The 57,671-nt window shown below is 68.5% G+C and carries 41 protein-coding genes (1 of these 41 running past the window's edge); 28 read left to right on the plus strand and 13 right to left on the minus strand.

What is annotated here, in order from left to right:
* Nucleotides 1–403: 403 nt before the first annotated feature.
* A complete protein-coding gene (locus HWX22_RS23700) occupies nt 404–1,792 on the minus strand; it encodes an MFS transporter (RefSeq protein ID WP_059819423.1) in 1,389 nt (462 codons plus the stop codon).
* A 331-nt stretch (nt 1,793–2,123) separates the two neighbouring features.
* Between HWX22_RS23700 and treA the strand changes: the two genes are divergently transcribed.
* Nucleotides 2,124–3,839: an alpha,alpha-trehalase TreA gene (gene treA, locus HWX22_RS23705; protein ID WP_175916510.1), complete on the plus strand. Its 1,716-nt coding sequence runs from the start codon at nt 2,124–2,126 to the stop codon at nt 3,837–3,839.
* 91 nt (nt 3,840–3,930) lie between these two features.
* On the opposite strand, the gene HWX22_RS23710 is transcribed toward treA, so the two are convergent.
* Together HWX22_RS23710 and HWX22_RS23715 are read right to left on the minus strand one after the other, a co-directional pair.
* Nucleotides 3,931–5,415 carry a carbohydrate porin gene (locus HWX22_RS23710; RefSeq protein WP_175916511.1) on the minus strand — a complete coding sequence of 495 codons (1,485 nt, stop codon included), beginning with the start codon at nt 5,413–5,415 and terminating at the stop codon, nt 3,931–3,933.
* A gap of 92 nt (nt 5,416–5,507) precedes the next feature.
* A complete protein-coding gene (locus tag HWX22_RS23715; protein WP_175911609.1) occupies nt 5,508–5,777 on the minus strand; it encodes a hypothetical protein in 270 nt (89 codons plus the stop codon).
* A 1,065-nt stretch (nt 5,778–6,842) separates the two neighbouring features.
* Between HWX22_RS23715 and HWX22_RS23720 the strand changes: the two genes are divergently transcribed.
* Complete coding sequence (locus HWX22_RS23720; RefSeq protein WP_175752182.1) at nt 6,843–6,980, plus strand: hypothetical protein; 138 nt, start codon at nt 6,843–6,845, stop codon at nt 6,978–6,980.
* Nucleotides 6,981–7,084: 104 nt separating this feature from the next.
* Nucleotides 7,085–8,731, plus strand: a complete 1,647-nt coding sequence (locus HWX22_RS23725; protein ID WP_175916512.1) for an NRAMP family divalent metal transporter — start codon at nt 7,085–7,087, stop codon at nt 8,729–8,731.
* Between the two features lie 85 nt (nt 8,732–8,816).
* Here the strand turns inward: HWX22_RS23725 and HWX22_RS23730 are convergent, their stop codons facing one another.
* Nucleotides 8,817–9,722, minus strand: a complete 906-nt coding sequence (locus HWX22_RS23730; protein ID WP_175916513.1) for a LuxR family transcriptional regulator — start codon at nt 9,720–9,722, stop codon at nt 8,817–8,819.
* A 280-nt stretch (nt 9,723–10,002) separates the two neighbouring features.
* On the opposite strand from HWX22_RS23730, the gene HWX22_RS23735 reads away from it, so the two are divergent.
* The 15 genes from HWX22_RS23735 to asnB all read left to right on the plus strand — a co-directional run bounded on the left by HWX22_RS23735 (nt 10,003) and on the right by asnB (nt 26,315).
* The gene (locus tag HWX22_RS23735) at nt 10,003–10,836 is read left to right on the plus strand and encodes an autoinducer binding domain-containing protein (protein ID WP_175911607.1); all 834 of its coding nucleotides are present in this window, start codon (nt 10,003–10,005) and stop codon (nt 10,834–10,836) included.
* Between the two features lie 238 nt (nt 10,837–11,074).
* A complete protein-coding gene (gene sctV / locus HWX22_RS23740; RefSeq protein ID WP_175916514.1) occupies nt 11,075–13,288 on the plus strand; it encodes a type III secretion system export apparatus subunit SctV in 2,214 nt (737 codons plus the stop codon).
* A complete protein-coding gene (gene sctS / locus HWX22_RS23745) occupies nt 13,285–13,563 on the plus strand; it encodes a type III secretion system export apparatus subunit SctS (RefSeq protein ID WP_011659215.1) in 279 nt (92 codons plus the stop codon). The genes sctV and sctS overlap by 4 nt, the downstream gene beginning before the upstream one ends.
* Nucleotides 13,563–15,602, plus strand: a complete 2,040-nt coding sequence (sctC, locus tag HWX22_RS23750) for a type III secretion system outer membrane ring subunit SctC (RefSeq protein WP_175916515.1) — start codon at nt 13,563–13,565, stop codon at nt 15,600–15,602. The genes sctS and sctC overlap by 1 nt, the downstream gene beginning before the upstream one ends.
* Entirely contained in the window at nt 15,583–16,932 is a 1,350-nt protein-coding gene (gene sctD, locus HWX22_RS23755; protein WP_175911604.1) for a type III secretion system inner membrane ring subunit SctD, read from the plus strand. Before sctC ends, sctD begins: the two co-directional genes overlap by 20 nt.
* 145 nt (nt 16,933–17,077) lie before the next feature.
* On the plus strand, nt 17,078–17,299 hold the full coding sequence (locus HWX22_RS23760; RefSeq protein ID WP_059527208.1) for a hypothetical protein: 222 nt from the start codon (nt 17,078–17,080) through the stop codon (nt 17,297–17,299).
* Nucleotides 17,300–17,423: 124 nt separating this feature from the next.
* The gene (locus HWX22_RS23765) at nt 17,424–17,906 is read left to right on the plus strand and encodes a hypothetical protein (RefSeq protein WP_059527205.1); all 483 of its coding nucleotides are present in this window, start codon (nt 17,424–17,426) and stop codon (nt 17,904–17,906) included.
* A 53-nt stretch (nt 17,907–17,959) separates the two neighbouring features.
* Entirely contained in the window at nt 17,960–18,844 is an 885-nt protein-coding gene (sctJ, locus tag HWX22_RS23770) for a type III secretion inner membrane ring lipoprotein SctJ (RefSeq protein WP_175911603.1), read from the plus strand.
* Nucleotides 18,841–19,581, plus strand: a complete 741-nt coding sequence (locus HWX22_RS23775) for a SctK family type III secretion system sorting platform protein (protein ID WP_175916516.1) — start codon at nt 18,841–18,843, stop codon at nt 19,579–19,581. The genes sctJ and HWX22_RS23775 overlap by 4 nt, the downstream gene beginning before the upstream one ends.
* Nucleotides 19,563–20,192, plus strand: coding sequence for a type III secretion system stator protein SctL (gene sctL / locus HWX22_RS23780; RefSeq protein ID WP_059600083.1), 630 nt, complete (start codon nt 19,563–19,565; stop codon nt 20,190–20,192). The genes HWX22_RS23775 and sctL overlap by 19 nt, the downstream gene beginning before the upstream one ends.
* Complete coding sequence (sctN, locus tag HWX22_RS23785; protein ID WP_059526754.1) at nt 20,189–21,574, plus strand: type III secretion system ATPase SctN; 1,386 nt, start codon at nt 20,189–20,191, stop codon at nt 21,572–21,574. The genes sctL and sctN overlap by 4 nt, the downstream gene beginning before the upstream one ends.
* Entirely contained in the window at nt 21,567–22,232 is a 666-nt protein-coding gene (locus HWX22_RS23790; RefSeq protein ID WP_175916517.1) for a hypothetical protein, read from the plus strand. Before sctN ends, HWX22_RS23790 begins: the two co-directional genes overlap by 8 nt.
* Nucleotides 22,226–23,035, plus strand: coding sequence for a type III secretion system export apparatus subunit SctT (gene sctT, locus HWX22_RS23795; RefSeq protein WP_059526749.1), 810 nt, complete (start codon nt 22,226–22,228; stop codon nt 23,033–23,035). Before HWX22_RS23790 ends, sctT begins: the two co-directional genes overlap by 7 nt.
* A 24-nt stretch (nt 23,036–23,059) precedes the next feature.
* On the plus strand, nt 23,060–24,091 hold the full coding sequence (locus HWX22_RS23800; protein ID WP_059819414.1) for an EscU/YscU/HrcU family type III secretion system export apparatus switch protein: 1,032 nt from the start codon (nt 23,060–23,062) through the stop codon (nt 24,089–24,091).
* 256 nt (nt 24,092–24,347) lie between these two features.
* Complete coding sequence (asnB, locus tag HWX22_RS23805; protein WP_175916518.1) at nt 24,348–26,315, plus strand: asparagine synthase (glutamine-hydrolyzing); 1,968 nt, start codon at nt 24,348–24,350, stop codon at nt 26,313–26,315.
* 15 nt (nt 26,316–26,330) lie between these two features.
* Here asnB and HWX22_RS23810 read toward each other — a convergent pair whose 3' ends face one another.
* The 5 genes from HWX22_RS23810 to HWX22_RS23830 form a co-directional block, all read right to left on the minus strand.
* Nucleotides 26,331–39,761 carry an LWXIA domain-containing protein gene (locus tag HWX22_RS23810; RefSeq protein WP_175916519.1) on the minus strand — a complete coding sequence of 4,477 codons (13,431 nt, stop codon included), beginning with the start codon at nt 39,759–39,761 and terminating at the stop codon, nt 26,331–26,333.
* Between the two features lie 234 nt (nt 39,762–39,995).
* Nucleotides 39,996–40,790, minus strand: coding sequence for a lytic transglycosylase domain-containing protein (locus tag HWX22_RS23815; protein ID WP_059692142.1), 795 nt, complete (start codon nt 40,788–40,790; stop codon nt 39,996–39,998).
* The gene (gene sctR, locus HWX22_RS23820; RefSeq protein WP_044847619.1) at nt 40,787–41,461 is read right to left on the minus strand and encodes a type III secretion system export apparatus subunit SctR; all 675 of its coding nucleotides are present in this window, start codon (nt 41,459–41,461) and stop codon (nt 40,787–40,789) included. Before sctR ends, HWX22_RS23815 begins: the two co-directional genes overlap by 4 nt.
* Before the next feature lie 3 nt (nt 41,462–41,464).
* Nucleotides 41,465–42,643: a type III secretion system cytoplasmic ring protein SctQ gene (gene sctQ / locus HWX22_RS23825; protein ID WP_175911592.1), complete on the minus strand. Its 1,179-nt coding sequence runs from the start codon at nt 42,641–42,643 to the stop codon at nt 41,465–41,467.
* A gap of 359 nt (nt 42,644–43,002) precedes the next feature.
* A complete protein-coding gene (locus tag HWX22_RS23830; protein WP_059526731.1) occupies nt 43,003–43,401 on the minus strand; it encodes a winged helix-turn-helix domain-containing protein in 399 nt (132 codons plus the stop codon).
* A 436-nt stretch (nt 43,402–43,837) separates the two neighbouring features.
* On the opposite strand from HWX22_RS23830, the gene HWX22_RS23835 reads away from it, so the two are divergent.
* Nucleotides 43,838–45,040, plus strand: coding sequence for a Fic family protein (locus HWX22_RS23835; protein WP_175916520.1), 1,203 nt, complete (start codon nt 43,838–43,840; stop codon nt 45,038–45,040).
* Nucleotides 45,041–45,147: 107 nt separating this feature from the next.
* On the opposite strand, the gene HWX22_RS23840 is transcribed toward HWX22_RS23835, so the two are convergent.
* On the minus strand, nt 45,148–47,358 hold the full coding sequence (locus HWX22_RS23840; protein WP_175916521.1) for a xanthine dehydrogenase family protein molybdopterin-binding subunit: 2,211 nt from the start codon (nt 47,356–47,358) through the stop codon (nt 45,148–45,150).
* A gap of 2 nt (nt 47,359–47,360) precedes the next feature.
* The gene (locus HWX22_RS23845; RefSeq protein ID WP_175916522.1) at nt 47,361–47,822 is read right to left on the minus strand and encodes a (2Fe-2S)-binding protein; all 462 of its coding nucleotides are present in this window, start codon (nt 47,820–47,822) and stop codon (nt 47,361–47,363) included.
* Between the two features lie 183 nt (nt 47,823–48,005).
* Between HWX22_RS23845 and HWX22_RS23850 the strand changes: the two genes are divergently transcribed.
* The gene (locus HWX22_RS23850) at nt 48,006–48,932 is read left to right on the plus strand and encodes an AraC family transcriptional regulator (protein ID WP_059692145.1); all 927 of its coding nucleotides are present in this window, start codon (nt 48,006–48,008) and stop codon (nt 48,930–48,932) included.
* 12 nt (nt 48,933–48,944) lie between these two features.
* Here the strand turns inward: HWX22_RS23850 and HWX22_RS23855 are convergent, their stop codons facing one another.
* Complete coding sequence (locus tag HWX22_RS23855; protein WP_175916523.1) at nt 48,945–49,199, minus strand: hypothetical protein; 255 nt, start codon at nt 49,197–49,199, stop codon at nt 48,945–48,947.
* On the opposite strand from HWX22_RS23855, the gene HWX22_RS23860 reads away from it, so the two are divergent.
* From HWX22_RS23860 to HWX22_RS23890, 7 genes are all read left to right on the plus strand, one after another.
* Nucleotides 49,198–49,362 (plus strand): hypothetical protein, encoded by a 165-nt coding sequence (locus HWX22_RS23860; RefSeq protein WP_175916524.1) that lies wholly within the window; start codon nt 49,198–49,200, stop codon nt 49,360–49,362. The genes HWX22_RS23855 and HWX22_RS23860 overlap by 2 nt on opposite strands.
* A 1,481-nt stretch (nt 49,363–50,843) precedes the next feature.
* Nucleotides 50,844–51,170 carry a hypothetical protein gene (locus HWX22_RS23865; protein ID WP_059819692.1) on the plus strand — a complete coding sequence of 109 codons (327 nt, stop codon included), beginning with the start codon at nt 50,844–50,846 and terminating at the stop codon, nt 51,168–51,170.
* Between the two features lie 111 nt (nt 51,171–51,281).
* Nucleotides 51,282–51,872 carry a hypothetical protein gene (locus HWX22_RS23870; RefSeq protein WP_059526722.1) on the plus strand — a complete coding sequence of 197 codons (591 nt, stop codon included), beginning with the start codon at nt 51,282–51,284 and terminating at the stop codon, nt 51,870–51,872.
* Nucleotides 51,873–51,947: 75 nt separating this feature from the next.
* Entirely contained in the window at nt 51,948–52,229 is a 282-nt protein-coding gene (locus HWX22_RS23875; protein ID WP_082750668.1) for a hypothetical protein, read from the plus strand.
* A 44-nt stretch (nt 52,230–52,273) separates the two neighbouring features.
* A complete protein-coding gene (locus HWX22_RS23880) occupies nt 52,274–53,860 on the plus strand; it encodes a chemotaxis protein CheA (RefSeq protein ID WP_175916525.1) in 1,587 nt (528 codons plus the stop codon).
* Between the two features lie 161 nt (nt 53,861–54,021).
* Nucleotides 54,022–54,606, plus strand: a complete 585-nt coding sequence (locus tag HWX22_RS23885) for a hypothetical protein (protein ID WP_175916526.1) — start codon at nt 54,022–54,024, stop codon at nt 54,604–54,606.
* A 112-nt stretch (nt 54,607–54,718) separates the two neighbouring features.
* Complete coding sequence (locus HWX22_RS23890) at nt 54,719–56,140, plus strand: sigma-54 dependent transcriptional regulator (protein ID WP_175916527.1); 1,422 nt, start codon at nt 54,719–54,721, stop codon at nt 56,138–56,140.
* 76 nt (nt 56,141–56,216) lie between these two features.
* Here the strand turns inward: HWX22_RS23890 and HWX22_RS23895 are convergent, their stop codons facing one another.
* Nucleotides 56,217–56,708, minus strand: coding sequence for a hypothetical protein (locus HWX22_RS23895; protein ID WP_059468385.1), 492 nt, complete (start codon nt 56,706–56,708; stop codon nt 56,217–56,219).
* 373 nt (nt 56,709–57,081) lie between these two features.
* On the opposite strand from HWX22_RS23895, the gene HWX22_RS23900 reads away from it, so the two are divergent.
* Nucleotides 57,082–57,671 carry the 5' portion of a response regulator transcription factor gene (locus tag HWX22_RS23900; RefSeq protein WP_175911579.1) on the plus strand. 88 nt of this gene lie beyond the right edge of the window, so 590 of the gene's 678 nt are visible here — the first part of the coding sequence; the start codon lies at nt 57,082–57,084; its stop codon lies off the right edge, out of view.

Raw genomic sequence — 57,671 nt, forward strand, 5'->3', positions numbered from 1 at the left:
CGGTGTCGGTCAACTCGCGCGTGTCGGGCCAACAACAGGCTCTTTTGCATTGGAAACGCGCCGAAAGCGCTACGCAAGAGCCAGTGCAGACCCTCGTCCAGGCTCCTGTTCCATTGGAAAGCGCTCATGCAACGCGTCTGACAATGGTTGACAGATGCGCGGCGCGACTTTCCCTATAGTGCAGTCATGGCGCGACGAAATGTGCGCGCAACGATTCGGCTTCCGACGCACATATGTCAATGGCACGCAGGAAGCAGATCCGGGATTCTCAACCCCCAACGAGAGACCCGGAGCCCTGAGCGGACATCCATGCGGCTGTGCACCGGCCCCGTGTGGATGTCCGCTGATTTTTTTTGTTTTCCGGTTCTTCCGCCGCCTGCCTTTCCCTCTCCAGCCAGCACGTTCATTGCCGCTTGCCGCGCGCGACTTCGTCGCCGGCGCCGGGCGGCAGCCGTCGCGTGATCGGAATCGACGCGAACGAACACAGCCCGACCACGACGAACGCGGGCCAGAAATCCGACCACACCATCGTTTGATGCCCCTGCAGCCAGTGCGACACGTGCAGCACGAGGCCGGCGACCGTCACGCCGAGCCCGAGCGACATCTGCTGCACGACACTGCCGAGGCTCGTCGCGCGGCCTGCATCGGCCTGCGAAATATCCGCGTAGATCATCGAATTCAGGCTCGTGAACTGCAGCGCGGGGAAGATGCCGCCGACCAGCACGATCGTCCAGATCGCCCAGGTCGGCATGCCCGGATGGAACACGCCGTAGGCGGCGATCGCGAGCCCGGCGAACGCGGCGTTGTAGATCAGCACCGTGCGAAAGCCGAAGCGGCGCAGCGTATGGGTGGCCGTCGAGCGGCTCACCGCGCCGCCGAGCGCGGATGCGCAGGTGATCAGCCCGGAGTGGAACGCGCTCATCCCGAGGCCTTCCTGGAGTGCGAGCGGCAGCAGGAACGGCACCGCGCCGAGGCCGATGCGGAACAGCGACCCGCCGACCACGCTCGCATGGTAGGTCGGGATCTTCAGGAAGCTGAGGTCGAGCACCGGGCGCGTCTTGCGGCGCGCGTACGGCACGTAGAGCGCGAGCATTGCCGCGCCGGCCGCGCACATCAGGAGCGCGTTGCCGCGCGACGTGAGCGAGCCGTCGATCAGCGTGAGGCCCATCAGCAGCAGCGCGGCGCCGCTCGCCGACAGCAGGAATCCGAACCAGTCGAGCGGGCCGGGATCGGCCTCGTGCGTGTTCGCGATGTGCTTGCTCGCGAGGTAGATCCCGTAGATGCCGATCGGCACGTTGATGAAGAAGATCATCCGCCAGTGCAGGTAGGTCGTGATGAAGCCGCCGACGAGCGGCCCGAGCGTCGGCCCGAACAGCGCGGGAATCGCGAGGTAGTTCATCGCGCGCACGAGATCGGAGCGCGGCACCGCGCGGAAGATGATGATCCGGCCGACCGGCACCATCATCGCGCCGCCGACGCCCTGCACGAAGCGCGCGAACGTCAGCACGCCGAGCGAGTTGGAGGCCGCGCACATCAGCGAGCCGGCGACGAAGATGCCGATCGCGGTGCGGAAGACGGAGCGCGCGCTGAAGCGGTCGGCAAGCCATCCGCAGATCGGGATGAATACGCCGAGGCCGACCACGTAGGACGTGATCGCAATGTTCAGTGTGACGGGATTGTGCCCGAAGTCCCTCGCCATCGCGGGCAGTGCGGTGACGATGATGTTCGCGTCGACGCTTTCCATGAACAACGCACAGGCAACGATGAGCGGTGCTAGAAAGACGGGCGACATGGGCAGGGCGCGCGGTAAAGACGCCATTATGCCCACAATGTGGTCGTTGCGTCACGCAAGACAACGGTTGTTCCGCATGTTGCAACAGTCGTTCCTGTTACCGCGTGTGAAAGAAGGGACGACTGCGATGCCGGATGCGATTCGTGACATGACACATGACGCACGCCCGCGGTGGCCACCGCGAAACTTGCGTGCGATGCGCGTTTCGTGCGACAGTCGGAACTCATCTGCGTAATACAACGACGCGCATCGATCGACGGCCATCGAGACGAGCGCACGCGCGAACGAGACCCCTGCCGAACCATTCATCATCGAAAGGAGGGGACACGTCATGACGCCACGTCGTGCCGCATCGACCGCATCGCATCCTGCCTCGCATCCGTCCGTTCCCGCGCCGCGTCTGCGCTGGGCCGCCGTCCTCGCCGTCGCTTACCTCGCCGTCGCCGGTTGCGCGGCGCAGGCCGACAGCGCAAATCAGGCCGCGATGCAGGCGGGCAGCCAGTCCGCCGCGCCCGCCACGGCGACGCTCGCGAGCCCGGCTTCCGGCACGCTGCTGCCGCCACCGAGCCAGCTCTACGGCGACCTGTTCGTCGCGGTGCAGACGGCGCAAATCTATCCCGACCAGAAGACCTTCGTCGACGCGACACCCAACACCGATCCGGCGACGATCGTACAGTTGTATCAGCAACAGAAGTCGCAGCCGGGCTTCTCGCTGAAGGCGTTCGTCGACCAGCACTTCACGCCGCCGCCGGAAGGCGGGGTCACGCCGCCCGCGAACCAGACGCTGCGCCAGCACATCGACTGGCTGTGGCCGCAGCTCACGCGCTCCAGCACGACGGTGCCGCCATACAGCTCGCTGATCGCGATGCCGAAGCCGTACGTGGTGCCGGGCGGCCGCTTCCGCGAAGGCTACTACTGGGATACCTATTTCACGATGCTCGGGCTGCAGGTGTCGGGGCGCGAGGATCTCGTCGACGACATGCTCGACAACTTCGCGTATCTGATCGACACGATCGGCCACATCCCGAACGGCAACCGCACGTATTACGCGAGCCGCTCGCAGCCGCCGTTCTTCGCCTACATGGTCACGCTCGCCGCGCAGGCCGAAGGCGACAAGATCTACCAGAAATATCTGCCGGCGCTGCGCAAGGAACATGCGTACTGGATGCAGGGCGAAACCACGACGCCGCGCGGGCAGGCGGCGCGCAACGTGGTCGCGATGCCGGACGGCGCGGTGCTGAACCGCTACTGGGACGCGAGCGACACGCCGCGCGACGAGTCGTATCTCGAGGACGTGACGACTGCGAAGTCCGTACCGAATCGTCCCGCTAACGAGGTGTACCGCGACCTGCGCGCGGGCGCCGAAAGCGGCTGGGACTACAGCTCGCGCTGGTTCGGCGACGGCAAGACGCTCGCGACGATCCGCACGACGTCGATCGTGCCGGTCGACCTGAACAGCCTGATGTTCCATCTCGAGACGACGATCGTGAAGGGCTGCGCAGTCACGCGCGACATCGCATGCGTGGCGGATTTTTCCGGACGGGCGGCGCGGCGCGCGGCGGCGATCAACCACTATCTGTGGAATCGCCGCGGCTATTACGGCGACTACGACTGGCAGTTGCGCAAGCCGCGCGACGGGGTGACGGCCGCCGCGCTGTATCCGCTGTTCGCGGGCGTCGCATGGCCAGAGCGCGCGAAGGCGACCGCGCGCGAGGTGCGAAAGACGCTGCTGCAACCGGGCGGCCTCGCGACGACGACCGAGAACACCGGCCAGCAGTGGGACGCACCGAACGGCTGGGCGCCGCTGCAGTGGATCGCGATCGACGGGCTGCGCCGCTACGGCGAACCGGCGCTCGCGAAGGACATCGGCACGCGCTTCCTGGCCGACGTGAAGCATGTGTATGCGACCGAAGGCAAGCTCGTCGAGAAGTACGTGGTCGAAGGGGCCGGCGCGGGCGGTGGCGGTGGCGGCGAATATCCGCTGCAGGACGGCTTCGGCTGGACCAACGGCGTCACGCTGAAACTGCTCGGGCTGTATGGCGAGTGACGGGCCGCATGCGTTGCATGCAGGCACGTAAACGGACACGGGCCGGATCGCCGCGCGTGCGGCAGTCCGGCCCGTGTCGCATGCGCGGGTGTCAGAACGTGATCGTCGTGCGCACGCCGACCACCGTTTCGTCGCCGATGCGCGCGCCGGCCGCGTTCGGGTTCGGGATGCCGCCGCCCGGCCGGAAGAAGTGCTGCACGTCGGCCTGCAGTTGCCACCACGGCGCGACCTGGTACTGATAGGTTGCCTCGATCACCGTTTCCGCGCGACGCACCGGATAGCCGGGCGTCGTATACGTGCCGGTGTCGCCGTCGAGCGCACGTGCATGCGAGCCGATCTTCGCGTAGCCGATCGCGATGCCGGCCGTATCGTCGTCGCGACCCTTGAACGGCGCCTTGAGCGTCACGCCCGCATTCGCCGCGAAATCGACGACGTTGCGATCGCCCGGCGCGCCCATCACGCGCGCGAACACGCCGACCGAACGCGGGCTGTCCGCCGACGGCCGCCACACCATCTGATCCGCGACCGCATAGAAACCGTAGTTGCCGCGATGCGTGGCGGGGATGCCGTTGCTGGCCGGATTCGCGAGCGACAACCCGTCGGTGCCGAGGCGCGGATCGTTCGTGTGCTGCGACTGATACCAGAAGCCGAGCTTGTACGTGCCCGGCAGGCCGGCCGGTTGCGGCGCCTTCGGGTCGGCCGGCGGCGCGTTCAGCGCGTACTGGAGTTCGCCGATCACGAATGCGCCGCTGCGCAGATTGAAGTTGGTGCCGTGCGCGTTCAGCACCTGCGCGTCGCCGTCGCTGCGGCCGGCCGGGTTGCCGTCGAACACGCCGACCATCGCGGTCCACGCGTCGGCCGGCTTCACGCGCAGCCGCACGCCGAGCGACGACAGCGGATACGCGGGGCCGCCGGACGGCAGGTCGGTCGACGGCAGCACGGGCCAGCCGAACGTCGCGTTCATGAACGTCGCCGCGTACTGGCTCACCATGAATTCCTGGTCGACGCTCTGCTGGCCGACCCGCACGTCGGCCTTGCCGGCGAGGAACGCCTGCTGGTACCAGAGCTCCCACAGCCGCGTGGTCGAATTCGCCTCGATGCCGGTCGCGGTCTGCAGCGTCTGCAAATAGCGCTGCGTGAGGTTGGTGCCGTGGATCTGCAGCGCCGACACGTTGAACGTTCCGCCCGGCAGCCCGACCGCTTTCTCCGTATCGACGTTGAAGCCGAATTGCGTGAGGCCCTGATAGGCGCCGCCGCGCTGCGTGCCGCCCGCGGCGTTGTACAGGTATTCGCTGGTTTCCTGCAGGTTTAGCGTGACGCCGTGATCGCCGAGCACGTCGCGCAGGCCGCCCATGTTGCCGAACAGGTTCGAGCGTTCCCAGAAACCGGTGGTCGCGGGCGCGGCAGCGTCGGCGGCCGGTGCGGGGGCGGCGTCGCCGACGCCGGGCGCCGGCTCGGCCGCGGCGGCCGGCGGCGACGATTGCGCGAACGCGGGCGCGGCGGCGAGCGACAACAGCAACGCGGCGAGCGCATCGAGGCGCGGTGTACGCGGTGCGGATTCGAAGCGATTCTTCATGCGGGCTCCGTTGTTTGATTGATTAGCTTGACTGACGAAATGAAAACGTGAAGCGATGGCGCGGGTACAGGCGGCGCGTTCCGCATCGCCGTTCATGGCAACCAGCCCCCGATCCGCCATACGTGCGCGAAGCCGAGGCGCGACGCGGCCGTGCAGAGCAGCGCGACGAGCGCGATGGCGGCCGCCATCGCACCGACCAGCGCGCAATCGAGCGGGCGCGGTGCTTCCGGGAGGTGCGCGAGGGCGCTGCCGCGCCAGTTACCGAACGCGTGGACGAGCGGCGAAACAGCCGAAACCAACGAGCGGTCGGACGCGACGTGGATGAATCGCTTGAATCTGGCCGCGAACGATTGAAAGAACATGACGAACCTCCGTCCGGTCCGGCGCATGCCGGACGACGTGATCGAGCGCGGGTGCATGACGCGACCTGCGATCGGCGGTTGGAACGTAACGGAGCGTGCGACGGACGGGCCGACTATGCCGGCACCGGGGGAAGCGCGCTAACCCGACGAATGCGAGCTAGCGGCGAATGACATGCGTCTGGCTGCTATCTCGCGATGGCTTGGCCGGCCTGGACCGGCATCGAACTGCAACTGGAGCATGTGTCCACGAAGGGACTCCCTTGATGAATTGGGGCGGATTGTAGTCGCGAGCTTTGCTGCGGTGCAAGTAAAAAAGCAGCGGCGTTGCGCGTATTGCACCGGCAGTTGCACCGCGCGCGGGCCGACCGATGCCCGGTGCGACCGGCCGCCGGCGGCACGCGGCGACTGTTGCTCGCACGCATCGGCGGCGCGCGCCGTGCGACGCATTGAAAGGTTGCGGCGCGTCATTCCGGGCGCGAATCTTTCAGCGTGTAGGGGAGGGAAAAAATATTCCCCGGAGGGCGTGCCAGAGGGTTGACTTCCGTTTCGGCCGGTCCATAGAATCCGGCATCTTCACTCTTGGGGCCGCCGCCTTGGACGCCTGCAGTAGTCGATCTTCGAACGAAATTTCCGCCTGAGCGACCGACGTCCGCGCCTCATCGAAGCCGCCGTTTGTCATCCAGGCAAACGGTGCGCGCAGCAGTATTCCGCAGCAACTCCCTACGTGCACCCTGATTCGCGCCGGTTAGCGTGATGCGTTTGCGCATGCGCCATCCGGTTTCGCCGCCGCCCGGCGCGCGGCCGCGTTCGCGCATGCGTTTCGCATGCACCCGAACGGCGGCCCGCACCGCGCGGCGGTCAATCGTGTTCTCCGGAACACCGCACAGGAGCCGCCGTGAACGACAGTGACAGTTGTCCCTTATGCCCGTTGCACCAACAGACCCTTTTGAACCCGGGTCGCAGGGACAATCCGGCCGACTAGCCTGACACGTCGTTCAGGCCCCGGACTGGCCCCGCGCCCACCACGCGGCCGGCACGCATGCCGTCGCCGCCAGGAGCCAGCCCATGAACTTCGGCCTTCTGCTGTCGAACCTCCCGCACGTCACTGAATCGCGTCCGCATTACGACGCGATGCTGACGCTCGACGCCCGTCCGCGGGTGTTCTCCCGTTTGCTGAACCACCTGAAATCGTTGATCCGCTGAAGAAGCGCCGAGCGCGTCTCGGCATGCGCGCGCGGCCCCGTTCTGCGCGCGTATTCCAAGGCCACACGCTTGCCGGATAAAAAACCAGCCGTACGGAATTCATCATGTCCACGCCATCGAACGTCTCTCCACCGATCGCCGTCGAACGCAGCGCCGTGCTCGACGAAGCCCACCTGGGCGACATCCGCGGCGCGCTCGGCACCATCGCGCATCACGACACCGCCGCGCGCGGCACGTGGTGGGCGCGCCTGCGCACGCTGCTCGCGATCATCGGCCCCGGCCTGATCGTGATGGTCGGCGACAACGATGCAGGCGCATTCGGCACCTATACGCAGGCCGGCCAGAACTACGGCACGACGCTGCTGTGGACGCTGCTGCTGCTCGTCCCGGTGCTGTACGTGAACCAGGAGATGGTGCTGCGCCTCGGCGCGGTCACCGGCGTCGGTCACGCGCGCCTGATCTTCGAGCGCTTCGGCAAGTTCTGGGGCGCGTTCAGCGTGATCGACCTGTTCCTGCTCAATGCGCTGACGATCGTCACCGAATTCATCGGCATCACGTTCGTACTGGCTTTCTTCGGGCTCCCGAAGGTTGCGGGCGTCTGCGTGGCGGCCGCGTTGACGATGGCGGCGGTGAGTACCGGCGACTTCAGGCGCTTCGAGCGGTTTGCGATCGTGCTGTGCGTGATGAGCCTGCTGCTCGTGCCGGTGCTCGTGTCGATCCACCCGCCGGTGGCGCAGATGTCGCGCGACTTCTTCGTGCCGAACTGGCCCGTGCACGCAAAACTGTCCGATGTGATGCTGCTCGTGATCGGCATCGTCGGCACGACGGTCGCGCCATGGCAGCTGTTCTTTCAGCAGAGCTACGTGATCGACAAGCGCATCACGCCGCGCTTCATGAAGTACGAAAAGATCGACCTGTGGATCGGCATCGCGTTCGTGCTGATCGGCGCGGTCGCGATGATCGGCTTCAGCGCCGCGCTGTTCGGCGGCCATCCGGAAGCGGGCAGCTTCACCGACGCGGGCGGCGTGATCGCGGGCCTCGAGAAATATGCGGGCCGCACGAGCGCGACGCTGTTCGCGGTCGCGCTGCTCGACGCGTGCATCATCGGCGCGGCGGCGGTGTCGCTGTCGACCGCGTACGCGATCGGCGACGTGTTCAAGATCCGCCATTCGCTGCATCGCGGCGTGTCCGATGCGAAGGGCTTCTATCTCGTCTATTTCGGCATCGTCGCGGCGGCTGCCGCGCTCGTGCTGATTCCGGGCAGTCCGCTCGGCCTGCTGACCGAAGCGGTGCAGACGCTCGCCGGCGTGCTGCTGCCGAGCGCGACCGTGTTCCTGCTCGTGCTCTGCAACGATCGCCAGGTGCTTGGGCCCTGGGTCAACTCGACGAAGCTCAACGTGTTCACGGGCGCGGTGATCTGGGTGCTCGTGCTGCTGTCGATCATCCTGACCGCATCGGTGATGTATCCGGACATCAGCGGCGAAGCGATCGTCGACGTGCTGGTCGGCGGCACCGTGCTCGCGATCGCCGGTTATCTCGCGACGGTGCTGATTCGCCGCAACAAGCGTGTCGTCGAGCCGGGCATCGACCGCGCGCTGCGCCCCACGTGGCGCATGCCGCCGCTCGAAACGCTCGAGCCGCAGAACATGACGGTCGCGACGCGCGTCTGGATGGCCGTATTGCGCGGCTATCTGGTGATCGCCGTCGGTCTCGTGATCGTCAAGGTCGTGGAGATGACGCTGCTGAAGTAACGCCGTACGGCGCGATCGTCAGGTGTACGGACATGCCGGCCCGCGAGGCCGGCATGTCCGTTTACGCAGGTTCGTCGCGCGCGCGTCAGATCAGCTCGAGCTTCGACGTCAGGTACGTGAGCTGGATCCGGTTCGCGACGCCGAAGCGTTTGCGCAGCTTGCGCAGGTGATAGTCGACGTTGTGCGCGCTGGTGTCGAGGCGCCGGCCGATTTCCTTGTCCGACGCGCCTTCCGCGATGCCCAGCAGCAGTTCCTGTTCGAACGGCGTGAGCCCGTTCACGGCGCGTTCGCGCGACGTCGCGATCAGTTGCGGCGACGCGAACTTGTGCACCGACAGCCCGATCGACAACGCCTGCTCGATCGTCGCCGGCGTGATCCACTCGCGCGTGCGGCGCGGCGCGGTGAAGCTCATGAACGCATGCAGCCGCGTGCCGGGCACGGCCATCGAATACATGATGCCGCTGCACATGCCGTCGTCCTGCATCGTCTGCAGGAAACCGTCGAGCGCCGCCGGCGTCACGCACGGGCCGTCGTCGCGTTCGCGATGTTCGCGGCGCAGTTGCTGCAGGTCCCACACGATCGGCATGTTGCATACGCGCGCGCCGAGCGTGCGCGGATCGATGTCGTGATGGTTGTGCCGCACGTAGTCGCCGCGATAGGTGGTCGGCGTGAACGCCTCGTGGAGGTAGAGACTTTCGACTCGCTCCCGCGAGAATTCGAGCGCGAAATAGGCGAACGTCGAGAAGCCCGTCAGGTGCAGCAGGCTTGCGACGATCCGGTTGCGTTCGGCGGTGCTCTGCGCGTGCTCGAGCGTATCGGCGACGCCGAGCTTCGGCGCGTGCGGCTGCACGATGTCGCCGCGCTTGACGTCGTCGCACCAGACGACCTGCACCGGGCGCTCTCTCGACGCGTCGGTGCTGGAGGCCGTCCGTCGCGACGGACGGGACAACGTTGGGGCGACCGCTTCTTCTTGCAATGCAATATCGGACATGTGCCATCCCTCGGAATCGACGCGCATCGCGTGGCGGCAGCCGTGTCGTGCACGGCGTTCGCGACGATGCGATCGAGCATCTTTATGATATGCGCAGATCATCATCCAGACGAAACGCGGGGGCATTGTACAAAAATGCCTGTGTACGCGTAATATGCCGTAATACTAATTCGGGCGAAAGGTTCATATTCGCACCGGTATAGAGACAACCAGAAAAACATAAAGAAAAGACCAGATCGTGACGGGGCAGGTTCACATATTGGGAAAGGGTGGGCTCCTCATGACATATGCTGACGACGCGCCACGCGTCGAGTGGTTCTCGCAAGCCGATATTGCGGTCGCTGCCGCTTATTCGAAAGAAATTCATGCAATCGAGCGTGACGTTTTTACCGGCATTCAAATCGCGCCCGGTAAATCCGACCTTGCGCCTGTCGATTTCGCCCAATGCCATTCCCGATTGCGGCAAATCGGTTTCAGCACGCTCGGATACGGCGCGTATGAAATGATCGGGCGGCGCATTCTGTGCGCGCATCTGCTGCGCGATCTCGCGCCCGCGACGTTCATGCAGCCGTATATCGAGGGCATGCTCTACGAGAGCGACCCGCGTTTCGCGCAGGTGCGGCAAAGCGGCTTTCCGGTCGCGTGGCGGCTCGACGAGATCGAGTCGGCCGCGCAGGGCAGCGGCGACCGCAAGGTGCTCGCGCTGGCCGGCCATCTGCGTGCGCATGCAATGAACAGCGGCGTGATTTTCAGCCTGTCGGCGCCGCGGCTCGACTTGCGCGTCGCGGTGAACGTGACGTCGGAAGCGCACGGCACCGACTGGATCGACGATCGCGTGATCGGCGGCGCGCTGTCGGTGAGCCTCGCCGTGCATCGCGTCGCGCTGCCGTTTCTCGAGGCGCGCATCGCGCGCATGCGCGGTTTCGCGCTGGGCGACGAGCAGCAGCAGGTGCTCGAGCGTCTCGTGCGCGGGCTGTCCGACCAGGAGATCGCGAGCGCGCTGCGCACGTCGCTGCACAAGGTCGGTCACCATATCCGTTCGCTCGAAAAACTCTTCAACGTCCAGAATCGCGCGCAGCTCGCGTATCTCGCCGCACGCCGTCTGGAGTCCTGACCCTGTCTGCGCGCGCGGCGCCCGCCGCGCGATGGAAGCGGTTCCGGCGATGCGCGCGAGCAGGCGCCGCCGGGTTTCGTAGTCGGATCGGATCGTCACCGGAAAACCGCCGCGCCGCTACGAGGCGCATCCCTTTTTGCACCGTGTCGCGTCGCTACACTCGTCCCATTCAACGGTCCGCGCGACACGGGGCATGACGGCCCGTGCCCGGCGGCGACAACGACAGGACGACGGCACGATGGCAGAACCGAAGGCGCTCCCTCGCGACTGGCAGCGGATCTTTTCCGCCGGCCGCAGCGTGTCCGGGCGACGTCTCGGGGCATCGCCGCGCGCCGACCTGTTTCTCGCCGCGTTCATCGTGTCGGTGGTCGCGCTGTTCATCCTGCCGCTGCCCCAGGCCGCGCTCGACGGGATGATTTCGCTGAACCTCGCCGCGAGCGTCGTGCTGCTGACGGTGTCGACCTACGTGCCTTCGGCGGTCAGCTTCTCGTCGTTTCCCGCGCTGCTGCTGTTTACGACCCTGTTCCGGCTTGCGCTGAACATCGCGTCGTGCAAGCTGATCCTGCTGCACGCGAACGCGGGCCACGTGATCGACGCGTTCGGCCGGCTCGTGGTCGGCAACAACGTCGTGGTGGGCGGCGTGGTGTTCCTCGTGATCGCCGTCGTGCAGTTCATCGTGATCGCGAAGGGCTCCGAGCGGGTCGCCGAAGTCGGCGCGCGTTTCTCGCTCGACGCGATGCCGGGCAAGCAGATGAGCATCGACGCGGACCTGCGCGCGGGGATCATCAGCGCCGACGAAGCGCGCGAGCGTCGCGAGAAGCTCGAACAGGAATCGCAGATGCACGGCGCGATGGACGGCGCGATGAAGTTCGTGAAGGGCGACGCGATCGCGGGCCTCGTGATCGCGTTCATTAACATCGTCGCGGGCATCGCGGTTGGCACGCTGATGCACGGCATGGACATCGGCGAGGCGCTGCAACGTTACGCGATCCTGACGGTCGGCGACGGGATGGCGTCGCAGATCCCGTCGTTGCTGGTGTCGATCGCGGCCGGCATCGTCACGACGCGCGTCGCGACGCGCGACACGCGGCAGCGCCAGCTCGGCGAACAACTGGGCGAGCAGCTCGGCGCGCATCCGCGCGCGCTGCTGATCGCGGCGCTGGTGCTGGCCGGCTTCCTCGTCGTGCCCGGTTTTCCGAAGTGGTCGTTCGCGCTGATCGCGTTCGGCCTCGGCGCGTTCGCATTCACGCAACTGAAGCGCAAGACGACCGCGCCGAGCTTCAACCTGATTCATATTGCCGGCCGCATCGGCGCGACCGACGACGGCCAGCCCGCGAAGGTGTCGCATGCGGCGGGCGTGACGTCGCTGATCGCGGTGTCGCTGTCGGACGACCTGCGCACGACGCTGAACCTCGCGCAGTTGCAAACCGCGCTGTCGAGCGCGAAGGCGCGCGTCGACGCGGATATCGGGACGGTGTTTCCTCGCATCACGCTGAACGACGACGAGGGCGCAGCAGCCGGCACGTACCGGATCTATCTGCAGGACGTGCTCGCCGCGCATGGCGCGCTGAAGCCGGGCTGGCTGCTGTGGGATGGCGTCGCGCCGCTGCCCGAGCGCGCGGAGCGCCAGCCGGCCGAGGCGTTCGGCCCGTTCGCGACCGCGCTGTGGATCAAGCCCGACGGCGCGACGCCGGACGGCAAGTGGCTGACGAGCGAAGGCGCGCTCGCCGCGCACGTCGAACAGATCGTGCGCCAGCATGCGGACGAACTGCTCGGCATCCAGGAAACGCAGGCGCTCGTGCACCTGGTGCGCCGCGAGCATCCCGAACTCGTCGGCGAACTGACGCGGCTCGTGCCGCTGCAGCGCGTGACCGAGGTGCTGCGCCGGCTGCTTGCCGAACAGGTGCCGATCCGCAACCTGCGCGTGATTTTCGAAAGCCTGATCACGTGGGCGCCGAACGAGCCGGACGACGTGATCGCGCTGGTCGAGCTGGTGCGCGTCGACCTGCGCCGGATGATCACCGATCGACATGCGGGCGCGACGCGGCAGCTGCGCGTCGTGCTGTTCGAGCAGAACCTGCAGGAGCGGATCGAGAACGCGGTAATGCGCACGAAGCAGGGCAATTTCCTCGCGCTGTCGAGCGCGATCAAGCAGGACATCGGCGAACAGGTGCGCGCGATCGTGCAGGCCGCGACGTCGGCGCAGGCGGCCGGCGCGGGCGGCCACGGCAACCCGCAAGGCGCGGCGCGGCTCGCGGTGATGGTCGCGCTCGGCGCGCGCCGCTACGTGAAGACGATCCTGCAGCCGGTGCTGCCCGAACTCGCGGTGCTGTCGTACCAGGAGGTCGAGGAGGACGTGCAGCTGCATACGGTCGGCTGGGTGAAGAACCCGCCCGACGACGGCACGCTCGGCGCGGGCGCCGGCGTGCGCGCGCCGGGAGTCGCGCAATGACGAGCTCGACGATCCTCGACCTGACCCGGCAGGCGCTGATGCTGGTGCTGCTGCTGTCGCTGCCGATCGTCCTGATCGCCACCGTCACCGGCCTCGTGGTCGCGATCCTGCAAGCGGTCACGCAGGTGCAGGACGCCAACATCGGCATCGCGGTGCGGCTGATCGCCGTGATGGTCGCGCTCGTGCTGCTGTCGGGCTGGCTCGGCAGCGAGGTGCTGCGATTCGCGCAACAGGCGCTGGAACGCATGTTCGTTTCTTCCTCAGGAGTGCTTTGATGCGTCGACGCGTCACCCCGATCCGGTTTCAACCGCGCCGCCTGCAACGGGCCGCGCTCGCCATGTGCGCGACCGCGCTGCTCACGGCATCGCTGTGCATGACGGTCGCGCATCCGGCGCGCGCGGCGGACCTGCGCTGGCGCAACAAGCCGTTCACGATCGTCGCGAACGGCAAGAAGATCGGCGATTTCATTCGCGAGCTCGCATCGTCGCAGGGCGTGACGGCCGTGGTCGACCCGAAGGTCGACGGCGTGATCAGCGGCCGCTTCTCGGGCACGCCGCAGCAGACGCTCGACACGATCTGCTCGACCTACGGGCTCACGTGGTACTACGACGGCTCGTTCCTGTACGTCGATCCGGCCGACCAGTCGCAGACGCAGATGATCCCGATTCCGCCGAACGCGGCCGGCGAGATCGGCCGCGCGCTGCAGGCGATGCAGATTCCCGACAAGCGCTATACGCTCGTGATCAACGACCGCGCGAACAGCGTGTACGTGGCCGGCCCGCGCCGCTACGTGGAGCTCGTGCGGCAGGCGGTCGGCTCGGTCGGCGACCCGTCGGCGAACGGCGCGCATGCGGACATTCGCGCGTTCCGGCTCAGGTACGGCTGGGCGTCCGATTTCACGATCAACCGCTCGGGCAAGGAAGTGACGGTGCCGGGCGTCGCGACGATCCTGCGCCGGCTGTTCGGCAAGGGCGGCGGCACGAGCGAACTGCCGTCGAGCACGCCGCTCGGGCAGGCTGCGCGTCAGGTGAAGCTCGGCTCGGGGCTGACGATCGCGGTGCCGCGGCTCGACTTCCCGGACATGTCCGGCGGCCCGCGCCAGGGCAGCTACGGCGGTGCGGACGGCAGCGCGGGCGGCTTTTCGCCGTTCTCCAGCGGCGGCGGTGGCGACACGCTGCCGCAGATCGTCGCCGATCCGGCGATCAACGCGGTGATCGTGCGCGACCTGCCGGAGAACATGTACCGCTACCAGTCGCTGATCAACCAGCTCGACGAGCGGCCGCGCATCGTCGAGATCAACGTGACGATCATCGACATCAACGAGGATTCGCTCGACAGCCTCGGGATCGACTGGCGTCTGCACACGACGCACGGCGACGTGCAGATCGGCAACGGCCAGAACCCGCTGAACGGCAACACGCAGTTCAACGGCGCCGGCAATCCGCCGCTGACGTTCGGCATCGGCACGTCGGAAACCGGGCAGACTGGCGCCTTCCTGCCGACCGGCATCGCGCTGACCGCGTCGATCGGCGGCTCGTTGCGCAACTACCTGCTCACCCGCGTGAACGCGCTCGCGCAGAAGGGGCAGGCGCAGCTGCGCTCGAAGCCGAAGGTGCTCGCGCTCGACAACACCGAGGCCATTCTCGAGAACCTTACGCAGTTCTACGTACAGGTGCAGGGCTACCAGGATTCGTCGCTGTACAGCGTGACGACCGGCACCAGCATCAAGGTAACGCCGATGATCGTCGACGAGGCGATCCGCAACGCGGCCGCCGTGTCCGGCAACCCGCAGAGCGTGATGATGTCGATCGACATCCAGGATGGCAACATCGTGCCGGGCCAGGCCGTGTCGAACGTGCCGGTGATCCAGCAGCGCAACATCGTCACCAAGACGATGATCGACGAAGGCAAGAGCCTGCTGATCGCGGGCTTCAACGACGACGAGGTGCGGCTGAACAAGAGCGGCGTGCCGTGGCTGTCCGACATCCCGCTGATCGGCAACCTGTTCAAGTACACCGACAAGTCGGGCAACCACATGGAGCGGTTCTATTTGCTGACGCCGCGCGTGGTGACGACCGCGTCGATGTACGCGCCGGACGGCTCGCCGGTGAATCCGGGTGCCGACGGGCCGGCCGGTTCGAACGGCACGTCGATGTATCGCCCGCCGGACAACGACATCGCGGTGCCGCTCACGCCCGCGCCGCTTCCCGGCACGAAGTTCGGCCCGCCTGCGCTGCCGCCGCCGAAGGATTCGGCCGCGCAGCCCGTGGCGACGACCGCAGGAGCGTCCTCTCATGTCGACGACCATCATTGACCCGCACGGCGACGGCGCATTGCCCGGCGGCGGCGCGGCCGGATCGGCCGCGCTCGCGTCGCCGTGGAACCTGTGCTTCCTCAGCGGGCCGATGTACGGCCGCACGATGTCGCTCGCGCGCGGCGCGAACTGGGTCGGCACCGCGGCCGACTGCGAAGTGATCCTGCCCGATCGCGAGATCGGCGCGAAACAGGTGTGCCTGCAGGTCGGCGCGCTTGCGGTGACGGTGCAGAACCACGGCGTCGATGGCGGAGCGCCCGTGCTGTTCAACGACGAGCCGCTCGGTGCGGGCCGCCGCTCGATGACGCCGCAGGACGTCGTGACGGTCGGCTCGATCAAGCTCGGCATCGCGCGTCATGCGCAGGCGAGCGTCGCGGTGCCCGACGAGGCCGACACGCAGGACGCCGCGCGCGAGGCCGCGTGGCTCGGCTGGCTCACCGGCGGGCTGCGACGTCTCGGCAGCCGGCGGCTTGTGATCGCGGTCGTCGCGCTGTGGATCGGGGTGCTGCTCGGCGCGCTCGGTTACGGCTTCGTCGCGTGGTCGGGGCGCCTGCCGTGGCAGCACGAGTCGGTGCTCGCGCGCACGCATCGGCTGCAGCAGTTGCTGCACGCGTATCCGGAGCTCGCCGTCGCGCCGCGCGACGACGGCGTGATCGTGTCGGGCTACGTGAGCGACCCGGCGGCGCGGGAACGCGTCGCGCAGATCGTCGCGGGCGTCGACAACGCGGCGCTCGGCAACATCTACGTGGTCAGCGATCTCGTCGCGACCGCGCAGACGTATTTCAGCGACACGGCACTGACGGTCACCTATCTCGGCCGCGGCCGGATCGAATTGACGGGCGCGGCCGAGCGCGCGCAGATCGAGCCGCGCATCCGCAACTACATGAAGGACGCACGTCCGGCGCTCGAGGTGGTCGACCACGTGCGCGACGCCGATGCCGCCGCGCCGCGCACCGCGACGACGCTCGGCGGCGTCGCGGGGATTCCGGAGATCACGACGGTATTCGCGGGCGACGGCGACCAGCGTTACATCGAGACGGCCGACGGCAGCCGCTATTTCGAAGGCGCGCGGCTGAAGGAAGGGCCGACCGTCGTGTCGATCGGTCAGGACGAAGTCGTGTTCGAGCGCAACGGCCAGCGCATCACGATGCCGCTTGGCGGCGCGTCCGCGAGCGCGCCGGAGCGGGCGCCGGCGCCGCCTGTGCCGCCGCTCGCGAGCGGCGCGGCGGCCGGCGTCGCGCAGCCGGTGCCGGGCCCGACGCTGCCGCAGGATGCGCCGGCGACGCCGGCCGTCGCGGCCGCCGGTGCCTCGAAGGAGGCGGCGCACTAGCGTCGCGACAGGTTTTGCGCATCGCGCGTCGCGCGGTGCGCGCATTACGCGACACGCCGCATGCATGCGGCGCGTCACGTCGCCGGCGGGGCATGGGGCCGCCGCCGGAAAGTGGATGACGTTCTTCACGCAAAAGGAGCGAAATATGGGTGCCTCAGCAGCAGGTAGCGCGGGTGGTCCGAACGACACGACCCAGGTTCAGCAGCAGGCGGACGACCTGACCAAGACGCAGCTCGAACTGACGAAGATCAACTTCCAGGTTCAGCAGTCGACCGCGACGTTCGAAACCAGCAACGCAGTAACCGCGCAGGAAGGGACGGCGAACGCCCAGGTTGCGCAACACCTGAGTTCCGCCGGTCGCGCATGAAGCCGGTCGCCGGCCGCGCCGTGCGACGCCACATGCCCGGGCCGCCCGTGACGGGCGCCCGGCGGGGCGTGTGCGCGTGCCGGCCGGCTCGTTCCCGGCTCTGCCGGTCAAGGAGGACACGATCATGTCGGTAACAGGCGTAGGCGCGGCGCCGCCGGGCGCGGCCGCGCTCGCGGGCGCCGTGCAGCAGGCGGGCACGGCGTCCGATCCGGCGCAGGTGCGCCAGTTCGATGCGTTGATGCAGCCGGGTGCGGCCGCGGCGTCGCCGTCGGCGTCGGGCGTCGCGATGTCGCGCGCGCCGGCCGATGCGGCGCCGGCGGTGCAGATGACGCCCGCGACACCCGCGCAGGCGAACCATTCGTCGCTGGTCGAGCGGTTGCGCACGTACGGCAACGATCTCGACACGCGGTACGCGAACATCGACAAGCATCGCACCGAGATGCTGACGTCGATGGCGGACAACCGCAGCGATCCGCTGATGACGATGGTGAAGGCGATGGATTTCCAGTGGACGGCGACCACCACGATTTCCGAATACCAGTTGAGCCTGTCGGTCGCGCAGGCGGCGAACGGCTTCACGCACACGGTGCTGAAGACGCAGGAGTGACGAAGGCCGGTGCGTGTGCCTGAAGCGGCCGCGCGCCCTGAAGCGGACAAACGATGACGACGATCGATTCGACGCCGCGCATGCATGCGTGGCGCAGCCGGGCAGCACGAGCGCTGCTCGCGGGACTGCTCGCGCTGCTGGCCGGCTGCCAGAAGGAGCTGTACTCCGGCCTGTCGGAGCGCGACGCGAACCAGATGGTCGCCGTGCTCGGTGATGCGGGCATCAGCGCGTCGAAGGACAACGACGCGCGCGACACGTCGGATCGCAACGCATGGCAGGTGAGCGTCGCGGACGGCGACATGCAGTCGGCGCTCACCGTGCTGCAGGCGAACGGGCTGCCGAAGCCGAGCTATGCGAGCCTCGGCGAGCTGTTCCAGAAGCAGGGGCTCGTGTCGACGCCGGCCGAGGAGCGCGTGCGCTACCTGTACGGCGTGTCGCAGGACCTGTCGCGCACGCTCCAGGACATCGAGGGCGTGGTGGTCGCGCGCGTGCAGGTCGTGATTCCGGAGAACGATCCGCTCGCGGACAAGATCAAGCCGTCGTCGGCGGCCGTGTACATCCGCTACCGGCCCGGCGTGGATCTGCGCGCGATGGCGCCGATGGTCAAGGATCTCGTCGCGCACAGCATCGAAGGGCTGCAGTACGACAACGTGTCGCTGTTCCTGCAGCCGGCCGCCGCGCGCACGACGCGCGTGGACGGCATCGGCAGCGCGGTGTCGGACGTCCTGCGGCTGCGCTCGCCGCTCGGCTGGCTGGTGTTCGCGCTGATCCTGCTGACCTGCGCGGTGATCGCGCTGTCGGCCGCGCGGCGCGGGATGTTCGGCGCCCGGCTGGCCGGGCTGGTCGGCACGCCGCGCGGCGCGAACGGGGCCGGCGGTGCGTCCGCGTCGTCGGGCGGCGGCCTGCGCACGCCGGACGGCGCGCGCGACGGCGCATGAGCGAACACGCCGCGCTGCCGCCGGTTGCCAGGCCCGATGCCGCGCCGCTGCCGTGGCTGCACCCGCTCGCGCCGCCGCCGCCCGCGCGGCTCGCGGCGTTTCACGCGCTCGTCTGCGAATTCAACCTGCGGCCCGACCGCTATCTGCACGTGACGCGCGTGCCGGCCGAGTGGCCCGCGCGCTATCGCTCGCCCGACGCGTTCGGCCCGGCCGGCCGCAAGCTGCTTGCGCGCCATCTGCTCGACGCGAACGACGTGGCCGCGCATCACGACTTCGACGTCGCCAATCCGTGTGCGCGGCTCGCGCTGCTGCCCGGCGCGGCGCTCGAGCAGCTTGCGTCGTATGCGGGGCTGCTGCTGCATCGCGGCTGGCTGCGCGATGCGCTGACCGTGCGCCGCATTCGCGCGGAAATCGCGGCGAAGCTCGGCGGCGACGCGCTGGAACTCGCGCTCGAGCGCGCGCCGGAATTCGGCGCGCTCACGGACACGCTCGAACCGTGGCGTGCCGATCCGGCCGCGTTGCCGGTGGTGATCCGCGCGCGCGGCGGGCGGCTGCTCGCGGATTTCATCGGCGTGGCGGGCGATGCGGTCGCGCGGCGTGCGCGCCTGAAATTCAACCGCGCGATCGACGACGAAGCGCCGTACTGGCTGAACCGCGCGCAGCGCGACCAGTTCGGCGAATTGTTGTTCCTGTTTCTGATTCCCGAGAGGCTTGCGTCATGGGACTGGCTTTTCTGATCACGAGCGACAACCTGCAACTGCTGTCGGAGCGCAAGGTGCTCAAGGAGCGCGAATACGCGGCGCTGCTCGACGCGTCCGCGGTGATCGCGACCGCGCGCGACGAGGCCGCGCGCATCGTCGCCGATGCGCAGCGCGAATTCGACAAGCGCCAGGCGGCGGGCTACGACGAAGGCATGCGCCGCGCGCAGCGCGAGCATGCGGCGCAGGCGTACACGCAGGCGCTGGCCGCCGCGCGCACGATGGAGTCGATGAAGGATTCGATGGCCGACATCGTCGTGAAGGCCGTGCGCGCGATCGTCGGCGAGATGGGCACGCAGAAGCTCTACGAGGCCGCGCTCGCGCGGATCGCGCCGCTCGTGCGCGACGAGGCGTTCCTGATCGTGCGGGTCGCGCCGGGCCGCGAGGACGAGATGCGCGACGCGCTTGACCGCGCATTCGCCGGCCAGTCGAATCGGCAACGGATCCGCATCGTCGAGGACGCGCAGCTCGAACGCCACGCGTGCACGGTCGAGACGCCGTCCGGGCGCATCGACGCGAGCCTCGACCTGCAGATCGACGCGCTGCGCCAGGCGATCCGCCGCGATGCGCTGAAGGGCACGACGCGATGAACACGCCGCTCGACGATCCGCAGTCGTTCGGCGGCGACAGCGACGACGATGCCGCGCCGTTCGATCGCGGCCGCCTCGTCGGCGACCTCGACGCGGGGCTCGCATTTTTCTCGCCGGTGTCGGTGCAGGGCCGCGTCAATCACGCGGTCGGGCAGATCCTCAACGCGACCGGCATCCGCGCGCGGCTCGGCGAGATCTGCGAACTGCGCACGCCGAACCAGCCGACGCTGCTCGCCGAAGTGGTCGGCTTCTCTCGACAGACCACGCTGCTCACGCCGCTCGGCGACGTGGCCGGGCTGTCGCCGGAGACGACCGTCGTGCCGTCCGGGCGCGAGCACGTGTTCCCGGTCGGCGAAGCGCTGTTCGGCCGCGTGCTCGACGGGCTCGGTCGGCCGCTCGACGATCGCGGGCCTGTGACGGGCGCCGCGTGGGTATCGACGCAGCAGGACCCGCCGAACCCGCTCGCGCGCAAGATGATCGACACGCCGTTTCCGACCGGCGTGCGCGTGATCGACGGCCTGATGACGCTCGGCATCGGCCAGCGCGTCGGCATCTTCGCACCGTCCGGCGTCGGCAAGAGCACGCTGCTCGGGATGATCGCGCGCGGCGCGCAAGCGGACGTGAACGTGATCGCGCTGGTCGGCGAACGCGGCCGCGAAGTGCGCGAGTTCATCGAGCACAGCCTGTCGCCCGAGGTGCGCGCGCGCTCGATCGTCGTCGTGTCGACGTCCGATCGTCCCGCGATGGAGCGCGTGAAATCCGCGCTGGTCGCGACCGCGATCGCCGAGCACTTCCGCGACGCGGGCAAGCGCGTGCTGCTGCTGGTCGATTCGCTGACGCGCTTCGCACGCGCGCAGCGCGAGGTCGGCCTCGCGAGCGGCGAGCCGCCGACGCGGCGCAGCTTCCCGCCGTCGACGTTCGCCGTGCTGCCGCGCCTGCTCGAACGCGCGGGGCAGGGCGCGACCGGATCGATCACCGCGCTGTACACGGTGCTCGTCGAAGGCGATGAGGAATCCGATCCGATCGCCGAGGAAGTGCGCTCGATCCTGGATGGCCACATCGTGCTGTCGCGCAAGATCGCGCTCGCGAACCGCTATCCGGCGATCGACGTGCTCGCGAGCCTGTCGCGCGTGATGCCGCTCGTCGCGAGCCGCGCGCATCAGCACTCGGCCGCGCGCGTGCGCGAGCTGATCGCGAAGTACCAGGAGATCGAGCTGCTCGTGCAGATCGGCGAGTATCGCGAAGGCAGCGACCGGCTCGGCGATCTCGCGCTGCGCGCGCGCGATGCGATCGGCGCGTTCTGCACGCAGGCGTCGCACGAGGACGTGCGTTTCGACGCGCTGCTCGCGAAGCTGACGAAACTCGCGAACGACCATGTCTGAAGCCGACGACCGTCTCGTGCTCGCGACGCTCGCGCGCCTGAAGCGCGTGCGCGAGATGCGCAGCCAGATCGCGCGTGTGGCGGCCGCGCGCCAGCAGGGCATCGCCGCGCAGAGCGGCCGCGCGCTCGATGCCGCGCACGCGCAGCTCGCGCGGCAGGTCGCCGCGAAGGCCGCGATCCAGACGCGGCTCGCAGACGACCTCCGCGAGGCGCGCGCGCTGCAGAATGCCGCGGCCGACACGCGCACGTTCGATCGCCACATCGGCGTCGCGAATGCGTCGGTCAGCGAAGCCGCGCACGTGCACCGCGATCACGAGGCGACGCTCGCGGACCTGCAGCGCGCCGCGCGCAAGGCGAAGGCCGCCGAGGACAAGCTCGACAAGGCTGGCGAGAAGGCATTGCAGGCGCGTGCCGCGCGGGTCGAGCGCGACGCAGACGAGGTCGCGGATGCGCATGCGGTGCGGCGTTTCGCGACAGCCGGCGTGTGGGCGGGCGATGCGCCGGAGCATGCGGCGGGGCAGCCGGAGATGGCCGCCGTATTCGATGCGGAGATGGTGTCGCGGCCGGCGGATGCGGATGCGACGGCCGCGGCCGACACCGCCGACTCGACCGCTGCCGACGCCGCAACCCCTCCCGCCGCCGCGGACCGCCGATGCTAGACCACGCCGCGAATTTCAACGACATCGCCGGCACGCTGCGGCCGCTGCTCTACGTGATGCCGCGCCTGCTGCCGGTCATGTTCGTGGTGCCGGTGTTCAACGAGCAGATCGTCACGGGCCTCGTGCGCAACGGAATCGCGGTGGTGATCGCCGCGTTCGTCGCGCCGGTGATCGACCCGGCGCAGGTCGCCGCGCTGCCATTCCTGATGTGGTGCCTGCTCGTCGCGAAGGAGGCGGTGGTCGGCATGCTGCTCGCGGGCGCGTTCAGCGCGGTGCTGTTCGCGATCCAGGGCGTCGGCTACCTGATCGATTTCCAGACCGGCAGCGGCAGCGCTGCGTTCTTCGATCCGATGGGCGGGCACGAGGGCGGCCCGACGTCGGGATTCCTCAATTTCGTCGCGATCGCGCTGTTCGTCACCGCGGGCGGCCTTCAAGTGCTGGTGCAACTGTTCGCGCAGTCGTACGCGTGGTGGCCGATCGGCTCGCTCGGCCCCGATTTCTCGTCGATGCTGGAGACCTTCGTCGTGCGGCAGACCGACACGATCTTCGAATGGATGGTGAAGCTCGCCGCGCCCGTCATCATCGTGCTGGTGCTCGTCGAGCTCGGCATCGGTCTCGTCGGGCGCGCGGTGCCGCAACTGAACATCTTCGTGTTCGCGCAGCCGGTGAAGAGCGCGCTCGCGGTGCTGATGATGGTGCTGTTCCTGCCGGTGGTGTACGCGTCGCTGCATGCGCTGCTGAGCCCCGACAGCGGGCTGATGGCGCTGTTGCGCGCGCTGTTCGCCGCGCACGGCGGCGCGTGACGGCCCGCCGGAACCGGAGCGACGATGGCGGAAAAGAACCAGCAGCCGACCGCGAAGCGCCTGCGCGAAGCGCGCCAGAAGGGCGACGTGCCGAAGAGCGCGGAGACGATCTCGTCGGCGTTCTTCGTCGGCGTGTGCGTCGCGCTCGCGGTCGGGCTTGGCACGCTGTTCGCGCGGCTGCAGGCGCTGTTCCGGCTCGTGTTCGATGCGGCCGGCGCGGCCGATCCATCAGCGCGGCTCGCGACGCTGATCGACGGCGCCGCGCGCGACTGGGCGCTGCTGTCCGCGCAGATCGTCGCGGCCGGGCTGCTGGCCGGCCTGCTCGCGGGCTTCGTGCAGGTGGGCGGCGTGATGGCGTGGAGCCGGCTCGTGCCGCAGCTGTCGCGGCTCAATCCGGCCGAGGGGCTGAAGAACATGTGGTCGATGCGCAACCTCGTGAACCTCGCGAAGATGCTGCTGAAGACCGTGCTGCTCGCCGCGACGCTCGGCTGGCTGATCGTCGAGTCGCTCGACCCGTCGGTGCAGTCCGGTTTCACGCGGCCGATGTCGATTCTCGCGCTGATCGTGAAGCTGCTGATGCTGCTGTTCGGCTGGGCCGCGCTGATCTACATCGTCATGGCGCTGATCGACATCGTTCACCAGCGCCATGAGTTCAACCAGAAGATGAAGATGTCGATCGAGGAAGTGCGGCGCGAGCACAAGGAAGACGAGGGCGATCCGCACATCGAGGCAAAGCGCCGGCAGCTCGCGCGCGAAGCGCAGTTCTCGTCGCTGCCGGACCGGATCGGCTTCGCGTCGGTGGTCGTCTATTCGTCGAGCGTCGCGGTTGCGCTCTATTACGGCGGGATCGGCACGTTGCCGTGGGTGCTCGCGCGCGGCGAGGGCGAGGCGGCCGAGCGGATCGTGCGGCTCGCGCGCGACGCGCTGCGCCCGACGCTCGCGAACGCCGGCCTCGCGCACGCGCTGTACGAGAGCACGCCCGAAAAGGGCACGATCCAGCAGCAGCATTTCCGCGAGGTCGCGCAGTTGCTGAAGTGGGCGACCGGCGCGGCATGACGGGTACGGCCCGCCGGGCCCGGAACGCCGGCATGCACGCCGTTCGCCGATGCGGAATGATGTGGACCCTTTTCCGGCTTGCCGGGCCGATCGCACGTCGGGCTTGACGCGGCTTTTTTTCCGGATTTGTCCGACATTCATCCATGAATTATTGCTGATTTATTTCTTCGTAATATGGCTCGACCGTCAGCCGGGCGGCGGGCCGCGAGGTTGCGCCGCCGCTGACGGACCAGGTCAACAGAGGCAGACAAATCAAATGTGCGGAATCGACGGCTTTCTGAATAGCGTCGCCTTCGATGAGGAGACAGCGCGCGGCACGCTCGCGCGAATGACGACGAGCGTCGCGCATCGCGGGCCCGACGGGCAGGGCCTCTGGGTCGACCCGGAGGCTGGCATCGCGCTCGGTCACCGGCGGCTTGCGATCGTCGATCTGTCGGTCCACGGCCGGCAGCCGATGGCATCCGCGTGCGGCCGCTACGTCATGGTCTTCAACGGCGAAATCTACAACCATCGCGAGTTGCGCGCGGAGCTCGAGCGCGCGGGGCGCGCCCCGGCGTGGCGCGGCCACTCCGACACCGAGGTGCTGATCGCGGCGATCGTCGCGTGGGGCGTCGAGGCGACGCTGCGGCGCGCGACCGGCATGTTCGCGTTCGCGCTGTGGAACCGCGCGTCGCGGGTGCTGACGCTCGCGCGCGACCGGATCGGCGAGAAACCGCTCTATTACGGCCGGATCGGCGACGCACTGGTGTTCGCGTCGGAGCTGAAGGCGTTGCGCGGCTATCCCGGCTTCGACGGCACGATCGATCGCGACGCGCTGTGCCTGTACCTGCGCCAGTCGAGCGTGCCGGCGCCGCATACGATCTATCGCGGCATCAGCAAGCTGCCGCCGGGCACCTTCATCCAGTTCGAGCATGCGCGCGACACGCCGCGCGTGCGCGCGTACTGGACGCTCGAGCAGGCGATCGAAGCGGGCCGCGAGCGGCCGTTCGAGGGCAGTGCCGACGAGGCCGTCGGGCAGCTCGACACGGTTCTGCGCCAGGCGGTTGCGCGGCAGATGGAAGCCGACGTGCCGCTCGGCGCGTTCCTGTCGGGCGGTATCGATTCGTCGGCGATCGTCGCGCTGATGCAGGCGCAGTCGGCGAATCCGGTCGACACGTTCACGATCGGCTTTCACGAGGCCGGTTACGACGAAGCCGGCTACGCGAAGGCGGTTGCGCGCCATCTCGGCACGCGCCACACCGAGCTTTACGTGACGGCCGACCATGCGCTCGGCGTCGTGCCGAAGCTGCCGACGATCTACGACGAACCGTTCGCCGACGCCTCCCAGATTCCGACCTTCCTCGTGTCCGAGCTGACGCGCCGGCACGTGAAGGTGAGCCTGTCCGGCGACGGCGGCGACGAGCTGTTCGGCGGCTATACGCGCTATTTCCTGACGCCGCGCCTGTGGCGCAAGCTGCATCGCGTGCCGGCGGCGGTGCGCGCGCGGATCGCCGCCGCGCTGCACGCGCTGCGCCCCGATCACGCGGACCAGCTCGCGGCGGTCGCGCAGGGCGCATGGGGCGGTGTGGAAGCGCGCGACTCGGCGACCCGCATCGGCGACCGGCTGCACAAGCTCGGCCACGTGATGACGGCCGAGAGCCGCATCGGGCTGTACCGGCTGCTGATGTCGTCGGTGCATCATCCGGAGCGCATCGCGCTCAGCGGGCAGGAGCCGCCGACGCCGCTCGATACGGTGTCCGCATGGCCCGCGAACCTGAGCTTCGCCGAGCAGGCGATGGCGATCGACACGCTCACGTACCTGCCGACCGACATTCTCGCGAAGGTCGACCGCGCGGCGATGGCGGTCAGCCTCGAGACGCGCATGCCGTTCCTCGACCATCACGTCGTCGAATTCGCGTGGCGGCTGCCCGCGTCGGTGCGCTTGCCGGAAGGGCAGTCGAAGGCGCTGCTGCGCCGGCTGCTTTACCAGTACGTGCCGCCGGCGCTGATCGACCGGCCGAAGCAGGGCTTTTGCGCGCCCGTCGATCACTGGCTGCGCGGCGCATTGCGCGACTGGGCCGACGCGCTGCTGCAGCCGTCGCGGCTGCGCGACGAGGGCTTCTTCGATGCGGCGGCCGTCGAGCGGCTGTGGCGCCAGCACCAGGCGGGCCGGATGAACTGGCAGCACCAGCTGTGGACGGTGCTGATGTTCCAGGCGTGGCTGGAACATCAGCGGGCGGCGTAACGCGCGGCGCAGATTTCAGCCCACGATCAGCGGCGTGCCGATCGACAGGCGATTCGGATCGTGCGCGACCGACGGATTGAGCTGCAGGATCTCGTTCAGCGCGCGCGCATCCTGTTCGCCGCGCGTCATCGTCTGCTGATCGGCGCGCGACACGTGCGCGGCATCGAGCAGCGACTGACGATGCTGGTCGGCGATGACCCACAGCGAATCGCCTTCGACGACGATGTAGGGCTGCGCGCTGGACGTGCTCGGCGTGCTCGATGTGCCCGACGGGGCAGTCGGCGTTGCCGGCGTCGCCGGTGCCACGTGCACGTGCGTGCCTGACGGCGGCCCCACCGGCGGGCTGGGCGGTTTCGTCGAGCCTGTCGGCGGCGTCGATTTGCCGCTGCCGCTGCCGCTGCCGCTGCCGCCGAACGCCGTATAGAGCCAGTTGCCGACGTAGATGCCGATCGGCGCGAGCAGCAGGATCGTCGGCATCTTGCCGGTGACGCGCTTCGTCAGGTTCGGGAAATGCGTGTCGGTGCGTGCGAGCGCGAGCAGCGTCGCGGAGCTCAAGGACGAGATCGCCATCGGCAGGTTCGCGTGAATCGTCGGCGCCGAGCCGACGAACGGCCCGATGTAGCCGCCCGCGATGCTCGCGAGGTCGGAGGCGGTGTCGATGAAGCGCACGACGCGGCTGCGCCGCTCGATGCTCAGGTGCGTGAACGCGCTCGCCTGAACGAGCCCCGTGTAGGTGAGGCCGAGCAGCGCGCCGGTGGTGCCGAGGAACGGCACCAGCGACGGATCCTGGAGCAGCGTATGCAGCGACAGCTCGCCGAGGCTCGCGTAGCCGGCGATCGCCGCCGTGCGGCCGACCTTGCCGAGGAAGCGGCGCGGATTGCCGTGATGGAGCTGCTGGATCGACGTGCCGGCCAGCACCCCCTGCATCTGCTGGACCATGTCGTTCGCGATCAGCTTCGTGTATTCGACCGTCTTGTCGGCGGGCAGCGACTGCCTGCGATGCAGTTCGAGCTGCAGGTTGATCTTCGCGCGGCCTTCGTCCGCCAGCCGGATCAGCGACGCGCGACGCTGGTCCTCGTGCATCCGGTGCGCCGACAACTGATTGTTGAGGCCGCTCATGAAGCGGTCGATCACATGGTTGAAGAGCCGCGGATCGCCGCTTTGCAGCGCGCGCAGCGTGTCCTGATGCAACGCCTGGACGAGGCGGCCGGTCCGCACGCCGACGAACGTCGTGTTGGCCGCCTGCTTGTAGTTCGTCGGCGTGAGGCCGATGTGATGGACGGCGACGCCGGCACCGATGCCGACCATCCCGGACAGCACGTTCTTCCAGTTGAGCAGCGACCATGAGCGCTCCACCTGCTGCAGGCGCAGCGCATTCAGTTCGGCGTAGGCGGCGAGCGGATCGTCTGCCGCGACGTGCGCGACCGCCTGCGCGCTGACGAGCCGGCTGTCGCTGACGGGCAGCGAGTCGTCGACGATCAGTGCCGGTTGCCGGACGATCTCGCGCCACGGCGCGAGTGGCGCCGGGCCGCTCTGGCCGGGCCGCAGCGTCGTGTCCTGGCCGGGTGCGCGCAGCCGGGCGCCGACGCTCGCCAGCCAGGTCTCGGTGAACTTGCGTCCCGGCGCGTCCGCCTTCGGTGCGGATTGCCGGTTTGCCGCCCAGGCCCGGGTCGCGAACGTCGACGTCGCGTAACGCGCGCGATTCAGCAGCCGCGTCGTGTTGCCTTCGTAGATCCCCTGCCGCAAGGCCGCGATCGCGTCGGGCGGCAGGCCCCTGGCGCGGCCGATCCGCTCGATTTCGGCCAGCAGCATCTGGTGCTGGTCCGCCAGCGTGGCGCGGTCGACACGCTCGAACACGCGCGTCAGCGCATCCGAGCCGTGCAACCGCTCGAGCGTGCTTTCGACCGGTTTCGCGCCGGCCCGCGCGGCGGCTTCCGCCTGCGCGCGGTCGACGAGCATCGTGGCCAGCGCGGTCGTCAGTTCCTGATTCGCGATGAAGTCGGCGCCGTGCGTGGCGTACGACAGGCCGACATGCACCCATTTGAGCGTCGGCCGGTCGAGCAGCGAGTTGACGAGCGCCAGATGGCCCGCGCCCGGCACCGGCTCCGGCACGGCATCCCAACCGTGAAACGTCACCATCACGTGCGGCGCAGGGGAGCCCGGGTGCGCGTCGGCCCACGATTCGAGCAGCTCGCCGAGGCGTGCGTGATGGTGATAGCCGTCGTTGGTGCCGGCCAGATGCCGGTTGTCCTCCGACGACACGAGCGCGCGCGCGGGCGCCATTTCGAGGCGCAGCAGGAAACCTGCCTGCGATGCCGCGTCGAGCCACCGATGCAGATTCGCCTCGGTCAGGTCGTCGAGATGCATGACGGCGCCGTTCTCGCCGGTGATCGTGCCTTCCCAGTAGTCGATCTTCGCGGTCTTCTGGTTGCCGATCGATTTCACGTCGTCGACGAATTCCGGGTCGTGCTTCGCGCCGCGCGTGGCGTTGAGCGTGTGCGGATCGATCGGGATCGTCACGACCGGCATCACGCCGCCGTTGCGTACGATCTGCCGGACGAACGGCGCCGGATCGTCGGACAGCCGGTGCGCGCGGCTCATCGGCACCATGCGGTGCTGCAATGCCTCGCTGGTCCCGAGGAACGCGCGCCGCAGCGCGCGATCGGTGGCCGCGGCCGTGCTCAGGCCACGCTGCGCGCGCTTCCAGAACGGCACCGGCGCATAGCGTGCGCCACCGCCGGACCAGTCGCGCGCCACGTACAGCGGCATGCCGGTGCCGCGCCACGCGGCTGCGTCGGCCATCATCGCCGGTGGCGGCGCATCGGGCGGCGTGTCGATCAGTTCGAGCAACGCAAGGCGCGGGTCGCGTTCCCGCTTCGCGAGCGCGTCGATCCGTTCGAGGTGCGCAAACAGGCCGGACACGTTGCCGTCGCCGTACAGGCGCTTCCATTCGACGAGCGTCGCGCTGACGAGCGACGGCTGGTAAGGCCTGATCCTGAGCTTCGGGTTGGCGGGCACGGGCTGGCCGAGGCGCTTGGCAGCGTCCTTCTCGGTCTTGATCTGCTTCTTCAGCGCGTTGCGCGCGCGGCGCGCGTCACGCGCCTGCTGGCTCGCCCACGTGCGCAGCGACGCGAACGTGCCGGGCGACTTGTCCAGCTCGATCGCTTCGAGGTGCGCGAGGCGCCGCGTCAGCGCCGCGAGCCGTGTGCCGCGCGCATGCGCGGCCAGTTCGGCGGGCGTCAGTTCGGTCAGCAGCAGATGCACGTTGGCGCCGTACGGGCCGTCGCCGATCGGCGACGACTCGAGCGGCACGCCCGGCGCGGACGGGGTGTGCGGATCGTGCCACGTCAGCTTGCCGTTCGCGTCGGGCACCAGCACGCCCTCGGGCGCGTCGAGCCGGTCGGTCAGCGGTTCCGCGGTGTCGTAGACGTAGATGTGATGCTTGCCCGCCTCGAGGCCGCCGAATTCAGCGACGCTGAGCAGGTGCACGGCGTTGTGGCCGCTGAAATCGAGTGCCGCGTCCTTGCCGGCGGGCAACACGTTCTTCTCGAACAGTCGCGTAGCCGGATCGGTCGCGCGCGTGCCGCCGGCGGGGAGGGCGGCGCCGGTGCGCCCGCGTCCGAGCACCGCGGCGGCGCGGTTGCGTGTCAGCAAGGCGACGCGGCGCGGCGCGTTCAGCGTTCTCGTGAGCCCCAGATGGCCGAGATAGCGCAGGCCCGGCCGCGGCAGCTTGTCGGGCTTGCCGGCTTTCGGCGGCTTGACCGGATCGAAGCGGTTGCCGATCCGTTCGAGCGTTGCCGGGGCGATGCTGCTGACCGCGAACGTCATGCCGCGCGCGCGTGCTCGCGTGAGCGGCACGCCGTGCGATTTGCCGTGCGGCCGCACGCGCACTTGCGCACGTCGCGGGTACGCGCCGGCCAGGGGCCGTTGCGCGACACGGGTATGCGCCAGGGGCGCGTTCTCCTGGTATTGCCAGACGCCGTGGCTGCTGTCGTAGCGTGCGTGGCCGCGAATCTCGCCGCTTGCCTGGTCGACCGCGTAGATCGTGTCGGACTCGGCGGCCGCCGCGATCGCCTTGTGCGCGCTGCGGTAGTGCTTCGTATTGTCCAGCGCGAGGATCGCGGCGACGTAGCGGTGGGTCACGCGGCCAGGCTGCGTGAACGTCACCGGCTTGCCGTCGCGCACGGGCTCGATCTTCGCGGCCCCGCCGAGCGCCCGCAGTTCGTTGAGCGACACCGGCGACGCATGGAACGCGAAGGCCTGGCGGGCGGCCGCGGCCTGCGCGGGATCGGCCGCGTCCAGCGCGGTGTCCAGCGCGGCGCCGAGCAATTCCCGTTCGTCCTGCGTCAGCGTGTTGCCGACGAATTTCGGCGGTTTGATCGCGCCGTTCGCATCGATGCGCGCGGACGCGACGAATTCGGGCGCCGCGTCGGGCGTCACCGGGCCGGCGCGCGCAATCAGCAGCTCGGTATCGACGCCGGTTTGCCGCACGAGTGCGCGCAGCGACGGCGCATGCGTGCCGTCGACGCGTCTGAGCGTGCGCATGCCGCGTTCGTCGAGCCACGCGCGCGCCCGCGTCATTTCCGCGCTGTCGATCGCGTAACGGCCGCGCCGCGCGCCGCCGCGCGCCGGTGCCGCGAGCTTCACCGGCGCCGGCCGGCCGGCGAATTCGGCGCGCGCCTGCTCGGCGTACAGCGTGCGATAGGTCGGCTTGCCGGGCAGCGACGTGCGCATGTCGCCGAACGTATCGGCGAGCGCATCGAGCGCTGCCTCGTCGCCGCTCGCGAACGCGTGCTCCGCCGCGCGTGCGAGCGTCTCCGGAAGTTGCGCGTGCGCGGCGATGTCGGGGCCGCCGGCCGCCAGGATTTCGTCGCGCACGCGACACGCGTTGAGTTGCGCACGCGCTTCCGCGAGCAGCAGGCTCCTCACATACGCTTCGGGGCTGCTGCGGTCGATGCCGAGGGTGTCCGTCGAGATGTCGACGCTGTGCTGCGCCTCGTGCGCGAGCGCGAACACCAGCGTGCCGGCGCGACGCGTGTTGCCGTCGAGGACGATCACGCGCCGCGCCGCGTCCACGTATTGGCCGCTGCCGGGGGCGCCGAGCTTCACCTTCCAGCCGTCGCACCGCGCGAACCGCATCTGCGCCCGCAGCGTCGGCGAACGCGCGGCCAGCGCGTGCGCGTGCAGCTTCAGCACGATGCCGCGGAAGGTCGTGACGACGCGCCCGATCGCGCCGGGCCGCGGCGCATACGCGCCGGCTTCGACGAACGCCGGATGCGCGAGCCGGATACGGCCGGTCGCGATCCCGTCGTGGATCTTCGCGGCGACTTCGTCGATTCGCCCGAGCACGCTGCCGTCCGGGTCGGCGCCGGGCCTGAGGTGGCCGGGATCGTGCAGCATCACGTCGCCGTTGCGGCCGAACAGCACCTGGAAGTCGTACAGCAGATGGTGCGTCTGCGTGACGCTGCGGATCCGCTCGAGGTCGGCCAGACCCTTGCCCGACACCACGCTCGGCAGGCCGATGTCGAGCTCCACGTCGACGCTGCTGAGCTGCGCGGACGGTTTCAGCACGACCGCGACGCGATTCCCGACGGTGAACGGCCCGTCGGTGGTGCTGGTCGGCAACGCGTAGACGTCGCGCAGCATCGCGAGCCCGCTCTGTTCGAGATCGACCGCCGCATGGGCGTCGGCGACGCCGTCGGCCGAGTCGTCGCGGTACACGCCGATCGCCTGTCCGGCGCCGCCGTCGAACACGGTCTTGTCCGCTCCCGAGCCCAGCACCGGCCCGAGGAAATCCGCCGGATCGGCGCGCCTGGCGGGATCGCCGCCGATATGGAGATGGCCGTGCACGGGGTCGACCGACAGCTCGCCGAGCGACGGCTGGCGATATGCGGCCGGCACGTAGCGGTTCATTCCGGACAGGTCGGTCAACGCGCCCGCTGCGCCGACCGCGTCCGGATGCGCGGTGTAGATCGCGCGCTGCCACAGGTTCGTGAGCTGCGCGGCCGCGCCTTCGTTCGCGTGCCGCGCCGACAGGATCGTCGTATAGCCCGGGTCGGACGGCGGCGGATTGAGCAGCGTGAACGTGTGCGGATCGACGGGTTGCCCGTCCGGGCCGAGCAGCGTGCCGTCGGGCAGCGTCTCGGCGGGCACGATCGCGAGACGCGTGACCGGATCGATCAGGATGCGGCCGTCGCGCAGGAACGACAGCGTATCGAGCGGCGGCGGCCCGCCGGCGCCGAACGGCGACGCGTCGTGCGCGGCGTTGGCCTGCGACCACGCCGCACGCTGCGTCTGGATCTCGCGCATCGTGTGCGGCCCGTCGTTCGCGTCGCCGTGCGTGGCGCGTGTTTCCGGCGCGGGCATCGCGCGCATGCCGCGTGCCTTTGCACGCGCGTGCGCGTCGCCGTAGAACGCCGTGTACGTCTTGCCGCCGGTGCCCGACACAGCCGCATCGGCGAACGCATCGGCGAGCCGCGCGACGGCGACGGCGGGATCGGTCGACGGTTGCCACGCGTCGGCTTCGTGCTGCAGCGCATCGGGCAACCGCACCGTCGCGGCGATGTCGATGCCGCTCATCAGCTTGATCTCGTAACGTGCCTCGAATGCGTTGATCTGCGCGCGTGCCTCGGCTTCGAAGGCCGTTCGCGAGAAACGGCCGCGGTCGCTGTAGTCGAGCCCGAGTGTGTCTTCGATCGCCTCGACTGCATGCTTGGTCTCGTGCGCGAGCACGTACGTCATCGATTCGGGGTCGGCCAGCGCGCCGTCGATCGTCACGCGCCTGTGCTTCGTATCGATCCGGCTGCCGCCGCCGCGCTTGCCGACGCGCACGCGCCAGCCGTTGGCGTCGAGCATGCGCAATTGCGCCGCGAGCGTGTCCGACTGCAGCGCGAGCGTGGTGACGGCGTCGGGCAGCGGTACGCCGCCGACGCGCATCCGCACACGCATGATCGGCGACGGCTTCTGCACGAACGCATCGGACGGCAGCGCTCCGTCACGTTGCGCGAGCGTGGTGCCGGTTTCATTCGACTGGAGCCAGCGTACGACGCCGCGCTCGATTTCCGCGAGCCGCGACAGCGACATCTGGTGCGATCCGTAGTCGTCGCGGCGAATCCGTCCGGGATCGCTGACCAGGAAGTCGCCGGAGCGCGTGAAGATGCCCTGCAGGTCGAAGCCGATGTCGGACTGGTGGAGCACATCGTGCAGCCGCAGGATGTTCTGGATCCCCGCGCGCGAGATGTAGGACGGCAGGGCGCCTGTCGCGAACGCGTCGCTGTGGAACACGCCGAGCGGATGGACCAGCGCGGAGACGATGCCGCCCAGCGAGCGAAACGGACCGTGCAGCTGCACGGTGCGTACGCCCAGCGCTTCGAGTTCCTGAAGCGCCTGACGTTCGGCATTCACGAGCTGCTCGTCGGCCGCGCGCCGTGCGTCGAGCGATTCGGGCGCCTCCAGCGGCGCCAACGGCGTGGGGCCGTGATCGACCGTGACGAGCGCCGCGTCGTCGCCGAGCGTGAACGCGGTCTTGCGCGCGCCCGCGCCAAGCAGTGTGCCGACGTTGTGCTCGACGTCGATCCGCGTGCCCGGGTCGCCGGCGAGATGGACGCCCTCGGCGTCGGCCGCGAGTTCGCCGAGAGCGTGCGGCGCCGCGGGCGCCGGGTCGAAGCGGTGGAACACGCGCGTGTCGAGCACGGCCGCGTCGTCGCCGACGGCACGCTCGGGCGGCGCGTAGACGGCGCGCTGCAACACGTTCGCGAGCCGCGCGGCGGTTTCATTGCCGCCGTGCTTCGCGGACAGCACGATCGTGTCGGCGTCCTTGACCAGCCTCCACGGCGCCTGGGCGAGCGTGTATTCGTGCACATTGGCCGGCTCGCCTTCGACGAGCAGCGTGCCGTCCGGCAGCGTGTCCGCGTGCAGCACGAGCAGGTTGCGGTCCGGCAATCGCGCCATGTGCCCGTCGCGGCGCGCGTGCAGGGCGGCCGGGTCGGGTGCCGGGCGGCCGTCGCCGAACGGCGACGCGAGCACCGCATGCGCGTGGCTCCACGCGGTACGCGCGTCGAGATGTTGCCTGCCGTCCGGCGCGTCGCCGGCGGCGTGCATGCGCGGCGCGGGCATGCGGCGCGGGATGTCGCCGCGGCGCTTCTGGTGCGCCCATACGTCGTCGTAGAACGCGCTGAAGGTCTGCCCGTCGCGTCCTGACACCGGCGCATCGGCGAACAGGTCGGCGAGCCGCCCGACCGTTCCCGTGTAATCGCTCGACGTGCGCTGCCAGTCGACCCCCTCGCGCGCGATCCCTTCGGGCAGATGCGCGTGTTCGGCGATGTCGACGCCGCTTGAGAGGGCGATCTCGTAGCGCGCCTCGAACGCGTTGATCTGCGCGCGCGCCTCCGCTTCGAGGGCCTTGCGCGTGAAGCGGCCGCGATCGCCGTAGTCGGGCTTCAGCACACCGTGCATCGCTTCCACCGCTTGTCGCGCCTCGCCGGCGAGCGTGTACGTGATGCTGCCGGGATCCTTGAGCGCGCCGTCGATCGTCATGCGGCGCCTGCGCGGATCGATGTAGCTGCCGCCGCCTCGCTTGCCGACCTTCACGCGCCAACCGGCATCGTGGAGCATGCGCAGTTGCGTCACGAGGGTCGCCGACTGCATCGCGAGCGCCTGCACGGCCTCGGGGAGCGGCGCGCCGCCGAAACGGAACTGCACCTGCGTGAAGCGGCCGGGTTTATCCGGCGCGGCCGCTTCGGGCGGCGCGGCTTCCGTCAATTCCGGGTGCGCTGCCGCGAGATCGGTATCGATCAGCGCCGCGGCGTCGCTCGTCGTTGCGGATCGCGGCTTTGCGCCGTCCGCGCGCGCGGCGGGCGCCGTGCGGGATTCGTCCGGTGCCGTCCCGTCGCGAGCAGGCGCACGCTGCGCCGCATCGGTGCGTTCCGGGCGGATCAGCACGAGCACCCGGTTCGGCGGGCTGAACCTGCCGTCGAGCGCGTTCACCGGTTGACGCGTCGCGCCGGGTTGCGGCACCGCAGGCTCGTTCGGGCCGCGCCTGCCGGCGAGCACGATCACCGTATCGTCGCCCGGGTTGCGTGGCGAACTCGCGTGCGGCGTTTCGTCCGCGGCTACATGGCCGGCGGCCGCCCCGGTTTCCGGTGCGGGGTCGAAGCGGAGCACGCGCGCATCGGGGCGCAACTGGCCATCGGTGCCGAACGCATCGGGCGCGGCCGCATAAATGGCCTTCTGCCAGCGGTTCGCGAGTTCGGGCGCGAGTAGCCCGTCGTGTTCGCCCGCGACGACGATGACGGGTTCCTCGAGGTCCTGCGGACGGACGCCGCCGACGGCGGGGGCGTCCGCTTCGGCGCCGTCGCGGACGATGTACACCGTGCGGTCGCCGATCTTCATCGGTTCCGCGCGCGGCCCGCGCGGTACCGCGATGCCGGCCGGGTCGGACGTCACCGGGCGCGTGGCGGGCGCCTCGTCGGCGAGATCGACGACCCGGACGTTGACGCGCGGTCGCGCGGCCCCGGGCGTCTCGCGATTGCTGGCGCCGGCCGGCGTATCGGTGTCGAACGGGCGATACCGCATCGCGCGTGCGTCGGCGCTGCGCCGGTTGCTGCCTGCATTCGTCGCGTGATCGGCATCGCTTTCGTCGCGCTGCTCGTCGATGCGTGCGCGTTCCTCGCTCGTGCGCCGCGTGCTGCGCGCGTCGGTCGCGGCGCTCGCCGTGTCGTCCTGGGTCGTCGTCTGCGCGAGGCTGCGTGCCGTCTGTTCGCCGCCGTTCTCGGCGGTGTACGCGTCGCGCGCCTGCTGCAACGCGCTGTCGAGCAGATCGAGCCGCGTTCTCGCCGCGATCTTCGGCGTCGTGCTCATCCGGCCGCCTGGGCCGAACGACAGGCTTTCGCCCGTATCGGTCAGCGAGTCGATGCGCGTGCCGTTGGTCCAGTTCTTGTCGGAAACGGAAGCGAGCGACAGTTTTCCGTCCGCGCCGAGCACGACGGATTCGCCCGTCGGCAACGCCTTGCGCGACGCGTTGTCGAGCATGCGGATCGGCTTGCCGTCATAGGTCAGCACGTTGTCGCCGACCATCAGCGTGCCGTCGTGCGACACCGTCACGCGCTCGCCGTCGAAGGTCGCGCGATTGCGGCCGGCCGCAAGCGACGCGTCGCCGCCGTTGTTCAGCAGTTGCCGGATCGTCTGACCGTCGATCGTCACCGCCTTGCCGTCCGTCGTGCGCGCGACGATGCCGGTGCGATTGACGACGCCCGTGACCGCGCGCGCCTTGAGCCCGCCCGCGGCGATCAGCGCGACGTTCGTGAGGCCGCCGACGAGCGCCTTGTTGCCCGCGTCGGCATTGCCGCTGAGGTAGTCGGCCCCGGCCTCGAAGAACGACTCGGTCGCACCGGCCACGCCGGTCCCGACCGCGAAGACCTTCGTCGCGCCGCGGAGGAACGACGCCACTTTCGGCATGCGCGTCAGCCCCGTGAAGCCGCGCATGAACAGCTTGCTGCCGACGAGCTTCGAGGCTCCCGCCGCGCCCATCGGTATCAGGTTGATGAAATCCGAGCGCGCCCCCGCGTCGCTCAACGGGTTGAAGCTGCGGCCATGGTCCGCACGGTTCGCGAGGTCGAGCGCCGAACTCGTCATCGTCGCGGCGATCGACGTATACGCCATGCCGGTGCCGATGACGTTCAGCGTCGCGCCAAGCGGCAGGCCGAGCACCGTCGCGTCGAGCACGCCGCCGATGCCTTCGAGCACCATCCCGCCGATCAGCATCCCGAGATTGAGCTTGGTGCCCGTCAACGTGTTGAGGAAACTGTCGAAGCCGCTGTCGTGGTGCGCCGCGCGCGACACGATCTGCAGCGTGCCGTCCGCGTTGTGGCCGGTCGCGATGTCCACCGTGCCGTCCGACGACAGTTCGTTGTTGTCGATGTAGTCGTTGATGTCGTGGTACGTACTGCCCGTCTCGTCCACGAACTGCGTGACGCCTTTGGTGTCCTTGACTTCGAAGAGCGCGGTCGTCTGCATGCCGATGTCTTTCGCGGCATACACGATCGGCCGCACGCTGATCTGCGTGCCGGCGCCGCCACCGATCTTCAGCAGCGTGTTGCGCACGCCGTCGATCGCCGACAGCTTGTCCTTGTCGGTGAAGTGCGTCTGCGTGTCGTTGGCGACCGAGGAGGTCGACGAAGGATCGCCGCCGACGTCGGGCGACATGCCGAGCGCGACACCGATCAGGTTGCGCTGCTGCGTGTCGCTCAGCTTGCCGAAATCGATCGTCGCGCCGTTGCCGGTGTTCGCGCCCGCGACGTCGAGCAGCGTGTTCGACATGTCGCTGCGATGCGCCGAATAGAAGTCGCGCGCTGCCTTCTGGTAGTCCTTGTACGCGTCCGAGTGATCGTCCGTCACGTAGCGCAGGCGCTCGTCGAGGCCCGCATCGAACTGGTCCATCAGCACCTGTCGATGCGCCAGTTCGCCCATCAACTGCAGCCGCTGCACCGTGTTGTCCGCGTTCTGCGCGTCCTGCTTCGCCTGGTCGAGCTCGCTCTGGTGCGGGTTCGGCAGCGGCGGCGAAAAGGCCGGCAGGATGTCGCCGTCGGCGACTTGCCGGAAGCGCGGCGGTGCCGGATGCGACGCCTGCCAGTCGTCGTATTTCTGCTGGGCATTCGTCAGCGAGTCGTGCTTCTGCGATTGCAGGTCGCGCGCCTGGGCGAGCGCCGCGTTCGTGGCGCGCTCGTTGACCGAATCGGACAGGCGATCGTCGGCCGCGCGGATCGCGCCCGCGACGACGCGCAGGCGTTGCGCGTCGGCCAGCGTCGGGCCGGCGTCCGCCGTGTCGCTCGCCGTCGCATCGCTTTGCGCGGGCTGGAGCGGGCTCGTCACGAACGGCGACGTGTCGAGCGACGGCGTGCCGCCCGCAAGCGGATTCGCTGCCGGGTTCGCCGCCGAAAACGGCGATGCGAACAGCGGCGCCGCGCCGGGCAGGTTCGCCGTGCCGTTCGCGGCCGTGCTCCACGGCGGCGAAAACAGCGGCGACGCATTCAGCCAGTTCGGCTGCACGCGGCACATGGTCGGCGGCTTCGCCGTCGCCTTCACCGTCGCCTCGATCTGCGCGGCCTGGTCGTCATACTGCTGCGCGAGCGATCCGCCGTACGCAACGACGAACGCATCGTGCGCGATGCTTGCCTGCTGCTTCGCCATTTGCAGCTGCGTATACGGGTCGCTCGGATCGTCGTCGATCCTCGCATGCTTGCCGCGGAAGTTTGCCTGCAGCGTGTCGGCCTGCTGTTGCGTGGACAACATCTGCAGATAGCTGCTGCTCGTGCCTGCGGCGGTCTGCGCGCGATCGAGCGCGGTCTTGTCCTTCTCGATCGCGCCGGGCGCGACGACCGTCGGGCCTTCCTTGCCGTGGTCCGCGTCCGATTGCTGCTGCGCCTGCACGAGCGTCACGTTGTCGTTTGCCGCCGAGAGCGCGGCATTGGCGTAGTTCGCGTCCTTCGCGGCGGTCGTGACGGCCTGCTGCGCGGCGTCCATGGACGCCGGTGCATCCGGCAGCGACACCTCCAGGTTCAGCGGCGCGAGCGCGTCGTTCAGCTTCCCGACGCCGGCGTCGACGGCCGCCTTGTAGTCGGGATCGGCAAGGTATGACTGAAACTGCGTATAGGCGAGATTCGAGTTCGCGATATCCGCGTAGTATTTCGCCTCGCCCGCGGCGGCATGTGCGTCGGCGGTCTGCCAGTCGTCGTACGCGCGGATCTGGACAGGTGTCTTGCAGTCGCTCGCCTGCGGCGCCCAGTTCTTGTCGTTCGGATCGTGCGGGGAGTCGGGGAGCAGCGCCTGCAGCGCGGCGAGCTTCTGGTCGGCGAGATTGCGCGCGTCGCCCGGATTCGTGATTTCGCCCGTATCCGACTGCACCATGCCGGCGGGCATGTCGTTCGTCGCCTGTTCGCCGTACAGGATCATGTAGCCCGCGTCGGTCGTGACGTTCAGGTTGCGCTGCGCATCGTCGGCGGCGGCACGCGCCTTCGCGTAGCTGGCCTGGGCGGCATTGCGTTCGTCGGGCGTCGACTCGGGGTCGCGGTTGGCGAGGTGCAGCACGTTCTGCGCGCCCTGCAGCGATTGCGATGCGGTGTCGTATTGCGTCTGCGCGTCCTGGATCGCCTTCTGAACTGCCCGCGTCTTGTCGTTCTCGACCGTGATGTCGGGCGGCGGCGGCCTGTATTGCGCGGCCATGTTCTGGATCAGCGACGTCGCGGATGCGATTTCCGGGTTGGTCGGCTTCGACGGGTCGGTGAACGGCGTGGCCGTCACGGGAATCGGCGGCGCCACGGTCGGGTTGGCCGGGCCGGTCGACGAATCGTCCTTTTGCGGCGGGGGAGGCGGCGCGACGACCGGGTCCAGCGTGTCGGACAGGAAGCGTTGCCAGTTGACGCCCAGTCCCATTCCGTCGATCGACAGCATGCTCGTCTCCCTTACGCGCGCGATGCGCGTCCCGCACGGCGCCACGTGCGCCACGATGCGATCCGACGAGTGTAGGGAGACGAATTGCGGCCGGATCCTCGCCGTTTCGTAGCGCGGCGTGCCGGCCGCCGCGCGCGGCCACGGTGCGCTACGAGACGCGCGCGGCCCCGCGCCGGCGGCGTGCCCGGGGCTGCGCGGCCGATGTTCCCGCCCCGGAAAACGAGCCGCGCGCCGTTACTGGTCGAGGCACCGCACGCAGAGCCGCTTCGCCTGGCTCGCCGACAATCCGCGACACATCATCACGACCGGTCGCGCATGGCACGACGGCGCGTCGGCGGAGGCCGCGGGCGACGCGAGCCTGCGCGCGCGCTCGGGCGGTGTGGTGGCGGCCGCGTCCATGCGCCGTTGTCGCGCGGGCGGCGGCATGTCGCGCACCACCGGAATCGGTTCGACGCCGCCTTCGCGCGCGTTGCGCTGCGCGCTCGCGACGACGCGGCTCACATAGCCGCTCGAGAACCCGGTCGTGAAGTTGCCGCTGTAGTAGCACGACAGCGCCGCGCGCAGCGCGGCCTGCGCGGGGCGGCCGGTGTTCGACGAGCGCGCGAAGCATTCGGTCAGGATTGCGCCGCCCGCCCGCAGGTTGCGGCACGGTTCGAACATCGTCGTGTCGTCGAGGCCGTATTTCGCGAAGTTTCGTTCGTTAACCTGAGCGAGGCCGACGCTGTAGCTGAAGCCGCGCGCGGCCAGCTCGCTTGCGGTCGCGCGTGCTTCGTCGAGCGACGCGGGCTGGCGCGTCAGGTGGCCGCCGACCACGCCGATCGCATACGGATTGAAGCCGGATTCGGTGCGCACGAGCGCGGCGAGCGTGTCGGGATCGACGTTCGGCGCGCAGGCGCGCGCGAGCTGCGCGAAGCCCGCGGCGCTGCCCGCCGCGTGCGCGCCGCGCGGCTGCATGCCCGCGCATGCGAGCGTCAGCGCGAGCATCGCGCACAGGCTCGCGACGACGCCGCGCGGGCCGCGCGCGCTCATCCCGCCCCCGCCACGCGATACGACAGCACGAGCCCGTGCACGAGCAGCGACCAGCCGTCGAGCGCGACGAACAGCAGCAGCTTGAACGGCACCGAGATCGTCGTGGGCGAGATCATCTGCATGCCTAATGCGAGCAGGATGTTCGCGACCAGCAGGTCGACGACGATGAACACGATGTAGATCACGAAACCGATCTGGAATGCCTTCGTCAGCTCGGCGAGCGTGAAGCTCGGCACCAGCACGAGCAGGTCGTCGTCCTTGATGCCGTCCGCGCGGTTCTTCGGCCAGACCGACGTCGCGGTGCGCACGAAGAATTCGCGGTCGCGCTGCCGCGTGTGCGACACCAGGAAATCCTTGACCGGCGGCAGCGCGGCATCGGCGAGCGCGCCGATGTCGGCGGTCGACAATTGTCCCGATGCGTCGAAGTGGCGGGCTTGCAGCGCATCGCGGATCGACATCCCGACCGGCGCCATGATGAACAGCGACAGGATCAGCGCGATGCCGTTGAGCACGAGGTTCGGCGGCACCTGCTGGATCCCGAGCGCGGAGCGCAGCAGGCCGAGCACGACCACGAGCTTCGTGTAGCTCGTCACCATCAGCGCCGCGAACGGCGCGATGCCGAGCGCGGCGATCACCGCGATCAGCGCGACCGGATTCGGCAGGCTGCCCATCGTTCAGCGCTCGCGCGGCGCGGGCTGCGTCAGCGTGACGACGCGCACGCCGAGCTTCTGGCCGACCGCGATCAGATGGCCGGTGCCAATCAGCATCCCGTTCGCGACGAGATGGATCACGCTCTGGTTGATGCCTTGCTGCAATTCGATCACCGCGCCGGGCTGCAGCGTGCCGAGTTCGCCGAGCGGGATCGACGTGGGCGGCAATTCGAAGCGTAGGTCGACCGCGAGGCCGTCGAGCGAGCGCGGCGCATCGTCGGGCGACGCATCGTGCGCGGTCGCGGTGGCGGGCGGGGTGTCGGTGCGGGTCGGTTCCAAAGGCATCTCCCTGATTCGTTCGACGGTCAGCCGGTTCCCCGACGGCCGTCCGGTGATCTCCCACGCCGGCGCGGCCGGCACCCGCGCCACGCACAGCAGGTTCTGCTCGTGCGCGCGCCAGCGCTCGATCGCGATGATGTCGCCGCTGACGACGTCGGCCAGCTCGGCCGTCGTCAGCTCGGTCCGGCCGATCTCGAAAACCAGCGGCACCGGCAGGCTTGCATACGCGGCGCGCGTGTCGGGCCGCGCGGCCGCCGGCGCCGCGAAGAACACCGCGAGCGCGTCCGGCGCATCGAACAGCAGCGCGCCGTGGCAGCGCCATGCGCCGTCGGCGCGACGCAGTTCGAAGCGCAGCGCGGCCGGCGCGGTGCGCCATGCGGGCACGCTCGCCGGCGGCGGCAGCAGTTCCACGCGCTGCCGTGTCGCGGCTTGCAGCACCGCCGCGAGCGGCGCGGCGAGGTCGGCGAGCAGCGCCGCGCGGATCACGGCCGGCACGGCCGGGTCGGCCGCGTCGCCGAGCCATGCGTTTTCCGCGACCGGATCGATCCACAGCGTGCCGGCGGCCGGGCCGATGACGAAGCGGTACGCGTGCGCGTCGGCGGCCGGTTCGGCGTCGACGCGCCAGCGCACCTCGTACGCGTGTTCGCCGAGCGTGACCGGGACCGCGCCCGTGGCGCCGTACGCATGCGACAGCCCGCGCGCGGCGGCGGCGGACAGGCGCGGCAGCCACGGCGACGCGTCGAGCGCGACCGCGGCCGGCGGGGGCGGGATGGCGGGCGCCGCGGCGGGCGGGGTGGCAGCGGCGGGCGAGGCCCGGTTCGCGGCGTCGCCGGCGTCGGCATTCGTCAGGGACAGCGCAGGCACGGCGGGATCGGGGCGGATTCGGCGTTGGTTCGACGGGTTGTTGTGGCCGGCGGCGCAGGGGGCGCGCGGCTGCTGCGTCGATTGTAGGGACGGCGCCGGCCGCGTGCCGCGCCGGAATCCGTAGTCGCGCGCATCCGCCGGCCGCGCGGGCGGCGGCGAGCTACGAAGCCTGCTGCGCGGCGGCGTGGCCGCGTGCGGCGCGTCGCGCGCACAAAGGCAACCGCCGCCCGGAGGCGGCGGTCGTGGCGCGGCGGGGCACGCGTGCCGGGCCGCGCGGCGCCGCACGGCGGACGTGCGGCGCGGTGGGGAGTCTTGCCGGCGCGCCGCGCAGTGGCGGCGCGCGGGTGAGCCGTGACGCGTTACGCGTAGTCGGCAGCCAGCGCCTGCTGCGGCGCGGCGCGCAGGATCGGCGCCGCGTCGTGGCGCTCGACGTGCGTCATGGCCGCGCCGAACAGCACCAGCCGATAGCCGACCGCATAAATCGGGATGATCCGCAGGTTCTTGTCGTGATCGAGCTGCAGCTTCGAACGGATGCGCGAGATGTGGGTGTCGAGCGTGCGCGACGACACGCCGAGCTCGCGGCCCCAGACCGCTTCCTGGATCGCTTGCCGCGGCACGATCTTGTTCATGTTGTCGAGCAGGAATTCGACGACGTCGAATTCACGCGGCGTGACGTCGACGACTTTGTTGTCGATTTCGATCGTGCGGCGCACGAAGTTGATTTTTATATTGTCGATGTACAGGTATTTGCAATCCATGTTGGCCCTCGCATGTCCGTAAAGGAGTGTTTGCGGGTCATGTACCGCAACTTCCGGGCCAGGGATGGTCCGTCGGGCGTCGATGGGGGGCGGGGGCGGGGCTGGCGGCGCGCCGGCCTTGAATCTAAAAGAATTTTTAACGCGGGATGCGCGGCGGGCTTCGGAAGGGTCGGAGCAACATTGAAGGATTGTTACGTAGCATCCGGGGGGAACGTTACGGGCGTTACGGGCGGTGTTACGTGGGGGGATGGGCCAACGTCAGGCGACGCGTTCGCGCAGCATTGGCGCAAAATCGAGCAAAATAAACCCTACATCGAACCCTACATCAAACCCAACCGAGAATCATTGAAAACTCATATAAATCATGGATATAAGTCGCTATAATCGGCGACATAAAACCCTACATTCAACCCGACATGGAACCTTCCGGCGAAGCATGACAACCGTTGCCACCTTCGAACCGCTGTTTCCCGAGGACCGTGTCCTCGATCCGCTGCTTGATCAGGCCGGCCAACTCGTCGATTCGTCGCAACGGTTGCTCGCGGTCAGGGATACGCCATTGGCACGCGCGCTCGTTCCGCAGTTGCGCGCAATGAATTCGTACTATACGAACAAGATCGAAGGTCAGCATACGACCCCCGCCAAGATCGAGGCCGCACTTCATCGGGATTATTCGACCGATATCGTCGAGCGCAAGAAGCAGCGCTTCGCGGTCGCTCATATCGCAACGGAAGCCGCGTTCGAGGAAGAATGGGGCGGCCTTCCGCTCGCCGCGCTGTTTGAGCCTGCGCGCATTTCCGCCATCCACGAGCGGTTCTTTTCGTGTCTTCCTGCAGATGAGCGAATCACCGACGATGGTCAAATCGTTGTTCCGGGCGAGCTTCGGCGCTCCGATGTGACGGTCGGGCGTCATCTGGCACCGGAGCCCGAGATGATCGAGCCGCTGCTTCAGGCCTGGGCGACGCGTTACGCCCGTATCCGCGCGAGGGAGTATCAAGTGATCGGGATCGCTTGCTCGCATCATCGCCTGGCGTGGGTGCATCCGTTCATGGACGGTAACGGCAGGGTTGCGCGTCTGCATTCGCATCTTGGACTGCGCGCTGCCGATCTCACCCACGGGCTGTGGTCACCGCTTCGCGGATTGGCGCGCGAGCATGAGCAGTATTACGCGAGGCTGAGCGAAGCCGATCAGTCCCGGCGCAATGATCTGGACGGTCGGGGCAATCTGTCTCAGGAAGGGCTCGTCAGATTCGCGCGGTTCTTTCTGGCCTGTTGCGAGGATCAGGTTGGATTCATGGTGCGTATGACGGAATTCGACGGAGTCACCGGACGCATGCTCGATCTATTGCGGTACCTCGAATTCAATCCATGGAGCATCCGTTCGGAAAAGTCCGTCATCAAGGCGGAAGCCGTTGCGCTGGCCATGGAATTCGTCGCACTGCGTCGCGCCGTCACGCGCGCGGAATTCACGCAGATGCTGGGGGTCAGTGACGTGCTGGCACGCCGTATCGTTCGATCGCTGCTCGATTTCGGGCTTCTGACTTCTCCTTCGCACCGCGGTGAGCTTTCCTTCGGGCTGCCGCTGGCGGCGCTGCGATTTCTTTTCCCCAGGCTTTGGCCGGAAGTCGAACAGGAGTGATCGTTCCGGCGTGATCGTGTCGCGTGCCGCAGGTGCCAGCGCAATAAAGAACCGGCCGCGCAACGTTCCCGTCACGCGGCCGAGCCGGCGTCTCTTCGTTCTTGGCGTCAAGCCTTCGCCGTATCGCCCGAATCGAACGGCAGCACGTAATGCCGCTTGCCGGTCGCGGCGAAGATCGCGTTGGCGACCGCCGGGCCCACCGGCGCGACACCCGGCTCGCCGACGCCGGTCGGCGCCTCGGCCGACGGCACGATGTGCACCTCGACCTTCGGCATCTCCGCCATCCGCAGCACGTGATAGCCGTCGAAGTTGCGCTGCTCGACCTGGCCGTCCTTCAGCGTGATCGCGCTATGCAGCGCCGCGCCGAGCCCGAAGCCGATGCCGCCTTCCATCTGCGCGGCGACGATGTCGGGGTTGATCGCGATCCCGCAGTCGACCGCGCACACCACGCGGTCGACCTTCACCTTGCCGTCGGCGTCGATCGACACTTCCGCGACCTGCGCGACATAGCTCTTGAACGCCTCGGCCACCGCGATCCCGCGCCCGCGGCCCTTCGGCAGCGGCTTCGCCGGATCCCAGCCGGCCTTCTGCGCGGCCAGCTCGAGCACGGCGCGCATCCGCGGCTCCTTCTCGAGCAGGTCGCGGCGGAACAGGTACGGATCCTTGCCGGCCGCGTGCGCGGCTTCGTCGATGAACGCCTCGACCGCGTAGGCGGTGTGCGAGCTGCCGACCACGCGCCACCACAGCACGGGCAGGCCGACCTTGGTGGTCGTGAGTTCGACCGATACGTTCGGCACCGCGTACGGCAGGTTCGCCGCGCCCTCGACCGACGTCGCGTCGATCCCGTTCTTGACCATGAACGCCTCGAACGGCGTGCCGGCGAGGATCGACTGGCCGACGATCCGGTGGCGCCAGCCGACCAGCTTGCCGTCCGCGGTCAGCCCCGCGTCGAGCTTGTGGAAGTACATCGGGCGATAGAAGCCGCCCTGGATGTCGTCCTCGCGCGTCCACTGCAGCTTGACCGGCTTGCCGTCCGCGCCGAGCGCCTTCGCGATCGACACGGCCTCGACCACGTAGTCCGACCACGCGTTCGCGCGCCGGCCGAAGCTGCCGCCCGCGTACAGCGTGTGGATCTGCACCTGCTCGGGCTTCAGGCCCGCGGCCCGGGCGGCGTTGCCCTGGTCAACCGTCTGGAACTGGTCGCCGGCCCAGATCTCGCAGCTGTTCGCGGTCAGCTTGACGACCGCGTCGAGCGGCTCCATCGGCGCGTGCGCGAGATACGGGAATTCGTACGTCGCGCTGACCTTGCGCGCGGCACCCGCGATCGCCGCGTCGGCATCGCCATCCTTGCGCGCCGACGCGCCGGGCTTCGCCGCGAGCTGCCGGTACTCGCGCATGATCTCCTCCGACCCGCGCTTCTCGGCGTTCGTTTCGTCCCAGTCGATCTTCAGCGCGTCACGGCCCTGTTTTGCGGCCCAGAAGCCGGTCGCGACGACCGCCACGCCGCCCGGCACCTGCACGACCGACACCACGCCCGGCACGGCCTTCGCGGCCGTCGCGTCGAACGACTTGACCGTCGCGCCGAAGCGCGGCGGGCGCTGCAGCAGCGCGACGCGCATGCCGGGGAAGGTCGTGTCGAGCGTGAAATGCGCGGTGCCGTTCGACTTGGCCGACCCGTCCACGCGCGGAATGCGATGGCCGATCAGCTTGAAGTCGGCCGGCTGCTTCAGCGTGACCTTGTCGGGCACCGGCAGTTTCGATGCGTCGGCGACCAGCGTGCCGTAGGCGGCCGTCTTGCCGCTCTTCGCGTGCGTGACGACGCCGTCGGCGGTGGTCAGTTCGCCGGCCGGCACCTTCCAGCGCGCCGCCGCAGCCGACACGAGCATCGCGCGGGCCTTGCCGCCCGCTTCGCGCAGTTGCTGCCACGAGTTCGACATGGCCGAGCTGCCGCCCGTGCCCTGCATCGTGCCGAACGCGAGGTTCGCATAGCGTTTCGCGTCGGCCGGCGCGCTTTCGACGCGTACGGTCGACCAGTCGGCGTCGAGCTCCTCGGCGACGATCGTCGCGATGCCCGTGTACGCACCCTGGCCCATTTCAACGTGTTTCGCGATGACGGTGACCGCGCCGTCGGGCGTGATGCGCAGGAATGCGTTCGGTGCGAAGTCGGCGGCGGGCGCCGTCGCGGCGAGCGCGCGGCGGCCGAGGCCGGCCCATTCGAAACCGATCGTCAGGCTGACGGCGGCCGCGGCGCCCGCGGCCTTCAGAAACGTGCGGCGCGACGGCCGCACCGAATCGCGATTGTCGAGTTCGATCGTCATGGTCAGGCTCCCAGCGTCGCGGCCGCGTCGTGGATCGCGGCCCGGATGCGGGCGTAGGTCGCACAGCGGCAGATGTTGCCGTTCATCGCGGCGTCGATGTCCGCGTCGGTCGGCTTCGGGTTCTGTTCGAGCAAGGCGGTGGCCGACATGATCTGGCCGGACTGGCAATAGCCGCACTGCGGCACCTGCAGCTTCACCCAGGCGGCCTGCACGGCCTGCGCGGGCTTGCTCTGCAGGCCTTCGATCGTGGTGACGTGCTTGCCCGCGATGCCGGCGAGCGGCAGCACGCACGAGCGCACCGCCTGGCCTTCGAGATGGACGGTGCACGCGCCGCACTGCGCCATGCCGCAGCCGAACTTCGTGCCGGTCAGCCCCGCGTGCTCGCGGATCGCCCAGAGGACGGGCATCGACGGATCGGCGTCGAGCGTAACGTTATTGCCGTTGAGGACAAACGAGGTAGGCATATTGGTATGTCTCCATGGGGAAAACCCGGCATGCGCCCGGTTAGCGGGCAGTGTGCGCGAGCGCGCGTTTTTTGCGTCTACCCAATCCTGCAAATTTATTGAACAATCCTGCAAATCCCCGGCGCGGCGGCGAGCGATTCGCTATGCTCGCGCGATTCAGGGAAACGAAGCGAGGAACCCGTCATGGACATGACCGATATCGCGGCGTCGCGCGAATCCGGGCGGCGCGAACTGGCATCGCTGATCGCCCGCTTCGCGCCGACCGACGGCTCCCACTCGACGGCCGTGCCGGCGCTGATGCTGCACCGGCACGGGCATCCGGTCGATCTCGGCTGCGGCGTGTCGCGCGCCGCGCTCGTGATCGCCGCGCAGGGCGCGAAGCGTGTGATCGTGGGCGGCCAGGCTTACGAATACGACACGCGGAACTGCCTGATTGCGTCGATCGACTTGCCGATTCTCTCGCGCGTCACGCAGGCGTCGCCGGACGCGCCTTACCTGTGCCTGTCGCTCACGCTCGATCCGCAGCGCATCGTCGAACTCGCGGCCGAGATGCGGCTGCCGGAGCCGGATGCCGGCCCCGAAGGCGAGGGCATCGCGCTTGCCGAGCTGACGCCGCCGCTGTTCGATGCCGCGCTGCGGCTGTTGCGGCTGCTCGATACGCCGGCCGACATTCCGGTGGTCGCGCCGCTGATCGAAAAGGAACTGCTGTACCGGCTGATGACGAGCGGGCAGGGCACGCGGCTGCGGCACATGGCAGTCGCCGGCAGCCAGACGCACCGGATCGCACGCGCGATCGAATGGATCCGCGATCACTACGCGGAGCCGATGCGCGTCGACACGCTCGCGCAGGCGGTCAACATGAGCGTGTCGTCGCTACACCATCACTTCAAGCACGTGACTACGCTGAGCCCGCTGCAGTATCAGAAGCAACTGCGGCTGCACGAAGCGCGGCGGCTATTGCTGCGGCAGGGCGGCGACGTCGGGTCCGTGGCCGCGACCGTCGGCTATGAAAGCGCGTCGCAGTTCAGCCGCGAATACAGCCGGCTGTTCGGCGCGCCGCCGATGCGCGACGTCGTGCATCTGCGCAAGAAGGAATTGCTCGGCACATAGCGGTGGCGCGGTTCATTTCGATTGCATCGCGCGTGGCTTCGTCGCGCGCTGCGCGGCGTGCCGAATCGGGACGACATTCAAGCGGCGTGCCAGGGTTGCCGCATGCGGATGCGAGGGAGCAGCGGACGGCGCTGCCACGGCGCGCACGAACTTCTGTTTCACGCATGCATCCGTGGATTGCGCGAACCGGTGTGACAACTGCCGGCAGCATACGAACCGGCCGGTCGAAACGCGCAAAAAAGTCGCGACGTCACGAATTTTCTGCATGAATCACGCTTTGCACGAATATGTTTCAGCGATGAGATTCGCGGCCGATATCGCATCGGAAATGTTTCTCGCGCGCATCGTGCGTCGTTATCCGGCGATTGGCGCGCGGCGGTTATCGACATCGAATGTCGCCGAATTGAATGACGCCAGTAAAAATGGATAAAGGGTGTTGAAGGGTTCGTGCGGCACAGGCTGTCATTTTTTCCGTTATGCAGGCGGCGCGAACGCCATGTCGGCCTGCACCGCATTTGCCGTTTTTTTGCCGCGCGTTCGCCTTGTCGGTCGACGCTTGATCCCATCGGTATTTTCACGGATGAATCAATTGCGTTTCGCGGCGGCTGGCGTGCACGGCCGGAAGCCTGGCGATATCCGCCGTGCAGGCTTCGCTGCACCGGGGTGCCGCGTGTTTCGATTCGTCGTTTCTCAGGTATGCGAACGCTGTCGAACGGGCCGCAGCAGGCGGTTTGGCAGGGGCCGATGTGCGGATCGGCCGCAATCTGCTACCCCGCACTTCTCAAGTATGAAACACCCGTTCGTCACCCCCTTGCGCGAGGCCCCGCGGGCCGCATTCGTCCGCCTTTTCCGGCATTGCTTCGCGGAATTCAATGATCGGCGCAGGTCGCCCACGCTTGTTGCGATACATTCCTGAAACAAAAAATGCGATTCGCGGCGAAATGGCCGGGCGTCGCGGACGGTACGCGTCAAGCAACCGTCGGTGGAATCACGCATGGCATGCCGCTTGCGACGTTGGACGCACCGGCGAGCGGTCGACCTGATGCGACAAAGATGGGGGGCGACGCGTTCGTCAATAAGCAGTCGGGGAAACAGCGATGAAGACCAGAAGCAGTCATTCGTTCCGCGCATTCCTTGCGCATCCGTGGGGTAGTCGGACAGCTCGGAGTACGGCTCGCGAAGCAGTGCCAGCCTCGCGGGTTCGTCGCCGGTTTCCCGGCATCCGCGTGTCGCACGTGCTGGAACGCCTGTCGTTCCGCATGACGACCGACCGACAGCGGTGCTCCCTTTCATTCAGCGCGTCCGGGTGGACCGGGCTGTTCGTGCCGGACAGCTTGACCCCGACTCGACTTCGACCGTGCAGGGCCGTATCGAGTGCGCCGGGCAAATGCCGGCGCTCGCCGGACTCGCTCGAATATCCGATGGCCGGATGACCCGGAAGATTATTGATCGGTAGCTCAGGGAGAGGCGATGCCGACTGACCGTCATGCAGGCCCGTTATCGCCACGATGACGTGCATGTTTTGGATGGCGCTGCATTTTCGGTACTTAACCATTTTCACGCATTTTCGATCGCTGAGGCGAATGCCGTGTGCCGGTGTGTCGCGGGAGCGGATTTCGAAAAAAACCAGTTCTGGATGTCGAATGCCTGCATTCGGGTGCGTGAAGCGATTTGTTTTCTGATTTTTAAAAATCGATATGAGATATCGAGAATTTCTATAAAGAATTCGGAAAACTAAAAAATACTAACCTGAACTTCGACTGGCCAAAGGTTACGTGGTCTCGGATTCGAGATGAATCGTTGCTTCGTGATTTGATAGTGATCCTTATTTTTAGGGATTGCTCGAGGCAGGGAAGTTGAAGGCGTGCAGCTTTCCTCGCTTGTTCCGTCCACGCCGTTATGGAGTCGACCATGAAGAAGCTTCTGATTGCAGCAGCAGTGATGGCGGTTTCGGGTGCAGCGTTCGCAGCGAGCGGCACGACCTCCACCAGCAATTCGTCGAGCGGTGGCCAGACGATGGCCGGTGTCGTCGGGTTCGGTCACTTCACCGCGACCGATTCGGGCGCAGCGCTCGGCGCCGCCGGTGCAACGGCCGGTGGCGGCGCGAGCAGCTCGATCTCGTACACGAACCACATCAACACGTCGACGGTGAGCGGCTTCGGCTTCGGCGGCGCACAAGCTGGCGGTTCCAGCGGCGCGAACGCCGGTTCGACCGGCTGGACGATGTATCACTACTAAGCCGCGGCGCATAGCGTTCGTCATGGACAGGTGGCACGGATGCCGGGTTTCGTCCCGCGAGGGCGGACCCGGCGACCTGGCCACCGAACTTCCTCACAGCAAGGAATTGCTATGAAAGCCAACGTCATTTTAGCGACAGCGCTCACCGTCCTATCGTCAGCCGTGCTGGCGGCAGGTCCGACGACATTCAACCAGACGCAATCCGTCGCGGCAGGCGTCTCCGGTTCGGTGCTGGTCGGTACCGGCAGCTACACGAGCAACTCGACTTCGGTGGCGGGCGCGAACGCCGGAAGTACCGTGACACCCGCCGGCTCCATCGGCACGGCATCCGCCTATCACGACTCGACTTCGACGGCCAGCGGCTGGGGCACGAACGGAGGCGCGTTCGCGGCAGGCGGCGGTATCGGTGCCGCAGGCTCGTTCGGTGGAACCGGCAACACGAGCGAGAACGCCAATGCGCTGTCGGGAGGGGTGACCGCCACGATCGTACTCGGCGCGAACCACTACACGGCAACCGGCGCGAACGACAACGGCATTGCCAACGCAGGTGCCGCCGGCATGGCGGGCAGTGGGTGGTCGGGAACGGTCGCGGGCTCGAACCACTTCAACTCGTCGACGGTATGGGGCACCGGTCCGGCCGGATCGCCGTTCGCATCGGGCGGCAGCCAGGGCAGTTCCGGCGCGACCGCCGGCAGTCCCTGATCCGGGTGTCGGGGGGCCAGCTTCCCTACGACGCTGGTCTCTTTCCTCACCTTGTTGTCACCGTAAGGAGTTGGCATGAAGCAGAAACTGATTGCCGCCGCTCTGATGCTCGCGTCTCTGACGGCGTATGGCGCTGACCGTGCTGCCGACGACGTGCAATCGAATGTGCAAACGTCAAACAACCCTGACCAGACAACCAAACCGTCACAACAACACACGCTTTCGTCGGGCAGTGCCATCGGCGCATCGGCGGCCCCGCAATGGCCGGGCATGTCGGGCGGTTCATGGTCCCAGCTAGGCAGTGGCTGGAAGCAGTTCGGGGAAGCAGGCAAAACTGAAGGCATTCAGGGGAATTAATACGGTTGCCTGGGTGGGAGGTCAAACCACGTCCGGAGATTGAAATGAACAGCAACAAGATCAGGGTGGCATGTGCGGCGATGTTCGCGATGGCCACGATCGGTGCCCAAGCGCAGACCGCCGACTCGACGTCAAGCGCGCAGTCCTCGACGTCGTCGACGGCGATCAGCCAGGGCGGTGGCTCGAGCATGAACACGAACACCACGAGTTCGCGCGGCGGTAACGCCACCAGCAGCAGCGGGGTGCGTGGCAGCGGCAATTCGAGCGTGCAGGTGAACTTGAACTTGCCTTCTTCCACGAGCGGCGGCTCGAACGTGACACCGCAGAGCGTGAGCTCGCTCCAGTCGGCGGGCTCGCCGGGGACCAATCCGTACAACACCCAGACGTCGGAAAACGTCAACTACTCGGGTACCCAGACGATCAAGACGAACCCCGCGATCCAGGCGCCGGGCCTCACGACCACGCTGTCCGATACCTGCATGGGCTCGGTGAGCGTCGGCGTGTCGTTTCCGGGCTTCGGCGCGACGGGCGGCACGACCCTGGTCGACCAGGCATGCGTGCGTCGTCTCGACGCGCGTGAATTCCGCGCGATGGGGCTGACCGACGTCGCGCTCGCGCTGCTTTGCCAGAGCGATGCGAACCGGCGTGCGGTGGAAGCGACCGGTCACCTGTGCCCGGGCACGACCGCGCCGCTCGCGCGCTCGAACGTGGCGCCCGCCGTCGAAGCGACCGTGGCCGACGACGTGAAGTATCGCGATCCGATCGTGCGCAGCCGCATGGGCCTGCCGCCGCTGGACGCCGCCGCGCCCGTGCAGACGCGCCCGGTGGCGACGACCGCGGTCCAGGCGGCGCCGATCCCGGTGCCGGTGCCCGCGCCGTCGATCGCCGCGCCGGCCGTCGGCGCGGTGCCTGCCGCAGCACAGGCGGCCGCCGTGAAGGCGACGCAAGCGGCTGCCGTCGTGCCTGCCGCCGTTGCCGCACCGGTTGAGGCGGCAGCACCGGCAGTGAGTGCCGCGCCTGCCGTTGCACCTGCCATGAGCGCTGCACCTGCCATTGCACCGGCCGCGGTGAGTGCGGTGCCGGCTGCCGCCATCGTTGCGGCGCCGGCGGTTGCCGACAAGGCGCCGGCACCCACGCCGGCCGCAACCGACACCACGGCGCAAGCCGCGGCGACGCCTGCGGTCGATACGAAGGCGCCGGAGCAACCCGCGCCGACGATTGCCGACAAGGCGCCGGAACCTGCACCGTCTGCAACCGACACCGCCGCGCAAGCCGCGGCAGCGCCCGCCGCCGACACGAAGACGCCGGACATCGCGCAATCCGGACCGACGGCGACCGACGCCGCATCGCGGACCGCGGACGCCGCAACGCCCGCGCCCGCAGCCGATGCGAAGGCCGCCGAACCGGCATCGCAGGCAGCAGCCGAGGCGCCCGCACCGGAAGCCGCGCAGCCCGCCGCAGCGGCCGCTGCCGACGCGCCGGCTGCCGACGCGAAGGCGACGGACGCGGTCGAATCCGCTGCCACGCCCGCACCGCCCGCCGACATGCCGGCCACGGTTGACCAGCAGGCCGCCCCGGCCGCGCCGGTGATGCCGGTGCCGACCGTCATCTCGACGAGCACGTCGTCGTAAGCATGCGGACAAGGCGCCCGTGCGCTCGGCATGCCGGTCGCACGGGCGCCGCCGGGATCCGCGACGCGACGCGACGCACGTCGCAAGTTTGACGGGTGTTGGTCCCTTCCCCGAGGTCAACACCTCTTTTTGCCTGACGAGGGTACAAGGAGGCCTCAATCATGAGGATCTTTTTGGTCGCGCTGCTGCTGGTCGGCACACAAGCCGCCGCGCAGTCGGTTTTCCAGAACCCTGCGGTCTTTGTCATCCTGAGCGAGCAGACCCTCGCGAATGCCGCGAGCGTCCAGCAGGCGCTGACGACGCTCGGCCGCCCGGACAACACGGCATGCGTGCCGATGATGATGGTCGGCGATCCGCAGATGATCTACATGATGCCGGCGGAGGGGCACGCACCGTCGTGGCAATCGCCGGTGTACGGTCGTGGCGCGCCGTTCGACGCGCAGAACGGGCCGACGCCGACCGGCAAGACGATCGGCGCGATGCAGCACGCGGAGGACATGCAGACGCAGCCGTGGAGCGACAGCAGCGCGATTACGCAGAAGATCGCCGGCGAGTCGAGCGTGTCGGCGTCGGCGCGGGTCAGCGACTGGCAGCGCAAAGGGCTGAACACGATCGAGACGGCGCCTGCGACGGAAGTGACGGTGAACGGCAAGACCTACCGTGCTTATCGCGAGGACCTCAACCAGGCCGCGCGGCCCGTCGTCGAACCGCAGATCTACATGCAGCGCGTCGTGTTCTGCCGATGACGAAACTTTCCCGAGCGGACATGCAGGCAGCGTCGCGCGTGGGCAGGGAGGCCTGCCGCGCATCGTTTCGCGCCGCCCGTTCCGCCAGACAACCCCATGCGGCGAGGCCATCGTGAACCATTGCTGCCCGATCAGACTGTCAGGCCCGCAGGAGGGTGAGCGGGCGCCGTGCACGCCACCGTTCGTCGCGGTCCGGCGTCACCATGGCGTGCCGTCACGCCCGCTCGTGTATCTGTCGCCGTGTCCCGATGCGGGGCTCGTCGACTGTCTCGCGTCGCGCGGCTGGGACGTGTGGCGCGCGAAATCCGTTGCGGACGCACTCAATCTCGTGAAGGCGAACCGCCTGCATGCGGGCATCGTCGATTTCGACGATTTCGCGTCGCCCGACGTCGCGTCGTTCGAGGCGCTGCTGCGCGATCCGCGGATCGGCTGGGTCGCGCTCGCCGACGACGAGCGACTGCGCGATGCCACCATCGCGCGATTGATCCGCCAGTGCTGCTTCGGCTACGCCCGCGATGCGACGGCCGATACGACGATCGGTTATCTCGTCGGCCATGCGTACGGGATGCTGAAACTGGCGGAAGGCGATCCGGCCGTCGACGCCGCGCCGCCCGGCGGTACGATGATCGGCGCATGCGACGCGATGCGCCGTCTGTTCGCGACGATCCGCAAGGTCGCGAACACCGAGGCCACCGTCTTCATCGCCGGCGAATCCGGCACCGGCAAGGAGTTGACCGCGTCGGCGATCCATCAGCATTCGTCGCGCGCCGACGCGCCGTTCGTCGCCGTGAATTGCGCGGCGATTCCGACGACGCTGCTGCAGGCCGAGCTGTTCGGTCATGAGCGCGGCGCGTTCACCGGCGCGCATCAGCGCAAGATCGGCCGCATCGAGTCCGCGCACGGCGGCACGCTGTTCCTCGATGAAATCGGCGACATGCCGTTCGAGAGCCAGGCGAGCCTGCTGCGGTTCCTGCAGGAGGGCAAGATCGAGCGGCTCGGCGGACACACGTCGATTCCGGTGGATGTGCGGATCGTGTCCGCGACCCACGTCGATCTCGAGGCCGCGATGCAGGCGGGACGGTTCCGTGCGGACCTGTATTACCGGCTGTGCGTGCTGCGCATCGACGAGCCGCCGCTGCGCGCGCGCGGCCGCGACATCATGCTGCTCGCCGATCACATCTTGCGGCGCTATCGCGGCGACAGCGCGCACCGGATTCGCGGCTTCATGCCGTGCGCGATCGAGGCGATCCACAACTATGCATGGCCCGGCAACGTGCGCGAACTGATCAACCGGATCCGCTTCGCGGTCGTGATGACGAATGGCCCGCTGATCTCGGCCGTCGATCTCGAACTGAACCAGTACACGGCGCACCGGCCGCCGACGCTCGCGGAATTGCGCCGCCAGGCCGAGCGGCGCACGATCGAGGAAACGCTGTTGCGGCATCGGCGTCAGCATGCCGACGTCGCGGCGGAACTCGGCGTCTCGCGCGCGACGCTGTACCGCCTGATGACCGCGCACGGCCTGCACGGCTGACGCGGATTGAGCAGGTAGCGCGGATTGCGCACGCGCGGGCAGGTGGCCGGCATCGCGCGGGCGCCGGCCCGTGGCGTCAGGCCGGCCGTTCGAAGCCCGATTCGACCCAGCGTGCGGCACTGGCCTTGTTGAGCTTGAAGCCGGCGGAGACCTTCGCGTCGGCCAGCAGCTCGCCGTACGGGTCGAACGCCTTCAGTTGCGCATACGGCTCGAACTCGTCCGGCACGATGTCGAGCGTGACCGATACATCCTGTCCGTCGTCGTCCTGCACCGTCACTTCCTTGTGCAGCATCGCACGGCGTTGCTGCTCGTGTCGCATCAACACCTCGGTCGCGGTCTTCACCAGCGTGCGGAACGCGTTCGCGTCCATCGGCTTCGGATTCTTCTTGTCGCGACCCATCGTCCACGGGCCGACGAGCGCGGGCTCGGCTTCGCCGTCCTTGATCATCTCGACGGCCCAGCCGTCGTCGTCCTCATTCTTGATGATGCGGGCCGTCCAGCCGTTGTCGCGCCAGAGGCCGTCTTCGTGGATGGTGGTGTCGTCGGATTGCAGATCGGATTCGGTCATGGGAAAAGCGGGAGTACGGGCAGCCGGCGAACGGGCGGGCGCGCGGCCGGGAATGGCGCGCTGCCCCTGGCCGGTCGCCCGGAGTGGCATGCAAAGGCCGCAATTTTACCCCGCGGGCCGTCCGTGCGGCCCGCGCGACCCGCAACGTCGGCCGTCCGGCCGACCCCGGCTGCCGCCGGACGGTCTGACCGGCGCCGATATCAAACTCGTATCACGCAAGCACGGACCAATTCAGACGGCGCCCCATATCCCGGCCGTGCGTTGCTGCCTAGAATGATGTCCGGGATAAAAATATCCCAAACGTTGATTCAATGCCGATCCGCCGCGCACGCATTCCGCGACGTGCGGCCCGGCGAAACTTCTGGGACTGCGCATGGGGAAATTCAGAATTCGCACTGTTTTCGCGTACGACTCGCCGCTGACGCTCGCGGGCATGGAGCACATTGCCGGCGACGCGTGCGCGATCGATCTGGTCGGCGTCTCCCGGACCCCGGGCGATCTGATCGAGGCGCTCGGCAGCGTCGACTGCGACATCGTGCTGGTCGACTATCCGATTCGCGGCGACGTGCAGATGGACGGTATCGCACTGTTCGACTGGCTGCACAGCACGCGCCCGAACGTCGGGGTCGTCGCGCTGGTGGGGAACGAGAATCCGGTGATTTTTCGCTCGATTCTCGCGAAGGGCGGCGCGAGCCTCGTCAGCAAGTTCGACGAAGTCGGTCACATCGTCACCGCGATCCATTCGAGCTACAGCGGCGGGCGCTATCAGTCGCCGCTCGTCCGGCGCGCGCTCGATGCGGTCGCCGAGCACGACCAGGCATCGGTGAAACTGTCGACGCGCGAGATCGAGGTGATGCGCCTTTATCTGGCCGGCCTGCCGATCAAGACGATCGCGCAGCGGTTGAACAAAGGCAAGCAGACGGTCAGCGCGCAGAAGATCAGCGCGATGAAGAAACTCGGCGC

The sequence above is a fragment of the Burkholderia sp. BCC1638 genome (genome assembly GCF_902833195.1).
GTDB classification, from domain to species: domain Bacteria; phylum Pseudomonadota; class Gammaproteobacteria; order Burkholderiales; family Burkholderiaceae; genus Burkholderia; species Burkholderia diffusa.

Coding starts and splice junctions, on each gene's coding strand:
- HWX22_RS23715 (WP_175911609.1), bottom strand. CDS start 5,777: ATGTTCTTTCAATCGTTCGCGGCCAGATTCAAGCGATTCATCCACGTC.
- HWX22_RS23870 (WP_059526722.1), top strand. CDS start 51,282: ATGAAAGCCAACGTCATTTTAGCGACAGCGCTCACCGTCCTATCGTCA.
- HWX22_RS23710 (WP_175916511.1), bottom strand. CDS start 5,415: ATGAAGAATCGCTTCGAATCCGCACCGCGTACACCGCGCCTCGATGCG.
- HWX22_RS23775 (WP_175916516.1), top strand. CDS start 18,841: ATGAGCGAACACGCCGCGCTGCCGCCGGTTGCCAGGCCCGATGCCGCG.
- HWX22_RS23835 (WP_175916520.1), top strand. CDS start 43,838: ATGACAACCGTTGCCACCTTCGAACCGCTGTTTCCCGAGGACCGTGTC.
- sctN (WP_059526754.1), top strand. CDS start 20,189: ATGAACACGCCGCTCGACGATCCGCAGTCGTTCGGCGGCGACAGCGAC.
- HWX22_RS23860 (WP_175916524.1), top strand. CDS start 49,198: ATGAATCACGCTTTGCACGAATATGTTTCAGCGATGAGATTCGCGGCC.
- HWX22_RS23855 (WP_175916523.1), bottom strand. CDS start 49,199: ATGCAGAAAATTCGTGACGTCGCGACTTTTTTGCGCGTTTCGACCGGC.
- HWX22_RS23760 (WP_059527208.1), top strand. CDS start 17,078: ATGGGTGCCTCAGCAGCAGGTAGCGCGGGTGGTCCGAACGACACGACC.
- HWX22_RS23885 (WP_175916526.1), top strand. CDS start 54,022: ATGAGGATCTTTTTGGTCGCGCTGCTGCTGGTCGGCACACAAGCCGCC.
- HWX22_RS23815 (WP_059692142.1), bottom strand. CDS start 40,790: ATGAGCGCGCGCGGCCCGCGCGGCGTCGTCGCGAGCCTGTGCGCGATG.
- sctC (WP_175916515.1), top strand. CDS start 13,563: ATGCGTCGACGCGTCACCCCGATCCGGTTTCAACCGCGCCGCCTGCAA.
- HWX22_RS23850 (WP_059692145.1), top strand. CDS start 48,006: ATGGACATGACCGATATCGCGGCGTCGCGCGAATCCGGGCGGCGCGAA.
- HWX22_RS23700 (WP_059819423.1), bottom strand. CDS start 1,792: ATGTCGCCCGTCTTTCTAGCACCGCTCATCGTTGCCTGTGCGTTGTTC.
- HWX22_RS23875 (WP_082750668.1), top strand. CDS start 51,948: ATGAAGCAGAAACTGATTGCCGCCGCTCTGATGCTCGCGTCTCTGACG.
- sctR (WP_044847619.1), bottom strand. CDS start 41,461: ATGGGCAGCCTGCCGAATCCGGTCGCGCTGATCGCGGTGATCGCCGCG.
- HWX22_RS23845 (WP_175916522.1), bottom strand. CDS start 47,822: ATGCCTACCTCGTTTGTCCTCAACGGCAATAACGTTACGCTCGACGCC.
- HWX22_RS23720 (WP_175752182.1), top strand. CDS start 6,843: ATGAACTTCGGCCTTCTGCTGTCGAACCTCCCGCACGTCACTGAATCG.
- sctL (WP_059600083.1), top strand. CDS start 19,563: ATGGGACTGGCTTTTCTGATCACGAGCGACAACCTGCAACTGCTGTCG.
- sctS (WP_011659215.1), top strand. CDS start 13,285: ATGACGAGCTCGACGATCCTCGACCTGACCCGGCAGGCGCTGATGCTG.
- sctJ (WP_175911603.1), top strand. CDS start 17,960: ATGACGACGATCGATTCGACGCCGCGCATGCATGCGTGGCGCAGCCGG.
- HWX22_RS23840 (WP_175916521.1), bottom strand. CDS start 47,358: ATGACGATCGAACTCGACAATCGCGATTCGGTGCGGCCGTCGCGCCGC.
- asnB (WP_175916518.1), top strand. CDS start 24,348: ATGTGCGGAATCGACGGCTTTCTGAATAGCGTCGCCTTCGATGAGGAG.
- HWX22_RS23765 (WP_059527205.1), top strand. CDS start 17,424: ATGTCGGTAACAGGCGTAGGCGCGGCGCCGCCGGGCGCGGCCGCGCTC.
- HWX22_RS23895 (WP_059468385.1), bottom strand. CDS start 56,708: ATGACCGAATCCGATCTGCAATCCGACGACACCACCATCCACGAAGAC.
- sctT (WP_059526749.1), top strand. CDS start 22,226: ATGCTAGACCACGCCGCGAATTTCAACGACATCGCCGGCACGCTGCGG.
- HWX22_RS23725 (WP_175916512.1), top strand. CDS start 7,085: ATGTCCACGCCATCGAACGTCTCTCCACCGATCGCCGTCGAACGCAGC.
- HWX22_RS23790 (WP_175916517.1), top strand. CDS start 21,567: ATGTCTGAAGCCGACGACCGTCTCGTGCTCGCGACGCTCGCGCGCCTG.
- HWX22_RS23830 (WP_059526731.1), bottom strand. CDS start 43,401: ATGGATTGCAAATACCTGTACATCGACAATATAAAAATCAACTTCGTG.
- HWX22_RS23735 (WP_175911607.1), top strand. CDS start 10,003: ATGACATATGCTGACGACGCGCCACGCGTCGAGTGGTTCTCGCAAGCC.
- sctD (WP_175911604.1), top strand. CDS start 15,583: ATGTCGACGACCATCATTGACCCGCACGGCGACGGCGCATTGCCCGGC.
- HWX22_RS23880 (WP_175916525.1), top strand. CDS start 52,274: ATGAACAGCAACAAGATCAGGGTGGCATGTGCGGCGATGTTCGCGATG.
- sctV (WP_175916514.1), top strand. CDS start 11,075: ATGGCAGAACCGAAGGCGCTCCCTCGCGACTGGCAGCGGATCTTTTCC.
- HWX22_RS23865 (WP_059819692.1), top strand. CDS start 50,844: ATGAAGAAGCTTCTGATTGCAGCAGCAGTGATGGCGGTTTCGGGTGCA.
- treA (WP_175916510.1), top strand. CDS start 2,124: ATGACGCCACGTCGTGCCGCATCGACCGCATCGCATCCTGCCTCGCAT.
- HWX22_RS23800 (WP_059819414.1), top strand. CDS start 23,060: ATGGCGGAAAAGAACCAGCAGCCGACCGCGAAGCGCCTGCGCGAAGCG.
- HWX22_RS23730 (WP_175916513.1), bottom strand. CDS start 9,722: ATGTCCGATATTGCATTGCAAGAAGAAGCGGTCGCCCCAACGTTGTCC.
- HWX22_RS23810 (WP_175916519.1), bottom strand. CDS start 39,761: ATGCTGTCGATCGACGGAATGGGACTGGGCGTCAACTGGCAACGCTTC.